The sequence below is a fragment of the Cognatishimia coralii genome, assembly GCF_037478305.1.
In the GTDB taxonomy this organism is placed as follows: Bacteria; Pseudomonadota; Alphaproteobacteria; order Rhodobacterales; family Rhodobacteraceae; genus Cognatishimia; species Cognatishimia coralii.
Genome location: NZ_JBBGAZ010000001.1, coordinates 732023 through 789693 on the forward strand (window position 1 = coordinate 732023; position 57671 = coordinate 789693).

The 57671-nt window shown below is 57.4% G+C and carries 55 protein-coding genes (2 of these 55 running past the window's edge); 14 read left to right on the forward strand and 41 right to left on the reverse strand.

What is annotated here, in order from left to right; genetic code table 11:
• From WG622_RS03755 to WG622_RS03765, 3 genes are all read left to right on the forward strand, one after another.
• Window positions 1–548 carry the 3' end of a peptide chain release factor 3 gene (locus WG622_RS03755; RefSeq protein ID WP_339402349.1) on the forward strand. 1060 nt of this gene lie to the left of the window's left edge, so the window shows 548 of its 1608 coding nt (coding positions 1061–1608); its start codon lies off the left edge, out of view; its stop codon occupies window positions 546–548.
• 3 nt (window positions 549–551) lie between these two features.
• Window positions 552–1520 carry a glycosyltransferase family 2 protein gene (locus WG622_RS03760; protein WP_339402350.1) on the forward strand — a complete coding sequence of 323 codons (969 nt, stop codon included), beginning with the start codon at window positions 552–554 and terminating at the stop codon, window positions 1518–1520.
• Between the two features lie 180 nt (window positions 1521–1700).
• On the forward strand, window positions 1701–3086 hold the full coding sequence (locus WG622_RS03765; RefSeq protein ID WP_339402351.1) for a DEAD/DEAH box helicase: 1386 nt from the start codon (window positions 1701–1703) through the stop codon (window positions 3084–3086).
• A 65-nt stretch (window positions 3087–3151) separates the two neighbouring features.
• On the opposite strand, the gene WG622_RS03770 is transcribed toward WG622_RS03765, so the two are convergent.
• From WG622_RS03770 to WG622_RS03925, 32 genes are all read right to left on the reverse strand, one after another.
• A complete protein-coding gene (locus WG622_RS03770; protein WP_339402352.1) occupies window positions 3152–4819 on the reverse strand; it encodes a ribonuclease J in 1668 nt (555 codons plus the stop codon).
• Between the two features lie 6 nt (window positions 4820–4825).
• Window positions 4826–5596, reverse strand: a complete 771-nt coding sequence (locus WG622_RS03775) for a type III pantothenate kinase (protein ID WP_339402353.1) — start codon at window positions 5594–5596, stop codon at window positions 4826–4828.
• A gap of 12 nt (window positions 5597–5608) precedes the next feature.
• Window positions 5609–6361 carry a biotin--[acetyl-CoA-carboxylase] ligase gene (locus tag WG622_RS03780; protein ID WP_339402354.1) on the reverse strand — a complete coding sequence of 251 codons (753 nt, stop codon included), beginning with the start codon at window positions 6359–6361 and terminating at the stop codon, window positions 5609–5611.
• 72 nt (window positions 6362–6433) lie between these two features.
• Window positions 6434–7873: an NADH-quinone oxidoreductase subunit NuoN gene (gene nuoN / locus WG622_RS03785; RefSeq protein ID WP_339402355.1), complete on the reverse strand. Its 1440-nt coding sequence runs from the start codon at window positions 7871–7873 to the stop codon at window positions 6434–6436.
• 12 nt (window positions 7874–7885) lie between these two features.
• Entirely contained in the window at window positions 7886–9430 is a 1545-nt protein-coding gene (locus WG622_RS03790; RefSeq protein WP_339402356.1) for an NADH-quinone oxidoreductase subunit M, read from the reverse strand.
• Window positions 9430–11520: an NADH-quinone oxidoreductase subunit L gene (gene nuoL / locus WG622_RS03795; protein ID WP_339402357.1), complete on the reverse strand. Its 2091-nt coding sequence runs from the start codon at window positions 11518–11520 to the stop codon at window positions 9430–9432. Before nuoL ends, WG622_RS03790 begins: the two co-directional genes overlap by 1 nt.
• 6 nt (window positions 11521–11526) lie before the next feature.
• A complete protein-coding gene (gene nuoK / locus WG622_RS03800) occupies window positions 11527–11832 on the reverse strand; it encodes an NADH-quinone oxidoreductase subunit NuoK (protein WP_072794219.1) in 306 nt (101 codons plus the stop codon).
• A gap of 73 nt (window positions 11833–11905) precedes the next feature.
• The gene (locus WG622_RS03805) at window positions 11906–12514 is read right to left on the reverse strand and encodes an NADH-quinone oxidoreductase subunit J (RefSeq protein ID WP_339402358.1); all 609 of its coding nucleotides are present in this window, start codon (window positions 12512–12514) and stop codon (window positions 11906–11908) included.
• Window positions 12511–12918 (reverse strand): carboxymuconolactone decarboxylase family protein, encoded by a 408-nt coding sequence (locus WG622_RS03810; protein WP_339402359.1) that lies wholly within the window; start codon window positions 12916–12918, stop codon window positions 12511–12513. Before WG622_RS03810 ends, WG622_RS03805 begins: the two co-directional genes overlap by 4 nt.
• Complete coding sequence (gene nuoI / locus WG622_RS03815; RefSeq protein ID WP_209356557.1) at window positions 12915–13409, reverse strand: NADH-quinone oxidoreductase subunit NuoI; 495 nt, start codon at window positions 13407–13409, stop codon at window positions 12915–12917. The genes WG622_RS03810 and nuoI overlap by 4 nt, the downstream gene beginning before the upstream one ends.
• Window positions 13410–13411: 2 nt before the next feature.
• Window positions 13412–14452 (reverse strand): NADH-quinone oxidoreductase subunit NuoH, encoded by a 1041-nt coding sequence (gene nuoH / locus WG622_RS03820; RefSeq protein ID WP_339402360.1) that lies wholly within the window; start codon window positions 14450–14452, stop codon window positions 13412–13414.
• A gap of 6 nt (window positions 14453–14458) precedes the next feature.
• Window positions 14459–14872, reverse strand: a complete 414-nt coding sequence (locus WG622_RS03825; RefSeq protein ID WP_438838904.1) for a YNQ4 family lipoprotein — start codon at window positions 14870–14872, stop codon at window positions 14459–14461.
• A gap of 8 nt (window positions 14873–14880) precedes the next feature.
• Window positions 14881–16899, reverse strand: coding sequence for an NADH-quinone oxidoreductase subunit NuoG (nuoG, locus tag WG622_RS03830; RefSeq protein ID WP_339402361.1), 2019 nt, complete (start codon window positions 16897–16899; stop codon window positions 14881–14883).
• Between the two features lie 2 nt (window positions 16900–16901).
• Window positions 16902–17297, reverse strand: a complete 396-nt coding sequence (locus tag WG622_RS03835) for a DUF5333 domain-containing protein (RefSeq protein ID WP_339402362.1) — start codon at window positions 17295–17297, stop codon at window positions 16902–16904.
• A 169-nt stretch (window positions 17298–17466) separates the two neighbouring features.
• Complete coding sequence (locus tag WG622_RS03840) at window positions 17467–17820, reverse strand: hypothetical protein (protein WP_339402363.1); 354 nt, start codon at window positions 17818–17820, stop codon at window positions 17467–17469.
• 11 nt (window positions 17821–17831) lie between these two features.
• Window positions 17832–19130, reverse strand: coding sequence for an NADH-quinone oxidoreductase subunit NuoF (nuoF, locus tag WG622_RS03845; RefSeq protein ID WP_209356563.1), 1299 nt, complete (start codon window positions 19128–19130; stop codon window positions 17832–17834).
• 5 nt (window positions 19131–19135) lie between these two features.
• Window positions 19136–19360, reverse strand: coding sequence for a DUF5337 domain-containing protein (locus tag WG622_RS03850; RefSeq protein ID WP_339402364.1), 225 nt, complete (start codon window positions 19358–19360; stop codon window positions 19136–19138).
• 55 nt (window positions 19361–19415) lie between these two features.
• On the reverse strand, window positions 19416–20069 hold the full coding sequence (locus WG622_RS03855) for a helix-hairpin-helix domain-containing protein (RefSeq protein ID WP_339402365.1): 654 nt from the start codon (window positions 20067–20069) through the stop codon (window positions 19416–19418).
• A gap of 33 nt (window positions 20070–20102) precedes the next feature.
• Complete coding sequence (locus WG622_RS03860; RefSeq protein ID WP_339402366.1) at window positions 20103–21257, reverse strand: NADH-quinone oxidoreductase subunit E; 1155 nt, start codon at window positions 21255–21257, stop codon at window positions 20103–20105.
• Window positions 21257–22480 (reverse strand): NADH-quinone oxidoreductase subunit D, encoded by a 1224-nt coding sequence (locus WG622_RS03865; protein WP_339402690.1) that lies wholly within the window; start codon window positions 22478–22480, stop codon window positions 21257–21259. The genes WG622_RS03860 and WG622_RS03865 overlap by 1 nt, the downstream gene beginning before the upstream one ends.
• A complete protein-coding gene (locus WG622_RS03870; RefSeq protein WP_339402367.1) occupies window positions 22480–23088 on the reverse strand; it encodes an NADH-quinone oxidoreductase subunit C in 609 nt (202 codons plus the stop codon). The genes WG622_RS03865 and WG622_RS03870 overlap by 1 nt, the downstream gene beginning before the upstream one ends.
• On the reverse strand, window positions 23085–23618 hold the full coding sequence (locus WG622_RS03875; RefSeq protein WP_245168688.1) for a NuoB/complex I 20 kDa subunit family protein: 534 nt from the start codon (window positions 23616–23618) through the stop codon (window positions 23085–23087). The genes WG622_RS03870 and WG622_RS03875 overlap by 4 nt, the downstream gene beginning before the upstream one ends.
• Window positions 23609–23974, reverse strand: a complete 366-nt coding sequence (locus tag WG622_RS03880; RefSeq protein ID WP_209356568.1) for an NADH-quinone oxidoreductase subunit A — start codon at window positions 23972–23974, stop codon at window positions 23609–23611. Before WG622_RS03880 ends, WG622_RS03875 begins: the two co-directional genes overlap by 10 nt.
• 330 nt (window positions 23975–24304) lie before the next feature.
• Window positions 24305–25093, reverse strand: coding sequence for a crotonase/enoyl-CoA hydratase family protein (locus WG622_RS03885; protein WP_339402368.1), 789 nt, complete (start codon window positions 25091–25093; stop codon window positions 24305–24307).
• 1 nt (window position 25094) lies between these two features.
• Window positions 25095–25952, reverse strand: a complete 858-nt coding sequence (locus WG622_RS03890; RefSeq protein WP_339402369.1) for a hydroxymethylglutaryl-CoA lyase — start codon at window positions 25950–25952, stop codon at window positions 25095–25097.
• Entirely contained in the window at window positions 25953–26612 is a 660-nt protein-coding gene (locus tag WG622_RS03895; protein WP_339402370.1) for a glutathione S-transferase family protein, read from the reverse strand.
• Complete coding sequence (locus WG622_RS03900) at window positions 26609–28543, reverse strand: ATP-binding protein (protein WP_339402371.1); 1935 nt, start codon at window positions 28541–28543, stop codon at window positions 26609–26611. The genes WG622_RS03895 and WG622_RS03900 overlap by 4 nt, the downstream gene beginning before the upstream one ends.
• Window positions 28536–28832, reverse strand: coding sequence for a hypothetical protein (locus tag WG622_RS03905; protein WP_339402372.1), 297 nt, complete (start codon window positions 28830–28832; stop codon window positions 28536–28538). Before WG622_RS03905 ends, WG622_RS03900 begins: the two co-directional genes overlap by 8 nt.
• Before the next feature lie 73 nt (window positions 28833–28905).
• Window positions 28906–30510 (reverse strand): carboxyl transferase domain-containing protein, encoded by a 1605-nt coding sequence (locus WG622_RS03910; protein ID WP_339402373.1) that lies wholly within the window; start codon window positions 30508–30510, stop codon window positions 28906–28908.
• Window positions 30510–31670, reverse strand: coding sequence for an isovaleryl-CoA dehydrogenase (locus tag WG622_RS03915; RefSeq protein ID WP_339402374.1), 1161 nt, complete (start codon window positions 31668–31670; stop codon window positions 30510–30512). Before WG622_RS03915 ends, WG622_RS03910 begins: the two co-directional genes overlap by 1 nt.
• A 126-nt stretch (window positions 31671–31796) precedes the next feature.
• Window positions 31797–32990 (reverse strand): DegT/DnrJ/EryC1/StrS family aminotransferase, encoded by a 1194-nt coding sequence (locus WG622_RS03920; RefSeq protein ID WP_339402375.1) that lies wholly within the window; start codon window positions 32988–32990, stop codon window positions 31797–31799.
• 41 nt (window positions 32991–33031) lie between these two features.
• Window positions 33032–33703 carry an HAD-IA family hydrolase gene (locus WG622_RS03925; RefSeq protein ID WP_339402376.1) on the reverse strand — a complete coding sequence of 224 codons (672 nt, stop codon included), beginning with the start codon at window positions 33701–33703 and terminating at the stop codon, window positions 33032–33034.
• 144 nt (window positions 33704–33847) lie between these two features.
• Here WG622_RS03925 and glmU point away from each other — a divergent pair, with 144 nt between their 5' ends.
• The 7 genes from glmU to WG622_RS03960 all read left to right on the forward strand — a co-directional run bounded on the left by glmU (window position 33848) and on the right by WG622_RS03960 (window position 41221).
• A complete protein-coding gene (glmU, locus tag WG622_RS03930; RefSeq protein WP_339402377.1) occupies window positions 33848–35203 on the forward strand; it encodes a bifunctional UDP-N-acetylglucosamine diphosphorylase/glucosamine-1-phosphate N-acetyltransferase GlmU in 1356 nt (451 codons plus the stop codon).
• The gene (gene glmS, locus WG622_RS03935) at window positions 35203–37023 is read left to right on the forward strand and encodes a glutamine--fructose-6-phosphate transaminase (isomerizing) (RefSeq protein WP_339402378.1); all 1821 of its coding nucleotides are present in this window, start codon (window positions 35203–35205) and stop codon (window positions 37021–37023) included. The genes glmU and glmS overlap by 1 nt, the downstream gene beginning before the upstream one ends.
• Before the next feature lie 57 nt (window positions 37024–37080).
• Window positions 37081–37635: a peroxiredoxin gene (locus WG622_RS03940; RefSeq protein ID WP_339402379.1), complete on the forward strand. Its 555-nt coding sequence runs from the start codon at window positions 37081–37083 to the stop codon at window positions 37633–37635.
• A gap of 3 nt (window positions 37636–37638) precedes the next feature.
• Complete coding sequence (locus WG622_RS03945; RefSeq protein ID WP_339402380.1) at window positions 37639–38181, forward strand: pyridoxamine 5'-phosphate oxidase family protein; 543 nt, start codon at window positions 37639–37641, stop codon at window positions 38179–38181.
• Window positions 38178–38858, forward strand: a complete 681-nt coding sequence (locus tag WG622_RS03950) for a DNA alkylation repair protein (protein WP_339402381.1) — start codon at window positions 38178–38180, stop codon at window positions 38856–38858. The genes WG622_RS03945 and WG622_RS03950 overlap by 4 nt, the downstream gene beginning before the upstream one ends.
• 63 nt (window positions 38859–38921) lie before the next feature.
• Complete coding sequence (moaA, locus tag WG622_RS03955; protein ID WP_339402382.1) at window positions 38922–39926, forward strand: GTP 3',8-cyclase MoaA; 1005 nt, start codon at window positions 38922–38924, stop codon at window positions 39924–39926.
• Window positions 39923–41221 (forward strand): 3-deoxy-D-manno-octulosonic acid transferase, encoded by a 1299-nt coding sequence (locus WG622_RS03960; RefSeq protein ID WP_339402383.1) that lies wholly within the window; start codon window positions 39923–39925, stop codon window positions 41219–41221. The genes moaA and WG622_RS03960 overlap by 4 nt, the downstream gene beginning before the upstream one ends.
• Here the strand turns inward: WG622_RS03960 and WG622_RS03965 are convergent.
• The 8 genes from WG622_RS03965 to WG622_RS04000 form a co-directional block, all read right to left on the reverse strand.
• The gene (locus WG622_RS03965) at window positions 41218–42495 is read right to left on the reverse strand and encodes a DUF3422 family protein (protein WP_339402384.1); all 1278 of its coding nucleotides are present in this window, start codon (window positions 42493–42495) and stop codon (window positions 41218–41220) included. The two genes, WG622_RS03960 and WG622_RS03965, sit on opposite strands and share 4 nt — an antisense overlap.
• Before the next feature lie 215 nt (window positions 42496–42710).
• Window positions 42711–44144, reverse strand: a complete 1434-nt coding sequence (locus WG622_RS03970) for an NAD(P)(+) transhydrogenase (Re/Si-specific) subunit beta (protein WP_339402385.1) — start codon at window positions 44142–44144, stop codon at window positions 42711–42713.
• A 13-nt stretch (window positions 44145–44157) separates the two neighbouring features.
• A complete protein-coding gene (locus tag WG622_RS03975; protein WP_339402386.1) occupies window positions 44158–45729 on the reverse strand; it encodes a Re/Si-specific NAD(P)(+) transhydrogenase subunit alpha in 1572 nt (523 codons plus the stop codon).
• A gap of 343 nt (window positions 45730–46072) precedes the next feature.
• Window positions 46073–46666, reverse strand: coding sequence for a TetR/AcrR family transcriptional regulator (locus WG622_RS03980; RefSeq protein ID WP_339402387.1), 594 nt, complete (start codon window positions 46664–46666; stop codon window positions 46073–46075).
• A 97-nt stretch (window positions 46667–46763) separates the two neighbouring features.
• Window positions 46764–47543 carry a gamma-glutamyl-gamma-aminobutyrate hydrolase family protein gene (locus tag WG622_RS03985; protein ID WP_339402388.1) on the reverse strand — a complete coding sequence of 260 codons (780 nt, stop codon included), beginning with the start codon at window positions 47541–47543 and terminating at the stop codon, window positions 46764–46766.
• Between the two features lie 122 nt (window positions 47544–47665).
• Entirely contained in the window at window positions 47666–48094 is a 429-nt protein-coding gene (locus WG622_RS03990) for a GlcG/HbpS family heme-binding protein (RefSeq protein ID WP_339402389.1), read from the reverse strand.
• Between the two features lie 45 nt (window positions 48095–48139).
• On the reverse strand, window positions 48140–49180 hold the full coding sequence (locus WG622_RS03995; protein ID WP_339402390.1) for an agmatine deiminase family protein: 1041 nt from the start codon (window positions 49178–49180) through the stop codon (window positions 48140–48142).
• 48 nt (window positions 49181–49228) lie between these two features.
• Window positions 49229–51370 carry a malate synthase G gene (locus WG622_RS04000; protein WP_339402391.1) on the reverse strand — a complete coding sequence of 714 codons (2142 nt, stop codon included), beginning with the start codon at window positions 51368–51370 and terminating at the stop codon, window positions 49229–49231.
• Between the two features lie 215 nt (window positions 51371–51585).
• On the opposite strand from WG622_RS04000, the gene pepN reads away from it, so the two are divergent.
• The 3 genes from pepN (at window position 51586) to WG622_RS04015 (ending at window position 56052) form a co-directional block, all read left to right on the forward strand.
• Window positions 51586–54141 (forward strand): aminopeptidase N, encoded by a 2556-nt coding sequence (pepN, locus tag WG622_RS04005; RefSeq protein WP_339402392.1) that lies wholly within the window; start codon window positions 51586–51588, stop codon window positions 54139–54141.
• Window positions 54142–54564, forward strand: a complete 423-nt coding sequence (locus WG622_RS04010; protein ID WP_339402393.1) for a hypothetical protein — start codon at window positions 54142–54144, stop codon at window positions 54562–54564.
• A 195-nt stretch (window positions 54565–54759) separates the two neighbouring features.
• Window positions 54760–56052, forward strand: coding sequence for a hypothetical protein (locus WG622_RS04015; RefSeq protein WP_339402394.1), 1293 nt, complete (start codon window positions 54760–54762; stop codon window positions 56050–56052).
• Here WG622_RS04015 and WG622_RS04020 read toward each other — a convergent pair.
• A complete protein-coding gene (locus WG622_RS04020) occupies window positions 56033–56584 on the reverse strand; it encodes a GNAT family N-acetyltransferase (RefSeq protein WP_339402395.1) in 552 nt (183 codons plus the stop codon). The two genes, WG622_RS04015 and WG622_RS04020, sit on opposite strands and share 20 nt — an antisense overlap.
• A 133-nt stretch (window positions 56585–56717) precedes the next feature.
• On the opposite strand from WG622_RS04020, the gene gatB reads away from it, so the two are divergent.
• A protein-coding gene (gene gatB / locus WG622_RS04025; protein WP_339402396.1) for an Asp-tRNA(Asn)/Glu-tRNA(Gln) amidotransferase subunit GatB crosses the window boundary here: on the forward strand, window positions 56718–57671 show its 5' portion. 558 nt of this gene lie beyond the right edge of the window; 954 of the gene's 1512 nt are visible here — the first part of the coding sequence; the start codon lies at window positions 56718–56720; its stop codon lies off the right edge, out of view.

Consider the following 57671-nt stretch of genomic DNA (forward strand, 5'->3'; position numbering starts at 1 on the left):
TCGCCTCTGACCGCGAGCTGGCCGAAGAGGCCTGGGCGGGCGACATCATCGGCATACCCAACCACGGCCAGCTGCGCATTGGCGATACGCTGACCGAAGGCGAAGCGCTGCGCGTCACCGGCATCCCCTCTTTCGCGCCGGAACTCCTGCAAGGCGTGCGCGCGGGCGATCCGATGAAATCCAAACACTTGGAAAAAGCCCTGATGCAATTTGCCGAAGAAGGCGCGGCCAAAGTGTTCAAACCCTCGATTGGCTCTGGCTTTATCGTCGGCGTCGTCGGGGCGCTGCAATTTGAGGTCCTCGCCAGCCGGATCGAGATGGAATACGGCCTGCCCGTGCGTTTCGAAGCCAGCCAGTTCACCTCGGCGCGTTGGGTGCATGGACCAAAGGATGCGGTCGAGAAGTTCGCCAATGCCAACAAGCAGCACATCAGCCATGACCACGACGGCGACATCGTCTATCTGACGCGCCTGCAGTGGGACATCGACCGTGTTGGGCGCGATTATCCGGACGTGACACTCAGCGCCACCAAAGAGATGATGGTGTAAACCTTGGCACGCTGGGGCATCGTTTCCACGATCAAAGCCCCGGCGGCTGATATCCTAAAATTCGCGGCCTATCACCTCGATTTAGGCGCGTCGCAGATCACGATTTGTCTGGACGATGACAACCCAGAAGCCGAAGCCGCGCTGAACGCACACCCCAAATGTCGCGCTTTTCGCACCGACCGCGCCTATTGGCGTGAAACCTGCGGGTATGTTCCCAAGAAACACCAAGTGCGCCAGGTTGAAAGCGCGTCGCGGGTTTATCGCGAAAGCAAGGATCTGGACTGGCTCGCCCATATCGATGTGGATGAATTTCTCTGTCCCGAGACATCGATTGACCAGGCCCTATCGGGTATGTCCACCAGTGCGATTTGCGCCCGAGTCTTTCCCTGTGAAAGCCTCTGCGTTGAGGATCACTTGGGGCTGGATCCCGAGATCACCTATTGCAAGGCACGCCCCAAAGAAGGTCAAGGCAGCAAGGAACTCGAAGCCGCGCTTTATCCGACATTTGGCGGTATGTTCAAAGACGGCTTCATCAGCCACACCGCAGGGAAACAATTCCTGCGCACGGGCCAGGGCAAGATCCACTTTGGCATCCACCGCGCCTTTCATCTGGCCGAGGACAAATCAAAGACCGATATCGCCGATCCGCCCCTGCCCGGTGTTGAGCTTTGCCACCGTCATATCGAAAGCTGGGAGAAATGGCTCCAGATCATGGAGTTTCGCCTGACCAAAGGCTCCTATCGCGAAGACTTGGGGAAAAATATCAACCCGGCCTCTGGGCGCGTTTCGAAACATGTCGTGTTCTCTTCGCTGCAAACCAGTGGCAAAGACGACCTTCGCGCCTTTTTCGAAGAGGTCTGTCTGGCCACCCCAGAGCTGCGCGCGCGGCTGAATGCGCACGGATTGCTGCGCAGCTATGCTCTCGGGCTTTCACAGAAGGTTCAGAAACACTTTCCCAATTTTGTGCTATAGTGTTTCCAGATGGGCAACAATGTGCGTGGTAATTGTCGCACGGGCTGCAATCTTAGAGGTCGCTCAAACTAGGGGCTGGACCGTCTAAGGCTAGTCATATAACCCCTGCCCCGAAAGCGCGCGTATGGCGTGCAAACGAAGCTGCAATGGGACGGCAGCATCCGCAAAAAATGGATACAGATGACAAAATTTTCCGACCTTGATTTGAACCCCAAGGTTCTCAAAGCCGTCGAAGACGCGGGCTACGAAAGCCCGACCCCTATCCAAGCTGGTGCCATCCCGCCTGCCCTAGAGGGCAAGGACGTCTTGGGCATCGCTCAGACCGGTACTGGCAAGACTGCCAGCTTCACCCTGCCAATGATCTCACTTTTGGCCCGTGGCCGTGCCCGCGCACGCATGCCGCGGTCTTTGGTTCTGTGCCCGACGCGAGAACTGGCGGCGCAGGTTGCAGAAAACTTTGATGCCTATTCCAAGAACCTCAAGCTGACAAAAGCGCTGCTCATTGGTGGCGTCAGCTTTAAGGAACAGGAAGCGATCATCGACAAAGGCGTCGATGTTCTGATCGCAACGCCAGGTCGCCTATTGGACCATTTCGAGCGCGGCAAGCTGATCCTGTCGGACGTAAAAGTCATGGTTGTGGATGAAGCGGACCGGATGCTCGACATGGGCTTTATCCCAGATATCGAACGTATCTTTGGCCTCACGCCGTTCACACGTCAGACCCTGTTTTTCTCGGCCACAATGGCGCCAGAGATCGAGCGGATCACAGACACCTTCCTGTCGGCCCCTGTACGCGTGGAAGTTGCCCGCCAGGCCACGGCTTCGGAAAATATCGAACAAGGCGTGGTCATGTTCAAAGCCAGCCGTCGCGACCGCGAAGGCAGCGAGAAACGCAAGGTTCTGCGCGAGCTGATCAAGCTTGAGGGCGAGACCTGCACCAACGCAATCATCTTCTGCAACCGTAAGACCGACGTGGATATCTGCGCGAAATCCATGAAGAAATACGGGCTGAACGCAGCGCCTATTCACGGCGACTTGGATCAGAGCCAGCGGATGAAAACGCTGGATGAATTCCGCAATGGCGATCTTCAGTTCCTCGTGGCCTCTGACGTGGCCGCGCGTGGTCTGGACATCCCAGACGTGACCCATGTGTTCAATTTCGACGTGCCAGGCCATGCCGAGGACTATGTGCACCGCATCGGCCGCACAGGCCGCGCGGGGCGTTCCGGCAAGGCGGTCATGATCTGCTCTCCTCGCGATGAAAAGCAATTTGATGCGGTCGAAGCGCTGATCCAAAAAGAGATCCCTCGCATCGAAAACCCCGTCAAACCTGCGGAGCGCAAGCCGCGCAAAGCGAAGACCGAAGAGCAAACGCCCGAGCCAAGCGAGGCGCGCAGCGATGAGGCTCCGGTCAAGGACACCAACGGCAAGACGCAAAACCAAAGCCGCTCTCGCGGCGGACGTGGCGGCCGTGGGGGTCGCGGGCGCGACGACAATGTCGTGGGCATGGGCGATCATATGCCAAGCTTTATCGCCCTCAGCTTTGACGAGCGCCGCGCGAGCTAAACGCACAAAGACAAACAAAAAGCCCTCTCAAATCGAGAGGGCTTTTTTCGTTTATAGACAGCACCTTAGCTCATCCGGCTGATAATCACCGTCACCTCAGGCTTTTTGCCGATCTCGCCCATGGCAGAGTTCCGCAACACGCGCCGCATCCCCTCGGTGAGCTTGTCGTCATCCGCCAGGGTCTTTTCCCCCGCGCGCCCTAGAAACTGGCTGAGGTCTTCTTCGAGCACATCCACCAAAGGCGCAAAGCTGCTGCCCTGCTCTGGCAAGCCCATCAGCTCAACCCATGGCTCGCCCAAAGGCTCGTCGTCCTCATCCAGAATGACATTCACAATCGCATGCCCATTCAGAGCCATGCGGATCCGGTCGCGCACAATTCCATCCAGCGCGCCGATCTTGACCTTGCCATCCAGATAGGTGCGCCCGGTTTCGACAAACTCCGTGACCTTGGGTGCATCCCCCGACAGATCCAGCATCGTGCCATTCACAGCAACCACGCTCGCGCGCCCCTTGGCCTCGGCCAGTTTCGCGTGCTGGCGCAGGTGGCGGTGCTCGCCATGCATCGGCACGACCATCTTGGGGTTAACGATGTCCTGCAACCGCTCCAGATCCGGCCCATTGGCGTGACCAGACACGTGATAGAGCCCCGAGCTGTCATCCACCACATCCACGCCCATTTCCGAGAGCTGGTTCACGATGCGAATGACGCCTTTTTCATTGCCCGGAATGGTTTTCGAACTGAACAGGAACAGATCGCCCTCTTTCAAGGTCATCCCATTGTGCTTGCCCCGCGCCAGTTGCGCCGTCGCTGCGCGCCGTTCGCCTTGGGATCCGGTCACCAAAAGCATCAAGTTTTCGCGCGGGATATTCTGAGCATCCTCTGGGCTCACGACCTTTGGAAAGTCGCTCAGAACGCCAGTCTCAATCGCCGCTTCAATCATACGCCGCATGGCACGACCCATGAGACAGATCGAGCGCCCTGCCCGATGTCCAGCCTCTGCCAGCGTCTTGACCCGCGCCACGTTGGAGGCGAATGTCGTCGCCGCCACCATATTGGGTGCAGCGGAAACCAGCTTCTCGATCTCGGGCCCTACAGTGGCCTCAGAACGCCCCTCATGGCGCGAAAACACATTGGTTGAGTCACAAACCAGCGCCTGCACTCCACCCTTGCTCACCGACGCCCAGAGGTCCGGATCAAAGGGCTCGCCCACCACAGGTGTTTCATCCAGCTTGAAGTCACCCGTGTGAATGACCCGTCCCGCCGGGCTATCAATCACCAAAGCACCGCTTTCAGGGATTGAGTGGCTGACCGGCAAGAAGCCCACCGTAAACGGCCCTGCAGAAATGGTCTCAGGCCAGGTCGAGGCGGTCTTCACGGCCTCTTCGGGCTGCCCATGGTCCACCATCTTGCGCCGTGCCAGATTGGCCGTAAACGTCCGTGCATAGACCGGCGCACCCAGCCGATCCCAGAAATGGCCCACGGCCCCGATATGGTCCTCGTGTCCATGAGTGATAAAGATCGCCTCAAGACGGTCTTTGTTCTCGATCAGCCAGGTCATGTCTGGGAAAATCAGATCAACGCCAGGCGAGGTCTCCATATCGGAAAACGTCACGCCCAGATCCACCAGGATCAGCCGTTCCGACCCCTGCTTGCCATAGCCATACACATAGGCATTCATGCCAATTTCACCCGCCCCACCGAGGGGCAGGTAGATCAATCTTTCACTGCTCATATGTCGTCAGTTGTCCTTGTTATAATCATAGATCACGGTCAAACCGTGCATCGTTAAGTCGTCTTCGAATGCGTCAAACAACGCATGGCTCTGTTGGAACAACGGGGCGAGCCCCCCCGTAGAAATCACTTTCATCGGCCGATCGCGTTCGGCCTTGATGCGGTCGCAGACCTCACGCACCAGCCCCACATAGCCCCAGAACACGCCCGACTGCATGCAGGCCACCGTATTGGTGCCAATCACCTTCTGAGGCTTGGCGATGTCGATATGAGGTAGGGCTGCCGCCGCCTGATGCAAGGCCTCAAGGCTGAGGTTCACACCGGGCGCGATCACCCCGCCTATATAGGCCCCATCCGCGGCCACAACATCAAAAGTGGTCGCGGTGCCGAAATCCACAACAATCAGATCGCCACCATGGCGATCATAGGCTCCGGCTGCATTCACCAGCCGGTCAGGGCCAACCAGAGTGCCTTCATCGACACGCGGCTCTATCGGCAACAGGCATTCCGGCTTGCCAACCACCAGCGGACGACAATCAAAGAACCGATCCGCAAAGACGCGTAGGTTAAACACAACCCGCGGCACCGTGGACGAGATGATCACATCCGTGATGTCCAGCTCCAGCTCATAGTGTTTGATCAGCGTCGAGAACCAGGTGAAATAGGCATCCGCCGTACGCGCGTGGTGGGTGGATGTTCTCAGCGTGCAGAGGAATTTTTCCCCGTCCCAAATCGAGAAAACCGTGTTGGTGTTGCCGCAATCGATGGCCAGAAGCATGATCTCGCCCCCTTAGAAAAACACATCCGCCGCCGGGATCGCCACGACGCCTTGAGCGGTCTTCAACACGAGATTACCCTCGTTGTCCACTGTCTCAAAGGTCCCGGTCCATTCCTCGCGCATGGTGCGTGCTGTAATGACCTCACCGATTTTCGCCGCCCGCGCGAGCCAAGCTGTCCGGATCGGCTCAAACCCATAGGTCGCAATCTGCGCTTCCCAACGGGCAAATGCGGGGGCTAAAACATCCAGAAACTCTTCAGGCGTCACAAGCACACCGGTCTCAGACAACAGTGAAACCGGCCGTGTGGCCCAGGGCTCAACCTCGCCCACGTCAGGAGCCGCCGCAAGGTTCACCCCCATGCCAATCGCGATATGGCTGATGACCCCGCCCGGCCCACCTGCGCTCTCAAGCAGGATGCCCGCAACCTTGCCTCCATTCAGCAAAATGTCGTTGGGCCACTTCAGAGAAAACCGCGCGCCATGCCCTGTCACATCGCTCAGCGCGTCATGCAACGCCAGCGCCGCCACGAAACTGCGCTTTGCCATTTCACTGGCCTGCGCTGCAGGACGCATCACAAGAGAGCCGGCAAAATTCCCCTCAGGATGGCTCCAGACACGCCCTCGCCGCCCATGGCCCGCCGTCTGCTTTAGACCCAAGATCCAAGTCGGCCCTGCCAGATCCGCCGCCATACGCGCGGCCTCGGCATTGGTGCTATCGACCTCGGCCAAGACACGCCGCCCATATCCTTCAGGCCACTCCGTCATATTCATCTTGCTCCAAACACTCAAAAGGCGCGCCATTTGCGGGCGCGCCTTTCGTCAATTCGTTCAGCTGCTTCAGTTGACCAAAGCCGCCGCCGCAACCTGTGCCAGAGTCTCAACGCCAAAGAGGTTGATCACACCAAAGAGCATCGCAGCTGCTGAGCCCATCAAGAAGACGCTCAGTACAGGGCTGCGGTTCTTGTCGAGCCCGTCTTGGTCCTCACCGAAGTACATAAAGTAGACGATCCGCAGGTAGTAAAACGCGCCAATGACCGAGGCGATCACACCGGCCACTGCCAGCCACGCCAGACCCGCATCATAGGCCGCGCGCAGCACATAGAACTTGCCAAAGAAGCCCACCAGCGGTGGCACACCTGCCAGCGAGAACAAGAGGATCAGCATCGCCAGCGCTTTGCCCGGTTCGCGTTTTGCGTACATGTTGAGCGCATCAATCTTGCTGACGGGCATGCCGTCTTTTTCCATCGACAGGATAAAGGCAAAAGTGCCGACATTCATGGTCACATAGATCGCCATATAGATCAGCATCGCCTGCACGCCGAAGGCCGTACCAGCCGCAAGACCCATCAGCGCAAAGCCCATATGGGCAATCGAGGAATAGGCCATCAGACGTTTGATATCGCGCTGACCGATTGCAGCGACCGCACCCAGATACATGGACAAGAGCGACAGCAGCGCCACTATCTGCTGCCAGTCGCCAACAACGCCACCAAAGGCATCATGCACAACGCGGGCAAACAGCCCCATCGCCGCCATTTTTGGCGCAGTTGCAAAGAAAGCCGTGATCGGGGTCGGCGCGCCCTCATAGACGTCAGGCGTCCACATGTGGAACGGAACCGCAGAGACTTTGAACGCGAGGCCAGACACGATGAACACCAGGCCAAAGAGCAGACCCAGAGGGGTGTGCCCCTCACCTACTGCCTGAATGATGCCCGCGAAATTCGTGGTGCCAGCAAAGCCGTAAACCAGCGAAGAGCCGTAAAGCAGCAGACCAGAAGACAGCGCGCCCAGCACGAAGTACTTCATGCCTGCCTCAGTGGACCGCACAGAATCCCGTCGCAAAGACGCAACCACATAGAGCGCCAGCGATTGCAGCTCGAGGCCCATGTAAAGCGCCATGAGGTCTCCGGCAGAGACCATCACCATCATGCCGACAACGGCCAGCGCCACCAGCAGCGGGTATTCAAACCGCAGAATGTTCCGGCGCGCCATATAGTCCTGGCCCATGACCAAAACAGCCGCCGCAGACAAGAGGATCGTAACCTTGGCAAAACGCGAGAAGGCATCGTCATTGTACATGCCGTTAAACGCGGTTTGCGTGCCGCCCTCGGCCAGACCAATCCAGGCCGCCAGCAGCACAAAGATCAGCGAGGTCACCCAGGTCAACAAGCCCGCAAGCCCGTCTTTGCCCGTATACACCGCGCCCACCAGCGCGACCATTGCGTAGATCGCCAGCAGAATTTCCGGCAGAACGATTGTCAGATCAGCAGAGATCATTCCCGTCTCTCCTTAATGGTCGCCAGCGTGCGCGGCGGCATCAGCCATATGCGCAACGGCGGAGTCATAGTTAGCAATCAGCGCTTCAACCGAAGGGCCGATGATGTCGGTGACCAGCGATGGATAGACCCCCAGGATCAGGGTCATTGCCACCAGCGGCGCGAAAATCCATTTCTCGCGCGGGGTCATGTCTTTGAGGGTCTTGAGGCTCTCTTTGATCAGATCGCCCATGACAACCCGGCGATAGAGCCACAGCGCATAGGCCGCCGAGAAGATCACGCCCGAGGTCGCAATCGCAGCAATCCAGGTGTTTTTCTGGAAGGCGCCCATCAGTGTCAGGAATTCCCCGACAAAGCCCGAGGTGCCCGGCAGGCCGACGTTGGCCATGGTAAAGAACATGAAGATCAGCGCGTAGGCGGGCATGCGGTTCACAAGGCCGCCATAGGCGTCGATCTCGCGGGTGTGCATGCGGTCATAGATAACGCCCACACAAAGGAAGAGCGCGCCCGAGATAAAGCCGTGGCTCAGCATCTGGAAGATCGCGCCATCGATACCCTGCTGATTCACAACAAAGATCCCCATGGTCACGTAGCCCATGTGAGCAACGGATGAATAAGCAATCAGCTTCTTCATATCTTCCTGCACCAGCGCCACCAGCGAGGTGTAGACGATAGCAATCGCGGACATCCAAAGGACGAGGTCGGTGAGAACTTCGGAGCCCACTGGGAACATCGGCAGAGAGAAGCGCAGGAAGCCGTAGCCGCCCATCTTCAACAGGATCGCTGCCAGAACCACAGAGCCCGCTGTCGGCGCTTGAACGTGCGCATCCGGCAACCAGGTGTGGACCGGCCACATCGGCATTTTCACCGCAAAGGACGCGAAGAACGCCAGGAACAGAAGCGTCTGCAAACCGCCGACGATATGCACCCCAAGGATCGAGAAGCTCTCAGACGCGAAGGTGTGGTTCATGAGCGTCGGAATGTCAGTGGTGCCCGCATCCGCAAACATCGCCACCATCGCCACCAGCATCAGCACAGAGCCGAGGAAGGTGTAGAGGAAGAACTTAAAGCTCGCATAGATGCGGTTCTTTCCGCCCCAGATACCGATGATCAGGAACATCGGAATGAGGCCTGCTTCAAAGAACAGATAGAAGAGCACCAGATCCAGCGCCATGAACACGCCAAGCATCAGCGTTTCCAGCAGCAGGAAGGCGATCATATATTCTTTGACGCGGTGCTTCACGTCCCAAGACGCGGCAATCGTCAGCGGCATCATGAAGGTCGTCAGCATCACAAACAGAACCGAAATCCCGTCCACGCCCATCTTGTACTGCAGGCCCAAGAGCCACTCGCGTTCTTCGACGAACTGCATGCCGGTGTTGTTCGGATCAAACTCGGCCAGAATGAACAGCGACACAAGGAAGGTGATCGTGGTCGCGATCAAGGCCACCCATTTGGCGTTGCGTTGCGCTGCCGCGTCGTCTCCGCGCAGGAAGACGAGCAGGATCGCTGCCGCTGCCAGCGGAATGAAGGTCACAATGGAAAGAAGGTTATCCATTAGTGGGATCCTCCAGAGAAGGTCATCCAGGTCACGAGAACGGCGATGCCGATCACCATGGCGAATGCGTAAGTAAAGATGTAGCCCGACTGCGCGCGGCCAGCGAGTTTGGTGAAGAAGGGCACGATGCCCATGGCCACACCATTGAGGAAGCCATCAATGACCGATCCATCTCCGCGTTTCCACAAGAAGCGGCCAAGGGCCTGCGCGGGACGCACGATGAGGAAGTCATAGATCTCGTCAAAGTACCATTTGTTCAAGAGGAACAGGTAGAGAGGACGTTGGCTCTCGGCCACTTTGCGCGGCATGCTTGGGTCCCAGATGTAGAACCACAGCGCGACGATCAGGCCAGCCAGCATCGCGAAGAACGGAGCGACTTTTACCCAAGGCGGCACATAATGAGCTTCGTGCAGGATGGTGTTTTCTGGCTTGATGTAAATGGCGGCTTCGCCTGGTTCATCGGCCATAACATACTTCAGCTTGGAGGCCTTAGGATTGTTCTCTGCCACGGCGGCTGCCAGTTCCTTCGCCGGTTCTTCGTAATGACCGCCAAAGAACTTCACGACCTCATTGGTTTTACCAAAGAAGCTTGAGTACCAAAGCATCCCCGCAAAAACCGCACCAAGCGCAAGCACGCCTAGTGGGATCAGCATAACGCGCGGGCTCTCGTGCGCATGATCATGCGTGTGCTTGTCACCGCGTGGTTCGCCGTAGAACGTCAGGAACATAAGGCGCCAGCTGTAGAAAGACGTGAAAAGTGCGGCGACGACCAGCATCCAGAAAGCGTAGCCGCCGGCCGTGCCTGCGTAGGCGCTTTCGATGACGGCGTCTTTTGACAGGAACCCAGCGAAACCGATTGGAACATGGTTCAGTGTGAAGATAACAGATGGGATACCCACACCAGTGATCGCCAGCGTACCCAGCATCATCGCCCAGAAGGTATAAGGCAGCTTCTTACGCAGCCCGCCATAGTTCCGCATGTCCTGCTCGTGATGCATACCGTGGATCACGGAGCCCGCGCCAAGGAAGAGCATCGCTTTGAAGAAGGCGTGTGTGAACAGGTGGAACATCGCGACTGAATAAACGCCGACGCCCGCGGCCACGAACATATAGCCCAGCTGCGAACAGGTCGAATAGGCAATCACGCGTTTGATGTCGTTTTGAACCAGCCCCACGGTCGCCGCGAAAAACGCGGTGGTCGCGCCGAGGAAGGTTACGAACATCATGGCTTCTGGTGCGAACTCCATGATCGGTGACATGCGGCACACAAGGAAGACACCTGCGGTCACCATGGTCGCTGCGTGGATGAGGGCTGACACAGGGGTCGGACCTTCCATCGCGTCGGGCAACCAGGTGTGCAGGATCAACTGCGCCGATTTGCCCATCGCGCCGACAAACAGCAGGAAGGCAATCAGGTTGGCTGCGTTCCAGTCAGTCCAAAGGAACCGCACGGAGGTTTCAGCCAACATTGGTCCAGACGCAAAGATCACGTCGAAATTGATGCTGTCGGTCAGCATGAACAGCGCGAAGATGCCGAGCGCAAAGCCAAAGTCGCCCACACGGTTCACCACAAAGGCTTTGATCGCCGCCGCCCCTGCGCTCTGTTTCTTCCAGTAGAAACCGATCAGCAGATAGGACGCGACACCCACGCCTTCCCAGCCAAAGAACATCTGAACAAGGTTGTCAGAGGTCACCAGCATCAACATCGCGAAGGTGAAGAAGCTGAGATAGGCAAAGAAGCGCGCTTTGTAGTTTTGATCGTGATCAAAATTCTCGTCATGCGCCATGTAGCCAAAGGAATACAGGTGCACGAGTGCCGAAACCGTGGTCACAACGATTAGCATGGTCGAGGTCAGACGGTCCAGACGGATCGACCAGCTCGTATCCAGAGATCCCGACTGAATGAAGTTCAGAATATGGATCTGTTCGGTTTCAGACCCGTGGGTCAGGAACACAATCCAGCTCAGCAGAGCCGCGAGGAACAAAAGGCCGGTGGTCACATATTGCGCCGCCGTTTCTCCGATGTACCGCCAGCCAAAGCCTGCGATGATGGCGCCCACCAGTGGGGCAAAAAGGATGATCGTTTCCATGCCCGACTAGCCTTTCATCACGTTGACGTCTTCGACCGCGATGGTGCCGCGGTTTCTGAAGAAGCTGACGAGGATCGCGAGACCAATCGCCGCCTCTGCCGCCGCAACCGTCAGGACAAAGAGCGTGAAAACCTGCCCGACCAGATCCCCAAGGAAACTGGAGAAGGCCACAAGGTTGATGTTCACCGCCAAGAGCATCAGTTCGATTGACATCAGCAGGATGATCACATTCTTCCGGTTCAAAAAGAGCCCGAAGATGCCGATGACGAACAGCGTGGCTGCCACCGTAAGATAATGTTCTAGACCTATCATTTTTGTCCCTCGGTCTTTGCGTCGGTCCCGTTTTCTTTCAAAGAAAACGCGTCGATTTCTTTCAGAAATCGGGTCAGAGTCCCTGCCCCGGTTTCACATCTTTCAATTCCATAGCTTGCGCCGGATCACGCCACATCTGCTCCAGTACGTTCTGGCGCTTGATGTCGCGACGGTGGCGCAGGGTCAGCACGATGGCTCCGATCATCGCCACCAGCAGGATCAGCCCCGCCAATTGGAACAGCATGAAGTATTGATCATAGATCAAGAGGCCCAGAGCCGCCGTGTTGGTCACACCCTCGGGCGCAACCGCCTCACGCAGCGCCTGCGCGTTCTCGGCCTCGGTCCAGGCGCCAAAGGCCAGACCAAATTGCATCAGCAGAACCACCCCGATCAGCAAGGCAATCGGCAGATATTGCGCCATGCCGGCCTTAAGCTCGGCAAAGTCGACATCCAGCATCATCACCACGAAAAGGAACAGCACCGCGACCGCGCCCACGTAAACGATGATCAAGAGCATCGCGACGAATTCAGCCCCCAGCAGCACGAAAAGCCCCGCAGAGCTGAGGAACGACAGGATCAGCCAGAGCACCGAATGCACCGGGTTCTTGCTGATCACGGTAAACAGCCCACCTGCGACCACCGAGATCGCGAAAAGGTAAAAGGCAAATGCAGCGATACTCATGTGTCATCTTCCTCGGTTTCAGCCAGGACCTCTTGCGCGAGTTCCATCACTTTGGTCATGGCAGGGATGCCGGCGAACATGGACATCTGTCCGATACATTCGACGATTTCCTGTTTCGTCGCGCCCGCCTCAAGCAGGTGGCGCACGGTCAGGCGGACCTGAGATTCAGCCTGCCCGCCCAGAACGGTCAAAGCCGCGAGCGTCAGCAAAAGCCGCGTCTTGGCGTCCAGCCCGTCTTTGTTCAGCGTATTGCCAAAGAACATTTCCATCATGTCTTTGGGCATGGTCGGCCAGAGGTTTTCAAACCCCTTTGGCGTGAAGGATTCCAGCGCAGGGTTCATCGCCTTGGCCATGTCCTGATACTGCGCGATCATCGCTTCGAATGGGTTCTTTGGATCGCTCATCGGTAGGGTGCATCCAATTCCAGATTGCGCGCGATCTCGGCTTCCCAGCGGTCGCCATTCGCAAGCAGTTTTTCCTTGTCGTAAAACAGCTCTTCGCGGGTCTCGGTGGCGAATTCGAAATTCGGGCCTTCGACGATGGCATCCACCGGGCAGGCCTCTTGGCAGAAACCGCAATAGATGCATTTCGTCATGTCGATGTCATAGCGCGTGGTGCGGCGGCTTCCGTCTTCGCGGGGTTCCGCGTCAATCGTGATCGCCTGCGCCGGACAGATCGCTTCGCAGAGCTTACAGGCAATGCAGCGCTCTTCGCCATTTGGATAGCGACGCAGCACGTGTTCACCGCGGAAACGCGGGCTCAGCGGCCCCTTTTCATGCGGATAGTTCAGCGTCGCTTTGGGCGCGAAGAAGTACTTCAGACCCAACTGAAAGCCTTTGATGAAGTCCGCCAGCAGAAAATATTTCGCGGCGCGGGTGTAGTCGATATTTGCCATCCTTAGCCTCCGATCGCCCAGCGGGCATAGGCGCCGCCAAAGGCCTCAAATTTCGCGAGGAACGCCACGATCACGACCCAGATCAGAGACATCGGCAGGAAGACTTTCCAACCAATGCGCATCAGCTGGTCATAGCGGTAGCGCGGGGTGATTGCCTTTACCATCGCAAAGACAAAGAAGAAGAAGGCCATCTTGCCGACCATCCACAACGGGCCGTCGCCAATCAGGCTTGGGATTGGGGACAACCAACCGCCAAAGAACAAGAGCGACGTCAGCGCGCACATCAGGAAGATGGCGATATATTCACCTGCCATGAACAGAAGGAACGGCGTTGAGGAATATTCCACCTGATAGCCCGCAACCAGCTCGGATTCCGCTTCGGGCAGGTCGAACGGTGGGCGGTTTGTTTCCGCCAAGGCGCTGATAAAGAACAGGAAGACCATCGGGAAATGCGGCAGCCAGTACCAGCTGAAGAAGCCATAGTCTCCGTCCTGCGCGCGCACGATGTCGCCGAAGTTCATGGAGCCGGTCGAAATGATGATCCCGATGATGATCAGACCGATAGAGACCTCATAAGAGATCATCTGTGCCGCAGAGCGCAAGCTCCCGAGGAATGGGTATTTGGAGTTTGACGCCCACCCCCCCATGATCACGCCGTAAACCTCAAGCGAGGAGACCGCGAAGACATAGAGGATCGCCACGTTGATGTCCGAAAGCACCCATGTGTCATTAAACGGGATCACCGCCCAGGCAATCAGCGCCAGCACAAAGGACGTCAGCGGCGCGAGCATAAAGACCGTTTTATCCGCGCCCGCAGGCACAACGATCTCTTTCACCACATATTTCAACGCATCCGCGACGGTTTGCAAAAGGCCCCAGGCCCCCACCACATTCGGGCCACGCCGCATTTGCACAGCCGCCCAGATTTTGCGGTCCCCATAGACAAGGAACAGAAGCGAGATCATCACAAAGCCCACAACAGCAAGCACTTGCGCGACGATAATTGCGCCTATTCCAAGAGGGGTTGTCAGAAATTCAGCCATTGGTCCTCACACCGTGGGTATTCCGTTTTCTTCGCAGGCCGCGACCGTGACTTCTGCGTCAATGGTCTTTAGCCCACGGGGCAAAGCAGGCGACACGGTATAGACCGCATCTCCGAGCCATTTATCGCCCTCGATTTCAATTGTTGTGCGCACATGGCGCGCAAATCCAAAGCCGCGGATCAGCGCATATTGCGCGGCGGCACATTCGGCATATTCATCCAGCGCTTCGGGATCGCGGGCATTCTGCATTTCCACGTGGAAATTCACCAGATCACCATCCAGAAGCGTGGTTTGAATACCGTCATAGCTTGGGGACAGGTCAGACACCTCGCGGGTGACCGAGCCCTCTTGCATGGTGCACGCAGACAGGCCGGCGACCAGCGCCAGCGATGTCAGTGCCTTATGCAATGTTGCCCCCATTCTCAGTCTTACTCCGCAGCCAGCGGCGCGTCTTTGCGCGCTTTGGCGTTGGCCGATAGCTCTGCCATCAAGGTTGAGGCGCGGGCAATCGGGTTGGTCAGGTAGAAATCATTGATCGCATTGCGGAAGTCGGCGTTGCCGAGGCTGTCGGTCGCCAGCGCTTCGCCTTCGTTTTCAATAACTTCGTCGACTTTCTTAAGATGCGGCACGTCAGAGACCAGCGCATTGCGCAGCTGCGCGAGGCTGTCATAGGGCAGCGTGGCATCCAGTTCCGCAGAGAGCGCCCGCAGGATCGCCCAGTTCTCTTTCGCCTCACCCGGCGCGAAGTTCGCGCGCATGGCCAGCTGTGGGCGGCCTTCGGTATTCACGAAGAGGCCGTTTTCCTCGGTATAGGCCGCGCCCGGCAGGATCACATCCGCCCGCATCGCGCCACGGTCTCCGTGAGAGCCTTGGTAAATTACAAATGGACCTTGATCGATATCGACCTCATCGGCCCCCATGTTGTAGATGACCTCAGCCCCCTCGGTTGCGGCCAAAAGCCCGCCCTCGGTGACAGCACCTACATCCATCGCACCCACACGGCTTGCAGCGGTGTGCAGAACCAAGAGTTTCGACTTGGTTTCCGCAGCGAGCTGTTGAGTGGCCGCGAGGACCGCGAGCCCATCCGCTTCGTTCAAAGCGCCTTGGCCGACGATCACAACGGACGGAACCTCAAGAACCGGACCATGCTTCCCTCCCAACAGAGCGCTCAGCGCTTTGCGGTCGGTGCCGGCGTGGTGGTAGTCATAGGTCAGGTCAGCGGCTTCGCCCACCAGACCGACATTCGCGCCATTGATCCAGGCCTTGCGGATCCGCGCGTTCAGAACCGGCGCTTCAACCCGTGGGTTGGTGCCGATCAGCATGATGTATTTCGCGGCATCGATGTCTTCGACAGAGGCCGTGCCCACATAACCCGCACGGTTGCCAATCGGCAGACGCGCGTTGTCGGTGCGGCATTCGACGTTCCCGCCCTGCCCTTCGATCAAGGCCTTGAGCGCATACGTCGCCTCAACAGACACAAGATCACCAATCAGACCCGCGACCTTCTTGCCCTTCATGGCCTCTGCCACTTTGGTCAAAGCCTCAGGCCAGCTTGCCGGACGCAGTTTGCCGTTTTCACGCACATAGGGACGATCCAGACGCTGACGACGCAACCCGTCCCAGACAAAACGTGTCTTGTCAGAAATCCATTCCTCATTCACGCCATCGTGGTTGCGCGGCATGATCCGCATGACTTCGCGGCCCTTTGTGTCGACGCGAATGTTGCTGCCCAAAGCGTCCATGACGTCGATGGTCTCGGTCTTGGTCAGCTCCCACGGGCGCGCTGTGAAGGAATAAGGTTTGGATGTCAGCGCGCCAACTGGGCAGAGGTCAATGATATTGCCCTGCAGGTTGCTGTCCAAGGTCTGGTTCAGATAGCTGGTGATCTCGGCATCTTCGCCGCGACCGGTCTGGCCCATCTGGTTGATGCCGGCGACCTCAGTCGTGAAGCGCACGCAGCGGGTGCAGGAAATACAGCGGGTCATCACGGTGCCGACCAGCGGACCCAAATCCAGATCATCCACTGCGCGTTTGGCTTCTTTAAAGCGGGAGCCTGACACACCATAGGCCATCGCCTGATCCTGCAGGTCGCATTCGCCGCCCTGATCGCAGATCGGGCAATCCAACGGGTGGTTGATCAAGAGGAATTCCATCACGCCTTCGCGCGCCTTTTTCACCATGGGCGAATTGGTTTTCACCACAGGCGGCTGGCCCTCGGGACCAGGCCGCAAGTCACGCACCTGCATCGCGCAGGACGCCGCAGGCTTTGGCGGCCCGCCGACCACCTCAACAAGACACATCCGACAGTTGCCCGCGATGGACAGGCGTTCATGGTAACAGAAGCGCGGCACCTCGACCCCGGCCTGTTCACAGGCCTGGATCAGCGTCAGCGCGCCGTCTACTTCCACTTCTTGCTCGTCGATGATGATCTTGCGTAGGTCTGACATACTCAGTTGGCCCTTAACAGCCTGCCGATTTGGCTGGATTTTGCGATTTCAGCACGCCCAAGCGCGCAATAGGTTTCCGCGTCGCCTTTAACGACACCGTTGTTCTTCATGTAGGCTTCGCCCTCGGCCCGCATCGCGGCCTTATTGGCCTCGCTTGTGCGGAAGGCATCGATTTCAGCCTGGCTATAGCCCATGCCCTCTGCTTCGTTCTGAATAGAGTTCAGACGCAGAGCCGCCCGCACCATGCGAGCGGAAATCGACGGGCATGTCTCGCGGATCTCATTGGCAATCCCGATGTTCAACAGACCGTTCCACACGGATGGAACATCTTTCAGATCCTGTTTCGCCTGAGCAGCGCCTGCCGCAACGACCAATCCTGCAATCAATATCATGCGCATGTGTTTTCTCCTTCCATGGCAAATGCCCCGCGCGTCACTATGCGCGAAGGCCCATGTCCAAAGGAAAAATCGGGCGCTGTTATGCAATAACACGAGGAATTCCCGCCCATTTCGGCGCGGAATTGCCCAATGTCGGCAAGGATTGACCCAGGATATGAAACAATCAGTCTCACGGACGGCACTGCCCCTTTAAGATCAGGCTGTCGCGATTAACTTGGGAGGCGGCCTCTTCGCTCAGGGGATCAACGTCCCATTTGATGGTCGAGGTGCCGAAGTTCTCGATGCAGTATTCGGTGCCACCATAATGCGCAGCCCCCTTCGCGCCCTCAAGCGAGCGCGACACAGGACCGGCGGTCACGGTGAAAAACGTGCGGTCGTCTTTATCAATCCGCTTGGCGCTAATCCGCATGCGTTCACCATCAAAACGCAACCCGTCGTCTTTCTTAAGACGGCTACAGCCTGACATCGCGGTCAGGGCCAAAGCGGCGCAAAGGCCGAAGGTTACGTATGAGGACGTCCGCATGGGGTTTCTCCTTACTCGGCAGCGATCGCCGAACGGCGACCCTTTTGCTGTGCCTTGATGCGATCTTCGATCTCGTCGCGGAAGTTGCGAATAAGACCCTGGATCGGCCAAGCCGCCGCATCGCCAAGCGCACAGATGGTGTGACCTTCGACCTGTTTGGTCACATCCCACAGCATGTCGATTTCTTCTGGATCCGCATTGCCCTGCACCAGACGATCCATCACGCGCATCATCCAGCCAGTGCCTTCGCGGCAGGGCGTACACTGACCGCAGCTCTCGTGTTTGTAGAACTTGGACAGACGCCAAATCGCTTTGATGATGTCGGTGTCATTGTCCATGACAATAACCGCCGCTGTGCCAAGGCCCGATCCCAGATCATTGCGCAGGTAATCGAAATCCATGATCGCGTCGCGCATATTCTCTCCGCGCACGCAAGGCACGGACGAGCCACCCGGAATAACCGCTTTCAGATTATTCCAACCGCCACGGATGCCGCCGCAATGTTTTTCGATCAGCTCTTCAAAAGTGATCGACATCGCCTCTTCAACGACGCATGGGTTGTTCACATGGCCCGAGATCGCAAAGAGCTTGGTGCCCGCGTTGTTCGGACGACCAAAGCCTGCGAACCACTCGCCACCGCGGCGCAGGATCGTCGGCACAACGGCGATGGATTCCACGTTGTTCACAGTGGTCGGACAGCCATAGAGCCCCGCCCCCGCCGGGAATGGCGGCTTCATACGCGGCATGCCTTTTTTGCCCTCAAGGCTCTCGATCAGCGCGGTTTCCTCACCGCAGATATAGGCGCCCGCCCCGTGATGCAGGAAGATATCGAAGTCCCAGCCGGATCCAGCCGCATTGCGGCCCAGAAGACCCGCGTCATAGGCCTCGTCAATGGCGATCTGCAGAGCCTCGCGTTCGCGGATATATTCGCCGCGCAGATAGATGTAGCAGGTATGCGCCTGCATCGCGAAGGAAGCGATCAGACAGCCTTCGATCAGCGTATGCGGATCATGGCGCATGATCTCGCGGTCTTTGCAGGTGCCAGGCTCAGATTCATCGGCGTTCACGACCAGATAGGCCGGACGACCGTCGCTTTCCTTGGGCATGAAGGACCATTTGAGGCCCGTTGGGAAACCCGCACCGCCACGACCGCGCAGACCAGAGGCCTTCATCGTGTCGATGATCCAGTCCCGCCCCTTTTCAATGATCCCCGCCGTGCCGTCCCAATGGCCACGCTGCTTCGCGCCCGCAAGCGTGCGCTCGTGCATGCCGTAAAGGTTGGTAAAGATGCGGTCTTGATCCTTGAGCATCCGGTCTACCCTTTTTCTGCCTGACGCATGCGCCAGATCTGATAAATATTCACAAACGCCCAGATGAGCGCCGCTAAGGCCGCGAAATCGAACAAGAGCGCATAGCGCCCGGCCAGTCCGACCATTGGCCCGATGACTTGAAGAAGCATCCAGACAATCAGCGTTCCGGCGATCACAAGGCTGACTGTGCGTCCCTTGCGTGCCAAGCTCGTGTCCTTCTCGCGCTCCATCTCGTCCCTCGTGTTGCGTCAAGGCGCGGCGATCCGCGCCCTGACAAGTTCCGTTTTACTTCGCCATGTCCTTGGCCTGCGAGACCCAATCGTCCCGCGTGATCCGGCCTTTGAACTTGAGGCGCGCATCGACCCATTCGATGTCAGACGGGCCCCAGGCCGCAATCTGTGAGAAATGGTAAATGCCAAGTTCATTCAATGTCTTCTCAAGACCTGGCCCGACGCCTTTGATCTTTTTTAGATCATCCGCGACACCGCCTTTTGGTCCATCCAGTACCTCAGGGCTGTCGCTCGCCTCAGCGGGTGCTTCCGCCGCAGGTTCCGGCGCTGGCTCTGGTTCAGCTTCAGCCGCAGGTTCAGGCTCTGCGGCCGGCTCTGGTGCCGCCTCTGGCTCCGCAGCAGCTTCTGGCTCGGGCGCAGGTTCGGGAGCCGCTTCAGGCTCAGGCGCGGCTTCTGCAACAGGTTCCGCCGCTGGGGCTGGCGCAGGTGCGGGATCTGCCGCTGGGGCCGAAGTCGCGGCAGGCGCATCATCGCCACCCAGCAAAAAGCCGATCAGCCAATAAGCGATGAAACCAGCAATCAGACCCAAGATCACAGCCAAGAGCCACGCCATGGCGTCTTCGGCAACGAAGTAAACGATCAAAAACACCCCGATGGCGATGACCCATCGAAGAATGCTATGCGTTGAATTTCCGTTTCCGTTTGCCATGTCTAGCTCCTTTTACCCTGTCTTATTAGTCACTTAGTAGACGTCACCTTTAGATACTTTCTTAGAGAACTCGGTCTCTCCACCCTCTGCCAAAATCTTGGCTTGCTCGATCCAACCATCGCGGGTGATGCGACCCTTGAATTTCAAGCGAGAGTCTACCCACGCCACTTCGGCCTCGGTCCATTTTGCAATTTGGTCAAAGTGATAGAAGCCAAGCTCGTTGAGCGTCTGCTCTAGCTTTGGTCCCACACCTTTCAACTGTTTCAGATCATCTGCACCAGCTTTGCGCGCAGCTTTCATGCGGCGCGGCGCTTTTTCCTTAACCTCGGCAGCCCCTTCGGCGGCTTTCTCGGCCTTGGGCGCGGCTTTCTTGGCAGGTGCTTTCTTGGCAGGCTTTTTGGCCTGCTGCGCGGCTGACTTCGGACGTTCCGCAGCCGCCGGCGTCGGATCCGCCGCATCACGACCCGCGACTTTGCCGTCCTTGCCAATCCAAGGCGTGGTCAGAGGCACTTCGGTGCCATCAATCCGCTTGATGCTGTCGCCGAGATCCGTCGCCAGTTGCGCCGACGCATTGTATTTGGTTTTGCCCGAGTCAAACTCACCCAAAGAGGTCAGTCCGTTCAAAGGCTCTGCCGCGTAACGGCCGTTCTGAGGCCCCGGCACAGGCACCTCGCCACGTGCCATCTCGTCGATCATCTCGCCGAGACGCGCAGCTGTCAGGTCTTCGTAGTAGTCCTTGCCGATCTGCGCCATTGGGGCGTTTGCACAGGCACCGAGGCACTCAACCTCTTCCCATGAAAACTTGCCATCGGCAGACAGCTCATGCGGGCGCTCTGCGATCTTTTCTTTGCAGACTGAAATCAGATCCTCTGCCCCGCAGATCATGCAGGACGTCGTGCCGCAAATCTGCAAATGCGCAACGGAACCAACAGGTTGCAGTTGGAACATAAAGTAGAAGGACGCGACCTCAAGCACGCGGATATAGGCCATTCCCAACAGATCCGCGACCGCTTCGATCGCGGGCTTAGACAGCCAGCCCTCTTGCTCCTGTGCACGCCACAACAGCGGGATCACAGCAGAGGCCTGGCGACCCTCGGGATACTTAGTCATCTGCGCTTCGGCCCAGGCCTGATTGGCGGCTGTGAAGGCAAAGCTTTCAGGTTGTTCGTGATAAAGACGACGCAGCATTAACGGTCAATCTCCCCAAAAACGATATCCATGGTGCCGATGATCGCGGCCACATCAGCCAGCTGGTGGCCTTTGGACAGGTGGTCACAGGCCTGCAAATGCGCATATCCCGGCGCGCGGATCTTGGCGCGGTAGGGCTGGTTCGTGCCATCGGCGACCAGATAAACGCCAAACTCACCCTTCGGCGCTTCGACCGCCGCATAGACCTCGCCCGCAGGGACGTGGAAACCTTCGGTGTAAAGCTTGAAGTGATGGATGAGGCTCTCCATCGAGGTCTTCATGTCCGACCGCTTAGGAGGAGTCAGCTTGCCACGCGCCAGCACGTCGCCGGTGGCTTCGCGCAGTTTCACGATCGCCTGACGGATGATCGACACCGACTGGCGCATCTCTTCCATGCGCATGAGGTAACGGTCATAACAGTCGCCGTTCTTGCCCACTGGGATCTGGAACTCGAACTCGTCGTAGCACTCGTAAGGCTGCGCACGCCGCAGGTCCCACGCAAGGCCAGCAGAGCGCGCCATGACGCCAGAGAAGCCATATTGCAGCACGGTTTCCTGATCCACGACAGCGATATCAACGTTACGCTGCTTAAAGATCCGGTTTTCGGTCAAAAGCCCATCGATATTGTCCAAGCGATCTGGGAAGGTGATCGCCCATTCCTCGATATCATCCAAGAGCTTGTCGGTGATGTCCTGATGCACGCCGCCGGGGCGGAAGTAGTTTGCGTGCAGACGCGCGCCACAGGCCCGTTCGTAGAAAATCATCAGCTCTTCGCGGTCTTCAAAGCCCCAGAGCGGCGGGGTCAGCGCGCCGACGTCCATCGCCTGGGTGGTGACGTTCATCAAGTGGTTGAGAACACGACCGATTTCGCAGAACAAAACGCGGATCAGCTGGGCACGACGCGGCACCTCGGTGCCTGTCAGCTTTTCGATGGCCAGACACCAGGCGTGTTCCTGGTTCATCGGTGCCACATAGTCCAACCGGTCAAAATACGGCAGGTTCTGCAGGTACGTGCGGCTTTCCATCAGCTTTTCGGTACCACGGTGCAGCAGGCCGACGTGCGGGTCACAACGTTCTACGATCTCGCCATCGAGTTCCAGAACCAGACGCAACACGCCGTGGGCCGCAGGGTGCTGCGGGCCAAAGTTGATGTTAAAGTTGCGGATTTTCTGTTCGCCCTGCAGCGCGTCTACGCTGCCGTCGTCAAATTTGGAGCCGTCCATCATTTCGCCTCCTCCTGCTTTTCATCGCCCGGCAGGATGTAATTCGCGCCCTCCCATGGGGACATGAAATCAAACTGACGGTATTCCTGCACCAGATCGACCGGCTCATAGACAACACGCTTGAGCTCTTCGTCGTAACGCACTTCGGTGTAGCCTGTGGTCGGGAAGTCCTTGCGCAGCGGGTGCCCACGGAAACCGTAGTCAGTAAGCAGGCGGCGCAGGTCTGGGTGATCTGTGAAGATAATCCCAAACATATCAAAGACTTCGCGCTCAAACCAATTCGCACCCGCGTGGACGGGCGTGATCGACGGCACCATATCCTCTTCGCGGATCGAGACGCGCAGGCGCACCCGTTGGTTCTGATGCATCGACAGGAAGTGATAGACCACGTCAAAGCGTTTTGACCGCTCTGGATAATCCACAGCGGTGATGTCGATCAGGGTCGAGAATTTGCAGGTCGGCTCGGTTTTCAAAAACTCGACAAAGGCCAAGAGATTGCTTGGGGCCACGTCAATGTTCAGTTCACCGAAGGTCACGTCCCAGGCCAGGACGCAATCGGTACGCTTGGCCTCGATCAGAGCGCCCAGTTCGTTCAGTGCATCACTCATCGTACCAAAGTCCCCGTGCGGCGGATCTTACGTTGCAACTGCAGGATCCCATAAAGAAGCGCTTCCGCTGTTGGAGGGCAACCCGGCACATAGACATCCACAGGCACCACGCGGTCACAGCCACGTACAACCGAATAGGAATAGTGGTAGTAGCCGCCACCATTGGCACAGGAGCCCATGGAAATCACATAACGAGGCTCTGGCATCTGGTCATAGACCTTGCGCAGCGCAGGGGCCATTTTGTTGGTCAGGGTACCCGCCACGATCATCAGGTCAGACTGACGTGGAGACGCACGCGGCGCAGTCCCAAACCGCTCAAGGTCATAACGCGGCATCGAGAGTTGGATCATCTCGACCGCACAGCACGCCAGACCAAACGTCATCCAGTGCAGCGAGCCGGTGCGGGCCCAGTTGATAATGTCCTCGGTCGAGGTCAGCAGAAAGCCCTTGTCCTGCAGCTCGGCATTCAGAGCCTGCGTCGCGACTTCTTTGTCAGCGCCCGCAGAATTCGCCCCCGTCACTACTCCCATTCCAAGGCCCCCTTCTTCCACTCATAGGCAAAGCCAATGGTCAGAACGCCCAGGAACACCATCATCGACCAGAAGCCGACCATCGAGATGTCCTTAAAGGCCACAGCCCAAGGGAATAGCATCGCGATCTCGAGATCGAAGATGATGAAGAGGATCGAGACCAGATAAAACCGGACGTCGAACTTCATCCGCGCATCGTCAAACGCGTTGAAACCACACTCGTAAGCGCTGACTTTTTCAGGGTCGGGATTTCGAACGGCAACAACAACAGCGGCGAGAATAAGAACAAGGCCAAGTGCAATGGCGATGGCCAGAAACACGAGGATCGGGAGGTACTCCCTCAGCATCTCTTCCACAGGGTGGCTCCTTTCATGCACAGCAGCGTGCAGTCTAGATGGCTGTATCAATCATCGTGGGTTTACCTGCGCCCTCTTGCGTGGTCAACCAAAAGGGCGCTTTCTCACCTTAAATTGTGAACCATTTGTAAACCCACACTAGATGTGCGCAGAGCGTCCTGCGGGCTGCCGTTGGGTGATCGGTCTTCGGTGAAGGCTGATTTCCTCAAGACTTCAGCAAAATCGCCTTAAAAACATAGTATTTCTACGGGTGTAGAAAACGCGCGTTGAAAGGCCAGTCATGAGAGCGGGATTGTAAATTATTTTTCCACGGTCTTGTTGACTAATTTTCTAAGAAACCCAGCGCGGTATACGCTTTTCAAAAAACGCAGAAACGCCTTCCTTCGCGGTCTCGGTTTCCCAGCATGACACAAGCTCGGAAATGCTGTGATCGATGGTCTCTTCGGTGATGTTCCCCCCAAGCGCGAGAGCCAGACGTTTCGCCCGCGCAACGGCTTCAGGTGCAGCGCTCAGATATGGCAGGATCTCGGCCTCAACGGCCGCATCGATCTCGTCTTTGGCCACCACCTTGGCCAGCAGCCCAAGCTCTTTTGCCTCGTCTGAATCAAACAGTCGGGCCGACATAAACACACGTCGCGCATTGGCCTCTCCCATTCGGGCGAGGACATAGGGGCCGATGGTGGCCGGGATCAACCCAAGGCGCGTCTCGGTGAGACCCATTTTTATCCCCTCAGCCGCAATCGCCACATCACAGACCGAGGTCATCCCAACGCCGCCGCCAAAGGCATTGCCTTCAAGACAGCCAATCAAAGGCTTGGGCATCGTGTTTAAGGCATTGAGCATCATTGCAAGCGCTTTGGCTTCGCGCGCACGGGTCTCGGCATCCGCCGCCATCTGTTCTTGCATCCAGCCGAGATCACCGCCTGCGCAGAAACTCTTGCCAGCCCCCTTCAGCACAACGACCCGAACATCCGCGTCCTGCCCCAAAAGCGTTGCTGCTTGGGTCAGCTCTTGGATCATGAGGGCTGAAAGCGCATTATGCTTTTCCGCTCGGTTCAACAAAAGCGTTGCGACGCCGCGCGGGTCAGTCTCGATCCGGATCGTTTGAAACGCGCTCATTTTACTCTCCTGTGCGCATGGCCTGTGCCATGCCAGCTGCTTTTTCCAGAACTTGGGCGTTCAAACCGGTCGTAAAACCCAAGGCCTCAAGCCGTGCCTGAACCGCTTCGGTCGCGACATTGCCCGCAGCGCCCGGCGCATAAGGGCAGCCCCCTAGCCCACCGACCGCCGCATCAAAGACGCGAAGGCCTTGATCCAGCGACGCCTCGATATTGACCAACGCACGACCGGCTGTGTCGTGATAATGCCCTGCGAGTTTTTCGACCGGAACCTCTTGGCTCACCACCTTCAGCATCGCGGTAATCCGCTCGGGCGTGGCTTGGCCAATTGTGTCGCCCAGCGAAATCTCATAGCAGCCCATGTCAAACAGATCCCGCGCGACCTTCGCAACCCGCTCAGGCGCGACGGGCCCGTCATAAGGGCAATCCGAAACGCAGCTTACATAGCCGCGCACCGGGATGCCCTGCCCCTTGGCCGCCTCAGCAACTGGCGCAAAGCGCGCGAGGCTTTCTTCGATGCTGGCGTTGATATTGGCCTTTGAAAACCCCTCAGACGCCGAGCCAAAAATCGCGATTTCATCCGCTTTGGCCGCAACCGCGCCATCAAACCCGCGCATGTTCGGTGTGAGCGCGGCATAGGACACGCCATTTGCCCGTGTGATACCCGCCAAAACATCCGCCGAATCCGCCATCTGAGGCACCCATTTCGGAGACACAAAACTCGCCACTTCGATGCGGCGAAACCCCGCAGAGCTTAGGCAATCGACCAGCGCAATCTTGTCAGCCGTTGCGATCTGTTGCTTTTCGTTCTGCAACCCGTCGCGCGGCCCCACCTCGAATATCTCAACAAACTCAGTCATCTAGACCTCGGGGACAGGATAAAAATCCTGCGCATAGAAGTTTTGCGGCCCTTCTTTGGCCAATACGGCTTGATAGGCGGGGCGCGCCTGAATGCGGGCGATATAGGCCCGAACGTTTGGAAATGGCGTGAGGTCGACAAAGAATGGCACAGCAAAGAGGTTAAACCCCAGCATCGTATCCGCCGCCGAAAAGCCGCTTGGCAACAGCCAGTCCTGCCCATCCAAAGCTGCCTCAATAACCTTCACAGACGCCCTTAGCCGAGCGACTTCGAGCTTTAGAACGACGGGCGAAGCTTTGGCAGGCGGGCGCAAGAACACCATCTGTAAATTCAAGGACGCAATCGTGCTGGCCTGGGTTTCCGCATAAGACAGCCACTGCAGAAAGGCGATGCGCTCAGCCTCTCCGGCCAGACGTCCCAAACCATGCTCCGGCCGCGTTTCACAAAGGTATTCGGTGATGGCGGGGCTTTCAAAAATCACTTGCCCGTCGATCTCTAGCGCAGGCGCGCGACCACCCGGAGATTTCGCGAGATAGGCCGGATCGCGCAGGGATCCATCCGTGATCGCGTAAGTCTCTACCTCATAGTCGAGCCCCATTTCTTCCAGCAGCCACATAATCCGCATCGAGCGCGAATAAGGAATATGATGCAGTGTGATCATACAGCGCCCTCCTCCATCAGGATCAGAACATCGCCCGCATTGACCTGAGCCCCTTCCGAACAAGGCACTTCCGAGACCACCCCGTCCATACCCGCAAGCAAAGCGTGTTCCATCTTCATGGCCTCAAGGATAGCCAAACGATCGCCTTTTTGAACCGTGTCGCCTTGGGATACAAACAGAGCCTTCACCACGCCCGGCATCGGAGCGGCCACAGAATTCCCTGCAGCATCGGCATCGGTCTGACGATCCAAAGGATCCAAAATCTGAAACGCCACGCTTTGGGCCGCAAAGACTGTAATTTCTTGGCCTTGGAACGCATGGGCGTAGACAGCTTTTCCTCCGACGGACCAAACGCCTGACGCCTTAGAAAATTCAAAGCTCTCGCCCAGCGCGTGAACGGTAATCTGAGATGGGCTGTATACTTCAGTCGCGACCGCAAAGACTTCGTCGCCTTGCGGGAGTTCAAAACTCTGGCGCAGCGCCCCCCACAGGGAAAACCCACTTTCTTTGGTCAAGCTTGGCAAGATCGCAAACAAGGCAGCCTGTGCCACTAGCGACGCGGTCACACCCTGAGCCTCAATAAGCGCCTCATAGTCTCGCGCAATCAGGCCCGTATCAACGTCACCTTTTGAGAACCCCTCATGCGCTGCCAACTTCGCCAGAAACCCTAGGTTCGTCACTGTGCCCGCCAGTTCCGTCTCGCCCAGCGCGCGGCGCATCTTGGCAAGCGCAATCTCGCGCGTCGCTCCATGGGTGATCAGTTTTGCCACCATCGGATCATAGAAAGGCGAGATCTCATCCCCTGCCCGCACACCGCTGTCCGCGCGACAGCCCTCCGAGAACATTAGGTGCGAAATCCGGCCAATCGCTGGCAAGAAGTTATTGTTGGCATCCTCCGCATAAAGACGCGCTTCAAAGCTATGGCCTGTGATCGTCAAATCCTCTTGCGCCATAGGGATCGGCTCCCCGCTGACCACACGCAGCTGCCATTCCACCAGATCGACGCCAGTGATGGCCTCCGTTACCGGATGCTCCACCTGCAAGCGCGTGTTCATCTCCATGAACCAAAACCGATCCGCGCGCAGACCGTCCGAGCCGTCCACGATAAACTCTACCGTCCCCGCGCCCTTATACCCAATCGCCTCCGCAGCCCTCACGGCCGCCTGCCCCATCGCCTCACGCACTTCTTCGGTCATGCCCGGTGCAGGCGCTTCCTCAAGCACCTTCTGGTGACGACGCTGCAAGGAACAGTCGCGTTCAAAGAGATGCACGGCATTCGTTCCATCGCCAAACACCTGAATTTCGATATGACGTGGGTTCTGGATGAACTTCTCAATCAGAACATCAGCATTGCCAAAGCCCGTCATGGCCTCACCCTGCGCACTCGCTAAGGCCTCTGCAAAATCGGATGCGGCTTCAACGATCCGCATCCCCTTGCCGCCACCACCAGCAACGGCCTTGATCATAACGGGATAGCCAATGCGTGCAGCTTCTTCAGCCAAGAAAGCCGCATCCTGATTATCCCCATGATACCCCGGAACGACAGGTACACCTGCCTCAACCATCAAAGCCTTCGCTGCATCCTTAAGCCCCATAGCCCGGATCGCGCTGGAGCTTGGCCCAATAAACACCAGCCCCGCAGCCTCAACCGCATCCACGAACTCAGGGTTCTCCGACAGAAACCCATAGCCCGGATGAATAGCCTCTGCCCCCACGGCCAGCGCCGCATCAATGATGGCATCCCCGCGCAAGTAACTCTCTGCAGGAGCGGCTCCGCCAAGGCTCACCGCCTCATCCGCCATCGCCACATGCTTCGCGCGCGCATCCACATCCGAATGCACCGCAACACAGTCCACGCCCATCGGCTGAGCCGTCTCAATCACGCGGCAAGCGATCTCTCCGCGGTTGGCAATCAGGATCTTTTTAAACATCTTCTGCACCCATTTCGGTAACCCAAAGACCGGGCAATTCTTCTTTTGGAATGTTCAGTTCAGCCAATACGATCGCCCCATAGGGATCAGTTGGCTCCAAGGTTAAGCAACTTCGGTTGGATACAGGCTGACCATCGGTAGAATTCGTAGCTACAGCTTTAATTTGATGGCGTTTTCCGGCCACTAGAACATCCATACCTTCGCGGGGCAGACCCTCAACTTTCGTGAGCATCAAGACCAACCCCGTGCCGGGAACCGCAAACACGTGCTCGATCTCTCCTCGATACATCACCAGAACCTCATTTCTCTTGCATCAAATATCCCGGGGGAATTGGCCGTCAGGCCAAGGGGGCAGCGCCCCTCTACATCCGGAACACACCAAACTTCGTCTCTTCAATCGGCGCACAGAGTGCCGCCGACAGGCTCATCGCCAAAACATCGCGGCTCTTGCGTGGATCAATGATCCCATCATCCCACAGACGCGCCGATGCATAGAGCGGGTGGCCCTGTTCTTCAAACATATCAATCGTGGGCTGCTTAAAGGCCGCTTCCTCGGCCTCAGACCAGCTGCCACCTGACCGCTCGATAGCCTCTCGCTTCACGGTAGCCAGAACCCCCGCCGCCTGAGGCCCACCCATCACGGAAATCCGCGAATTCGGCCAGCTCCACAAAAACCGCGGAGAATACGCGCGCCCCGACATCCCATAGTTGCCAGCCCCAAAAGAGCCCCCAACCAGCATCGTCACCTTAGGCACATTGGTGGTCGCCACAGCCGTCACCATCTTGGCCCCATGGCGCGCAATACCTTCGTTCTCGTATTTCCGCCCAACCATAAAACCCGTGATATTCTGCAAGAATACCAGTGGGATATTGCGTTGGCTGCACAGCTCGACGAAATGCGCGCCCTTCTGGGCACTTTCGGAAAACAGCACGCCATTATTGGCGATGATCCCCACTGGGCAGCCTTTGACGTGCGCAAAGCCCGTCACCAAAGTCTCACCAAAGCGCGGCTTGAACTCATCAAAGCGCGATCCATCCACCAGCCGCGCGATCACTTCTCGAATGTCATAGGGCTGGCGCAGGTCGGTCGGCACCACACCCAAGATTTCAGCTGGATCATAGGCAGGCTCCTCTGAGTTTTGCCAAGCCACAGTCTTTGGCTTCTCAATATTCAGATTGCCCACAGCCCGCCGCGCTATTGCCAAAGCATGGGCGTCATCCTCAGCCAGATAATCCGCAACACCAGATAAGCGCGCATGCACGTCCCCGCCGCCCAGATCCTCAGCGCTCACCACCTCTCCAGTCGCAGCCCTCACCAAAGGCGGCCCAGCCAGGAAAATCGTCCCCTGTTCTTTCACAATGATCGAGACATCTGACATCGCAGGCACATAAGCGCCCCCTGCCGTACAAGACCCCATAACCACAGCAATCTGTGCAATCCCCTTGGCGCTCATCCGCGCCTGATTGTAAAAGATCCGCCCAAAGTGATCGCGGTCCGGAAAGACCTCATCCTGATTGGGCAGGTTCGCGCCCCCGCTGTCCACCAGATAGATGCAAGGCAGACGACACTCCTCTGCGATCTCCTGCGCCCGCAGGTGTTTCTTAACCGTCATCGGATAATAGGTGCCGCCCTTCACAGTGGCATCATTACAGACCACCATGACCTCATGGCCCATCACGCGACCCACCCCGGCAATCGCGCCCGCGCAGGGCGCTGCGCCATCATACATCCCATGCGCCGCCGTCGCCCCAACCTCCAAAAAGGGGCTGCCCGGGTCCAGCAAATTCGCAACCCGCTCACGTGGCAACATCTTGCCTCGGCTCAGATGACGCTGACGGGATTTCTCACCACCCCCCAAAGCCGCCGCTGCCGCTACATCATTAATCTCTTTGAGTGCCGCCAGATGCCCTTCGACATTGGCCTTAAAGCCTTCAGAGCTTGGAATTGCAGAAGACGAGAGCTTCATCACATCTTCCCCATCAACTCGCGGCCAATCAGCATCCGGCGGATTTCAGACGTGCCAGCCCCAATCTCCATCAGCTTCGCATCACGGAATATCCGGCTCACAGGCGTTTCATTCATAAAACCCATGCCTCCCATCGCCTGCACCGCCTGATGCGCGACCTTCATGGCTTCCTCAGAGGCATAGAGAACACAAGCCGCGGCATCCTGCCGCGTGACCTCGCCACGATCACAGGCCTTAGCAACCTCATAGACATAGGCGCGCGAGGAATTCATCGCCGTGTACATATCCGCGATCTTGCCCTGCATCAGTTGGAAATCTCCCAGAGACTGCCCGAACTGCTTGCGCTCTTTTAAATACGGCATGACCTCATCCAGACAGGCAGCCATAATCCCTGTGCCAATGCCCGACAGAACCACCCGCTCATAATCCAGCCCCGACATCAGCACCTGAACGCCCTTGCCCTCTTCACCAAGGACATTCTCAAAGGGAACCTCAACGTCCTCAAAGATCAGTTCCGCCGTATTGGACCCGCGCATCCCCAGCTTGTCGAAATGCTTAGAGGTCGAAAAGCCCTTCATCTCTTTCTCGATCAGAAAGGCGGTCATCCCGCGCGACCCAGCATCCGGGTCCGTCTTGGCGTAAACCACCAGAGTATCCGCATCCGGCCCATTGGTGATCCAGAACTTATTGCCGTTCAGCACATAGCGATCATTGCGCTTCTCGGCCCGCAGCTTCATCGACACCACGTCAGACCCAGCGCCGGTCTCAGACATCGCCAGAGCACCCACATGCTCGCCCGAAATAAGCCGCGGCAAATACTTCGCGCGCTGTTCATCCGTGCCATTCAGCTTAATCTGGTTCACACAGAGGTTGGAATGCGCGCCATAGGACAGTGACACCGAGGCCGAGGCCCGCGCGATCTCTTCCACCACAATCACATGCGCCAGATAGCTCATGCCCGCGCCGCCGTATTGCTCATCCACCGTGACGCCCAGCAACCCAAGCTCCCCCATCTCGCGCCAAAGCTCATTGGGAAAGGCGTTAGAGGCATCGATCTCAGCCGCCAAAGGCTTCACCCGCTCTTGCGCCCAGCGGTGGGTCACCTCGCGGATCGCCTCGATATCCTCGGGCATGTCAAACTTCATCGTGTGCAAAAACATGGGCTGATCCATTTATTGAACATTTGTTCATTTATAGCCACAAGTCAAACCAACTGGCAAGCGCGCCGCAAGCTTTGCGACGCGACGTCCCGTCTTTCTCTTGCCCAAAATATCCGCGCCGCAGGCTTACCCCGCCTGAAACACCGCGCTGACCTCTGCTTTGATGATCCGCGCGATCAAAGCGCAATCCTCTTCGCTAAAGGTCAAAGGGATACGCATGTCGATAATGCCATCCAAAACCCGATCCGTGCGCTTCATCGGCTCGGACGGCGCGTAACGCCAGGAATCATAGCGCGAGGTAAAGGCAACAGGCTCACGCCCACCGAACCATTTCAGTTCAACCCCACGCGCCTTACAGCGATCTAAGACGTCATTCACTTTGTCCGCCGTCCAATCGAGCAACAGAAACTGGATCGACGAGCCCACAAAATATTCCTCGTCCGGCCGCTCAACCACGGTAAGCCCCGGCGTCTCGCGCAGCCCTTTCTCAACCACCTTATAACGGGCATTCCAACGCTCGGCCTGCTCGGGCAAGGCCCGCAGCTGAGGTCGCAGGATTGCCGCCCTCAGATGGTCCATACGCCCCGACACATTCGGCGTCGTGTATTTGATCTTTTCAAAAACCTCAGCCGGAGGCACCGCCCCGTGGCGTTCATAGAGCATGTATGACCCGCTCAAGATCGTCGCCCGCGCCATCAATTCGGGATCATCAGACACCAGCAAACCACCCTCGCCGGAGTTGGCGTGCTTATAGGTCTGCGTGGAGTAGCACGCCATATCGCCCCAAAGCCCAGACGCTTTACCGCGCCAAGAGGCCCCCATCGTATGGGCGCAATCTTCAATGACGCGGATCTTGTTGGCCACGCAGATCTCCATCAAGGCATCCATATCACAGAGATGCCCGCGCATATGGCTCAGCATAAGCACATCGGCTTGATCCGCTTTCGCCGCTAAGTCCTCAAGATCAATGACCAACTCCTCGGTAACGCCCACAAAGACCGGCACTGCTCCGACAGAGGCAATCGCCCCTGGCACCGGCGCCAGCGTAAATGCATTGGTCAGAACCTTATCGCCCGGCCCAACCTCCATTGCGCGCAATGCCGCACCCATCGCATAACCACCAGAAGCCACCGCCAGACAATAGTTCACCCCAAGCTGCGCCGCGAATTCTTGCTCAAGCAGCGACACCTCGCCCAGCTCGCCCTCGGCCACATTATAACGATGCAGCCGCCCGCTTTGCAGCACAGCCATCGCGGCGTCGATCCCTTCCTGAGGGATCGGTTCTTGCTGGGTGAAATTACCGGTAAAGATCTCTGTCATAACGTCACTTTTTCAATGCAGGCGCGGATTGGCAAGAGGCGTTACGCCGTACCGATCAAACGCTCTACGATCTCGGGCAGCTCTGCGTAATCGGACATCAGGGCCTCAGGCATAAGCGCAGCCATATCCTCGCCGCTTGGACCAAAGGTCACGAGGATCGAGGGCACACCCGCCGCCTTGGCCGTATTGCGATCCGTATCGCTGTCGCCCACCAAAACCGTATGCGGCATCTCTCCGCCCAGCCGCGCGACCGTTTCCACCAAGGGGGCCGGATCAGGCTTGCGCACCGGCAGAGTATCTGCCCCCACAAGCGCCTCAAACGCATCCCGCACGCCCAGTTCTTTCAGCAACTGATCCGCCAGACCCTCGGGCTTATTGGTGCAAATCCCGACGCCGAACCCTCGCGACTTCAGCGCCTCGATTGTTTCCATCGCACCGGAATAAATCCAGCTATGCGCGCAGATTGTCTCGCCATAGGCTTTCAACAGAACGGGGTAGTACGCCTCTACCGTTTCAAGGCTGTAACGATCCGTGCGCTCAAGGCCGACCGTGAGCATCCGCTTACCGCCCCGCAGCGCAACGCCCGAATCGCGTTCCGGCGAAAGAACATCTCCTAACCCCATGTCGCGAAAGCAATAATTCGCCGCAGCCAAAAGATCGCCACTGGTGTCCGCCAGTGTCCCATCCAGATCGAAAACAACGGTTTTGCGCATACTTGCCCCCTCAATCGGCCCAAAGCGCGGCGGTTTTCTGCCAAGCCCTGTTACAAGTCGCAAACATCTTTGATGGTTTCCCCACTTGCACGGCCCCCGCACTCGGATAAAACGAGCGGGTTAGAAATACAAAGAGAAATCTTAATGTCTATTGCACTGGTCATCCTTGCCGCGGGGAAAGGCACTCGGATGAACTCGGATCTTCCGAAAGTCTTGCATCAGATTGCGGGCGCGCCCTTGCTGGTGCACGCTATGAAATCCGGGGCGTCGCTCTCGCCTGAAAAAACCGTTGTGGTGGCGGGGCATGGGTTTGAGGCGGTGAAGAAAGCCGCTCAGGACTGGGACGAAGACACAGAGGTCGTGCTTCAGGAAGAGCAGAACGGCACAGGCCACGCCGTTATGGTCACGCGCGAGGCGCTGGCAGGCTTTGACGGCGATGTCATGGTGCTCTATGGCGATACACCCTTTGTGCAGCCCGACACGCTTGAACGTATGGTCGCTGCGCGCGGAGACCACGCGATTGTCGTACTGGGGTTCAACGACGATACGTCTGAAAAATACGGTCGTCTGGTGATGGACGGCGATACGCTCACCGCGATCACCGAATACAAAGACGCAGATGACGCCACCCGCGCGATTGATTTCATGAACAGCGGTGTAATGCTGATCAAAGGCGATGTACTGTTTGATCTGCTGGATGAGACGAATTCTGAAAACGCATCAGGCGAATACTACCTCACCGATATCGTCGAGGTCGCCCGCAACAAGGGTCTGACCTCCACCGCGATCTCTTGTGATGTCGCGGAAACCATGGGCGTCAATTCCCGCGCGCATCTGGCCGAGGCAGAAGCCGCTTTTCAAGCGCGCGCCCGTGCCGAGGCCATGGAGGACGGGGTGACTCTGGTCGATCCTGCAACGGTCTTTCTGGCCCATGATACGGTTATTGGGCGCGATACGGTCATTGAACCAAACGTCTTCTTTGGCCCAGAAGTCACGATTGAGTCCGGCGCTCATATCCGCGCCTTTAGCCATCTTGAGGGTGCACATGTCTCGCGCGGCGGCGTCATTGGCCCCTATGCGCGCCTGCGCCCCGGCGCGGAACTCGCTGAGGACGTCAAGATCGGCAATTTTGTCGAGGTCAAGAACGCTCAGATCGATGAGGGTGCCAAGGTCAATCACCTCTCTTATGTGGGTGACGCGCATGTGGGCGAAAAGGCCAATATCGGAGCGGGCACGATCACCTGCAACTACGATGGCGTGATGAAACACAAAACCACCATCGGCAAGAACGCCTTTATTGGTTCAAACACGATGTTGGTGGCCCCCGTCACTGTCGGCGACGAAGCCATGACGGCCTCTGGATCAGTTATTACCAAGAACGTGGGCGAAGGCGCACTGGCGCTGGCCCGCGCCGAACAAGTTGAAAAACCCGGCATGGCCCGCAAGCTTTTTGAGATGCTGCGCGCCAAGAAAGCCAAACTTTCTAAGGACAAGAATTAATGTGTGGGATTGTAGGTGTTTTGGGGCATCACGAGGCCGCCCCAATATTGGTTGAGGCGCTCAAACGACTTGAATATCGCGGCTACGACAGCGCTGGTATTGCAACCGTCGAGAACGGTGCGCTGGATCGCCGCCGCGCGGTAGGCAAGCTGGTGAATCTGTCTGACCTTTTGGTGCATGAACCATTGGCGGGTAAATCCGGCATCGGCCATACCCGCTGGGCCACGCACGGCGCGCCATCGGTCTATAACTGCCACCCGCATCAGGCTGGCCCTGTCGCGGTCGTCCACAACGGTATCATCGAGAACTTTCGCGAGCTGCGCGAAGAGCTTTCCGCCGCAGGCTATGGCTTCACAACTGAAACCGACACTGAAACCATCGCCCTGCTGACGCAGATGTACATGGAAGCAGGCGACGCGCCCGTCGACGCAGCCCACAAGACGCTCGCAAAACTGGATGGTGCTTTTGCTCTGGCGTTCCTTTTCGAAGGCGAAGAAGACCTGATCGTCGCGGCCCGCAAAGGCTCGCCCCTAGCCATCGGTCATGGTGATGGTGAGATGTTTGTCGGCTCTGACGCGATTGCACTTGCGCCTCTGACCGACGAAATCACCTACCTTGAAGAAGGCGACAGCGCCGTCCTAACCCGCACCTCGCTAGAGATCCGCAACGCTGACGGCGCGCTCGCCAATCGCGCCAAAAAGAAAATCGCCATCGATTCAGCGCAGGTTGATAAGGGCGGCTATAAACACTTCATGGCCAAGGAAATCGCCGAACAGCCGACGGTCATCGGCGAGGCCATCTCCCACTACCTAACGCAAGACGGCACTGATATCGCTCTGCCCGCCGAGATCGATTTCACCAAAATCGACCGTTTGACCATGGTCGCCTGCGGCACGGCGTTTTATGCCTGTATGACTGCCAAATATTGGTTTGAACAACTGGCGCAGTTGCCGGTCGAGATCGACGTGGCCTCTGAATTCCGCTACCGCGATCCGGTGATCACCAAGGACACCGCTGCCCTTTTCGTCAGCCAATCTGGCGAGACCGCCGACACGCTCGCAGCCCTGCGTTATTGCGAGGGCAAGGCCGAGCAGATCTTGTCAGTTGTCAACGTGGCAACCAGCTCGATTGCGCGGGAATCCGACGTGGCCCTGCCGATCCTTGCAGGCACGGAAATCGGCGTGGCCTCGACCAAAGCCTTCACCTGCCAATTGACCGTTCTGTTGATCCTCGCGCTAAAGGCCGCCAAGGACCGCGGCACCATCGAGGACTCACGCTATCAAGAGCTCTTGACCGAACTGCGCGCCTTGCCCGGCATCATGAACCACGCGCTGACCATCGAAGCGGTCACGGAAAAGATCTCGCGCAAACTGGCCGAAGCCCGCGACATCCTGTTCTTGGGGCGCGGCGTGATGTATCCACTGGCACACGAGGGCGCGCTTAAACTCAAAGAAATCAGCTATATACACGCCGAAGCTTATGCTTCTGGAGAGCTGAAACACGGCCCCATCGCCCTGATCGACAAAAAGGTTCCCGTGGTGGTACTAGCCCCGCGCGACGGGCTCTTTGATAAGACGGTCTCCAACATGCAAGAGGTCATGGCGCGCAACGGGAAAGTACTTTTGATATCGGATTCCAAAGGCCTGATGGAAGGCGGCGAAGGCACATGGGAAGCCATCGCCATGCCCGACGCCGATCCTGTTCTGACCCCGATCCTTTATGCGATCCCGGCCCAACTTTTGGCCTATCACACCGCCGTGTCCAAAGGCACCGATGTGGACCAGCCGCGCAACCTCGCGAAATCGGTGACGGTGGAATAGGCTTTACGGCGCGCAGTCAATGCGTAGTCTGGCGAGGACGTGACCAAGGAGAGTTTCATGTCCTCTTACGAAACCTTGCCAGACAACCTTCCCACGCCTGTAGATGACGGCGCCTGTGCCCATCTTGTGGGCATGTCCTTGCCTGATCTGGATTTGCCAACCACCGGTGGCGGATCGGTCAACCTCTCTAAACTGCCGCGCAAAACAGTGGTCTATTGCTATCCTATGACCGGCGTGCCAGGCGTTGCACTTCCCGACGGTTGGGACGAGATACCCGGCGCACGCGGATGCACGCCACAATCCTGTTCCTTTCGCGATCACAACGCCGAGATCAATGCGCTTGGGGCCGATGTCTTTGGTCTCAGCACGCAGGACACGGCTTATCAGGAAGAAATGGCGGAGCGTCTCCACCTGCCCTTCCCAGTGATCAGCGACGACGGTTTCGCTTTGATCGAAGCGTTGAACCTTCCGACCTTCGAAGCCGACGGCAAACGCCTCACCAAACGCGTGACCTTTATTATTGATGCCGGCAAAATCACCGCCGTCCACTACCCGGTTTTCCCAAGCCATTCCGATCCAGAGTGGGTCATGGCACAGTTGAAAGAGGCCTAGCCGATGGGTACGCAATATCCAGAACTGAGCGATGCGCATATCAAGTTCATCGGCCAACAGCACATCTTCTTCGTGGGGTCTGCTGCCACGGATGGGCGGGTGAATATTTCGCCCAAAGGCATGGACAGCCTGCGCGTCCTAGGCCCAAACCGCATCATCTGGCGCAACATGACCGGCAGCGGCAATGAAACCGCAGGCCATCTGGCAGAGGTCAACCGGATCACGCTCATGTGGTGCGGATTTGAGAAAGTGCCGATGATCCTGCGGGCCTATGGCACAGCGCGGACCTTGCATCCGAGGGATGAAGAGTTTGAGGGGTTCAATACCGATTTCCCGCCCTCGCCCGGCGCGCGTCAAATCTATGATGTGACCATTGAAATGGTCCAAAAATCATGCGGTTACGCGGTACCTTTCATGGACTATGCGGGCGATCGGGATGTCTTGAAAAAATGGGCCGAGGACAAAGGCCCCGATGGCGTTCAAACCTATTGGGAAGAGCGCAATCAGCAGACCATCGACGGCAAACCCACAGGGATCATCACGTGACCTTAGACGAGGCAATCGCCGAACTGCGCGCCCATATCGAACCCGGACGTGCCGAGGGCATGGCCGCCTATCACAAACAGACCCGCGAGGTCTGGGGCATCCCGAACCCGGCCACCAATGACGTCACCAAAGGCTGGCGGCAGCGATTGACGGTAGAGGAACGGGTGCAGCTCGCCGCGGATCTGTGGCAGACCAATATCTTCGAAGCGCGACTTGCGGCCGCCAAAGTCCTGACCCAAGCGCGCATCAAACCTGATGACACGGGCGCGTGGGATCTGATCCAAAGCTGGGTACCCGATTTTGACAGCTGGGCCATCGCCGATCACGCGTGTATGGCTGGACAGAAACGCCTTGTCGCAGACCCCACTCGCGTAGATCAGGTCGAGGCCTGGACGCAGTCAGACCACATGTGGTCCCGCCGCGCGGCGCTGGTGATCACCCTGCCCTGGACCAAACAGAACTTTCCGAAACCTGCCGAACTCGAGACCCGCGATCGCGTCCTTGGCTGGGCCGCAGGCTATGTCGCCGACCATGATTGGTTCATCCAAAAGGCGGTGGCTTGGTGGGTGCGAGACCTCTCCAGACACGACGCCGCTCGAAGCCGCGCCTTCCTGAACGCCCATGGCGAGAAAATGAAACCCTGGGCGCGCAAAGAAGCCGCACGTCATATGTCCTAAATCACGCCTCACGCGTCGGTGAAGCCCCTTGCAGCGCCAAGGGCTTAGGCATAGTTTGCAGGCATGACAGCTCCGCTTATTGACCCATTCATGCGCCCGATCACCTATCTGCGTGTCTCTGTGACCGACAGATGTGATTTCCGCTGTGTCTATTGCATGGCCGAGGACATGACCTTTCTGCCCAAGCGCGACTTGCTGACGCTTGAGGAGTTGGACCGCATGTGTTCGGCTTTCGTGGATCTGGGGGTCGAGAAACTGCGGATCACCGGTGGCGAGCCTTTGGTGCGCCGCGATATCATGACCTTCTTCAAAGGCATGTCGCGCCATCTGGACAGCGGTGCTTTGAAAGAACTGACGCTGACCACAAACGGCAGCCAATTGCACCGCTTTGCGGATGAGCTGGCGTCTTATGGCGTCAAACGGATCAATATCTCTCTTGATACCATCGTGCCCGATAAATTCGCGGCGATCACCCGCTGGGGTAAGCTCGACAACGTGTTGCGCGGCATCGATGCGGCACAAAATGCTGGCATGCGGGTTAAGATCAACGCCGTCGCGCTGAAGGACTTCAACGACAGCGAACTTTTCACCATCACCGAATGGTGCAAGTCGCGCGATATGGATCTGACATGGATCGAAGTCATGCCAATGGGCGACCTCGGCAATGAGGACCGTCTGGGCCAATACTGGTCACTCGAAGACCTGCGTGGCCAGCTCGCCCAACAATATACGCTGACCGAACTGTCTGAACGCACCGGAGGCCCTGCCCGCTATGTGCGCCTTGAAGAAACTGGCCAAAAGATCGGCTTTATCACTCCGCTGACCCATAATTTCTGCGAAAGCTGCAATCGCGTGCGCCTGACCTGCACGGGTCAGCTCTATATGTGCCTTGGCCAAGAAGACATGGTGGACTTGCGCGCACCTCTGCGGGCCTCAGAAAGCAACGGACCAGTCACCGACGCCATCCGCGATGCGATCAGCAAAAAGCCAAAGGGCCATGATTTCGACTATTCCCGTCAACGCATCGACGGTCAGATGTCGCGCCACATGAGCCATACTGGCGGATGAAGACGGACCAAGAGGCCGCGCCGCTCCCGACGCTCTACCGGCTTTACACGGTAGGCGCGCAAATGGCGTCACCGATCCTGGATCGTATGCAGCGCAAGAAACTACAGAAGGCAGGTGTTGTGAAAGCCCGCCTGAACGAGCCCGCGGGCTTTGCCAGTGTTAAGCGTCCACTGGGTCGGCTTTTGTGGATCCACGCGGTGTCTGTTGGGGAAACCCTGTCGATTTTGGACGTTCTAAAAGAGCTGCGCGCACAGGCGCCTCGGATGACCGTGCTTTTGACGACCACCACGACGACATCAGCCGAACTCGCGGCGAAACGGCTGCCTGAAGGCTGCATCCACCAATTTGCGCCGCTCGACACTCCAGCGGCCACCAAACGTTTTCTGGAGCATTGGCAGCCTGACCTCGTGACATTTGTCGAAAGCGAAATCTGGCCGCATCAGATCGTGAGCGTGCATGACGCCGAAATTCCTCTGGCGCTGATCAATGCGCGGCTTTCGGCAAAATCCCTTGCGTCATGGGCCAAACGGAGCGACCTCGCGCGAGCGCTGTTTGGACGGTTTACCTTGATACTGAGCCAAACCGATCCGGTGCGCGACGGTTTGCGGGCGTTCGTGCAAGAGCCATGGAAAGTCGTCACCTCAGGAGACCTTAAGAAATCCTCAGATCCCCTTCCGGTCGATGATCTTGAAAAGGCCCGACTGGCCCGCGCAATTGGCGACCGCTCGTTCTGGCTCGCAAGCTCGACCCATGAGGGTGAAGAAGAATTGATGAGCGGGGCCCATCGGCAATTCGTGGCGCAGCATGAAAACGGTTTGATGATCCTTCTGCCTCGCCACCCTGAGCGCGGCGAAGAGCTGGCCGAGGCATTACGCGCAGAAGGTTGGACCCTCGCGCAACGCAGCAAGGGCGAGCCCATTACCGACGATACTCAGATCTATCTGGCCGATACGTTAGGCGAGACGGGCCTGTTTTACAGCCTCACGGATCTGGTTTTCGTGGGTGGCTCTTTCGTGCCTGTCGGCGGGCATAACCCTTACGAGCCCGCCCATATGGGCTGTGCCATCCTGCACGGCCCACTTTATGCGAATTTCGCGCAGGCCTACGCGGATATGGCCGAGCAAGAGGCCAGCCTTGAGGTCGCGGATGCGGATGCCCTAGGCCAAGCGCTTTGTGATCTGTGGGGTAATGACGAAGTCGAGCTTTTGCAGGCCAATGCCAAATTCTACATCGAAGCAAGCCGGAATATCCGTAAGGACGTGGCAGGCCATCTGCTGGCGCTGATTGATACCTAGTGCAGCCGTGATTTGATCCGGCGGATCAGATACCAGACCAAGCCGATCACCGGCAGGGTCAGCCCCGCGATCAACACGCTTTTGGATATCCCAAACACGCCAGCCAGCGGCATGAACAAATAGCCCGCGAGCGACACCGCGTAATAGCTGATCGCCACTACCGAGAGCCCTTCGACCGTCTCTTGCAACCGCAACGCCAGATGCGCGCGTTTGTCCATGCTGGCCAAGAGCTCTTGGTTCTGTTCCGAGCGCGCCACATCGACCTTCGTCCGCAACAACTCACTGGCACGGATGGAGCGATCTGCCAGTTGGTTCAGCCGGTCTTGCGAGGCTTCAATCGTGCGCATCGCCGGATCAAAGCGGCGCATCATGAACTCGCCAAAGCTTTGACGCGCCATGAAAGGCGTCTCGCGCAGGACGTCGATCCGCTGCTTCACAATCGCGGAATAGGCCTTGGTCGCACCAAACCGATAGGACGAGCGGGCAATCGCGGCCTCAAGCTCCTGAGAGATACTGAGCAACCCGTCCAGCGTCTTCTCCGCCTCGGCATTGCCTGTCATGTCATCCATGAGCCGCGTCAGCTCGACCTCAATCTGGCCTGTCCGCCCTGCCATATCCCGCGCACGAAAGAACCCGAGCATCGACATGGCTTTGTAGGTCTCGATCTCGCAGATCCGCTGGGTGACCCGCCCGATCCGTCCAGGACCGCAGTCCTTTTTGGGAAAGATCGCAAAGCGCAAGTGGCCGGCGGGATCGACACGGAAATCGCCTGCAACGACGGCGGATTCATCCAGAACATAGCTGCAGGCCATGCTTTCCGGCACGAACCATTCACGCATGTTATTCAGAACATCCTCATCCTTGCCCTTTTCCTCAACGCGAATAAGCGCAGAGGTCACGCGCACGCCGGGTGCCTCTTGCAGCCAGTCATGCGGGAACACCTCAAAGGCAGCAGGGTCAAAGGGGCGATCCGTCAGGCCTTCGGAAAAGATCGTATAAGTGACGAACTCGGTGTGTTGCTCCCACTTGATATTATGCTTGCCGATCGTGCCGGAATAATGCGTTGCCCCGGGCTGTGGATGCGGTGCGCCATATCGATCCAGCAGAGCGATCAAATGCGCCAGATCCCCATCGCGATCCCGCCCTGCGGCTTGATCTTCTTTCTTGATCGCCAGGAACGCAACGGTCGCCGGAGCGTTGAAAGACGGGAACGGGCGCGCATGCAGCTCGTTGGCGAGCTTAAATCGCAGGGGGTGATCAGTGATTGGGGTCATGCGCGGTCTCCGTTTGAGCGCAACATGGCGGAAATACCCCAAAAGGTCAATATTTTGTTTTAATTCAATAACTTACCAGAATGCAATGGTATACACATGCCCTTCAGACGGAATCTTTCAAAGTTTCCGAATTCGATTTCTTTTAAAGAAATCGGTCACTTGCAGCAAAAAAGGGCGCCCCGTCGGACGCCCTTTTCTAAGTCATCTGTGATCGCTTACTGGATCATCGTCAACAGCGTATCCAGGGACGCTTTCGCATCGCCATAGAACATGCGTGTATTTTCCTTGTAGAACAGCGGGTTTTCGATACCGGAGTACCCGGTGCCCTGACCACGCTTGGAGACAAACACCTGCTTGGCTTTCCAGCATTCCAGAACCGGCATGCCCGCGATTGGGGAGTTTGGATCCTCTTGCGCCGCTGGGTTCACGATGTCGTTGGAGCCAATGACAATCGCCACATCGGTCTCTGGGAAATCATCATTGATCTCGTCCATCTCCATCACGATGTCATAGGGCACTTTGGCTTCTGCCAAGAGCACGTTCATGTGGCCCGGCAGACGCCCCGCAACAGGGTGGATCGCAAAGCGCACCTCTTTGCCCTTCGCGCGCAGACGACGGGTCAGCTCCGCCACATTTTGCTGCGCCTGAGCCACCGCCATGCCATAGCCTGGGATGATGATCACAGAGTCTGCTTCATCCAGCGCGGTCGCCACACCTTCGGCGTCAATCGCGATCTGCTCGCCTTCGACTTCCATCGCAGGACCTGCCGCCCCACCAAAGCCGCCGAGGATCACACTCACGAAGGAGCGGTTCATCGCCTTACACATGATGTAGCTGAGGATCGCACCAGAAGACCCCACCAGCGCGCCCACAACGATCAGAAGGTCGTTGCCAAGGCTGAAGCCAATCGCCGCAGCCGCCCAGCCGGAATAGCTGTTCAACATAGACACAACGACCGGCATATCCGCGCCACCAATACCCATGATCAGGTGATAGCCGATAAACAGCGCCATCAGGGTCAGGATATAAAGCGGCAGAACGTTGCCGGAGTTCAGATACATGACCAGCGCGATCACAGAGATCGCTGCTGCCGCTGCGTTCAGCATGTGACCACCCGGCAGTTTGGTCGCCGCAGAGGTCACGCGACCAGAGAGCTTGCCATAGGCAATCACAGAGCCTGTGAAGGTCACAGCACCAATCCAGATCCCCAAGGCTGCCTCGACCCGCAGGATGTTGATCTCGACCGCGTCTTTCTTGGCGAGCAGCGCCGCGAAACCTTCGAGAGATTTCTTTTCAGCCGCATCCATGCCCATGACATTGATCAGCTCGAAATGCGCGTTAAAGCCCACAAAGACCGCCGCCAGACCGACCAGCGCGTGCATACCCGCCACCAGTTCCGGCATCTGGGTCATCTCGACCTTAGAGGCCAGCTGATAGCCGATCAGACCACCCGCCGCGATCAGAACGACCGAGAGCCACCAGAGGCCCGCACCCGGACCGATCAGCGTTGCGAAGACCGCCAGCGCCATGCCGACGATACCGTACCATACTGCGCGTTTCGCGCTTTCTTGTCCGCTCAGACCACCCAAAGACAGGATGAAGAGAACGGCTGCGACCACGTAAGCCGCTGTAGTGAAACCGAATTCCATTGATCTCTATTCCTTAGGATTTCTGGAACATGGCGAGCATGCGCCGTGTCACGAGGAAGCCGCCAAAGATGTTGATCCCGGCCATAAAGACCGAAGCGGCAGCAAGGATGATCACCAGACCCGAGCTTGAGCCGATTTGCATCAGCGCGCCCAGAATGATGATCGAAGAGATCGCGTTGGTCACAGCCATCAAAGGCGTGTGCAGGGAATGCGAGACGTTCCAGATGACCTGAAAGCCGACAAAGACCGCCAGAACAAAAACGATAAAGTGCTGCATAAAGCTTGCAGGCGCCACAAGGCCCACGCCCAGCATCAGCGCGCCACCGACCGCAAGCAAAGTCACCTGCTGACGGGTCTGTGCTTTAAACGCCGCAGCCTCTTCGGCTTTGATCTCTTCCGGGGTCTTTTCTTTGACCTCAGGTTTCTTCTGCGCCGCAATCGCAGCCACTTTTGGCGGTGGCGGCGGGAAGGTGATTTCGCCTTCAAAGGTCACGGTCGCGCCACGGATCACGTCGTCTTCCATGTCGTGAATGACTTGACCGTCCTTCTCAGGGGTCAAGTCAGCCATCATGTGACGGATGTTGGTCGCATACAAAGTCGAGGACTGAGCCGCCATGCGCGATGGGAAGTCGGTATAGCCGATGATGGTCACGCCATTGTCGGTCACGATCTTCTCGTCAGCGACGGTCAGTTTACAGTTACCGCCCTTCTCTGCCGCAAGGTCGACGATCACAGAGCCGGGCTTCATCGCGGCGACCATGTCTTCGGTCCACAGCTCTGGTGCCTCGCGGTTCGGGATCAGCGCGGTGGTGATCACGATGTCAACTTCTGGCGCGAGTTCACGGAACTTCGCCAGCTGCGCTTCGCGGAACTCAGGGGAAGACACAGAGGCATAGCCGCCGGTTGCCGCTCCGTCCTGCTGTTCTTCTTCGAAATCCAGATAGACGAACTCTGCGCCCATGGATTCGACTTGCTCGGCCACTTCTGGACGCACGTCGAACGCATAAGTGATCGCACCCAGCGAGGTCGATGTGCCGATCGCCGCAAGGCCCGCAACGCCTGCACCGACAACCAGAACCTTCGCCGGAGGCACCTTACCCGCCGCTGTGATCTGGCCGGTGAAGAAGCGACCAAAATTGTTACCCGCTTCGATGACTGCGCGATAACCCGCGATATTCGCCATCGAGGACAGTGCGTCCATTTTCTGAGCACGCGAAATACGTGGCACCATTTCCATCGCGATCACATTCGCGCCTTTGGATTTCGCCAGCTCCATACCCGCTTCATTGGCGGCAGGGTTAAAGAAGGAAATCAGCGTCTTTCCTTTGGTCAGACGCTTAAGCTCTACTTCTTCAGGCTGGCGGACTTTAGCGACGATATCGCACGCTTTCCACAGTGCTGCTGCAGTGCCGATGACCTCGACACCTGCCTCTTTATAAGCGTCATCCGAAAAACCAGCCGCAGCGCCGGCCCCTTTTTCAATCGCGCACTCATAACCCAATTTGATCAGCTGCAAAGCTGACGCCGGCGTCATCGCAACACGCGATTCCCCCGCAAAGATCTCCTTCGGAGTTCCGATTTTCACGTCTAATGTCTCCTCACCTAACGGTGTTTATGCTTCTCAACCCAAGAACCGAGATCCGTTTACTTGCAAAACCCCTGTCTCACAAGGCTTTGACGGGCCCGTAGGGAGTAATACGCATGTGAGCGCTAAACTACGCATGCGACATTTCACCCGCAGGACACGACAAAAATCTAAATTTTCAGGGTCACGTTCCCACTTCGATTGCTAATATATGAAAACCTTTAGGCCACATAGCGTAATATTTGCACCCGCAGAACGACGTCACGGCAATTACGCTGCGATGCAGCGATTTTCTAGCATATTCACCCAATGTAAACTTGGGATTGCGTGAGGAAAAGTTGGGCTATGCCGTCAACGATGCTGCCAACATACGCGCAAGCACGTCTCGGCGATTGTCAAAACCTGCATAGTCAGATTGACCGGCCTTCAATCCATAAAGAGCAAGGCCCATGATGTCCGCCACAACCACCGCGTCGCCGCCGTAGGCTTCCAAATTTAGACGTTTTGCGCTTGCTTCGCGCTGCAACCAATCCGCATAAACTTTGGCGACTTTTTCCTGTCCGGTTTTTGCTTCAGCATGGCTGGCTGAATTATGGGTATCCAACAATTCGTCGCCATGCGGGGATTCCAGCAAGAGTTTGAACGTCTCACCAGCATGTTCAGCAAAAGCCGCGGTTAAAAGATCAGCAACCGCCCCTTCTTGCGAAAACGCCTCTTCGACCTTGCTGGCGACGCTGTCGTAATAAGCCACGGTCATGGACCTTTGGATGTCTTCTTTATTGCGAAAATGCAGATAAAGCGCGGCGCGCGACATGCCGGCGGCTTTGGCGATATCCTCCATAGAGGTTCGCCGGAACCCATAGGCGCGAAAGGTTTCGAAGGCCGCCATCATGATGGCCTCGGTCTTGCTGTCTTTTTGCGTCACTGTATCCGCCACTGGCTGTCCCTGACATTTCTGTCAAATAATGTTATTCATACATTCGACACAAATCTACAGCCTATTTGATTAAATTCAAGTAAGCGGAGATGCCAAACTAGGCAGATTTTAGCAATGTCGTTGCTTGCTTGCCGTTTGACCACGCAAGAACCGCTTGCCCAAAGGCTTCAAACAAAGGCCGACTGACTGGATCCTCTGCGGCGTTATACTCGGGGTGCCACTGAACCGCGAGCGTAAAGCCCGGCGCATCCGAGACATAGATCGCCTCGGGCGTCCCATCAGGGGCATGGCCGTCGATCACCAAACGCGGACCAGCGGTTTTGATCCCCTGCCCGTGCAGCGTATTCGTCAAGACCTTCTGCGCGCCCATCACCTGATGAAACACGCCGCCTTCCTGAAAGGTGACTTCATGGCGCAAAGCAAATTTCTCTTCGAGCGTGCCGTCAGGGGGCATGCGGTGATTGTCGCGCCCGGGCAGGTCTCGAATTTCGGGATAAAGCGATCCGCCCATGGCGACATTCACCTCTTGGAATCCTCGGCAGATGCCAAGGATTGGCTGCCCTGCTTCGACGCAAGAGCGGATCAACTCCAAGGCCACTTCATCGCGCGCACGGTCAAATTCGCCATGTGCTTCGGTAGCGGCTTCGCCATATTCTTCGGGATGCACGTTAGGGCGTCCACCCGTGAACAGAAACCCGTCACAGGCGTCCATCAACTCGGGCACGCTGACAAATCGAGGGTCTGACGGGATTATCAGTGGCATGCAGCCCGCCACATCCGTGACGGCCGTCGAGTTCATCGTTCCCGCCGCATGGACGGGATATTGATCATTCATCAGATAGGCATTGCCGATAATACCAACGATGGGGCGCGCCATGTTCAGCCTCTTATTGCTTCTGACAAGATACGCTACACGAAATTTTCCAAAACCCAACGTCTCGATTCACATAACGTGGCTGTGCATCAGCACACAGAAGCCAAATGGCGCGCTTTTGGGCGTTAGCCTTCGCCGGTGAGGCCCGCTGACGCGATACCCGCCAATCCAGCCTCGGCATCATTGTCCGATGTATCGCCGGTCACGCCGACCGCGCCAATCACGCTGCCCTTTTTGTCGCGCACCAGAATGCCACCTGGCACAGGCACAACCTGACCACCATAGACGCCATTTACAGCGGCCATGAAATAGGCCTGCTGCTCAGCCCGCGCCATCTGAGCGGAACCGGACATCCCCAACATAACCGCGCCAAAGGCCTTGCCATGCGCAATTGCAAAACGCCCCGGTGCAGCGCCGTCTTCTTTTTCAAAGGCGATCACATGGCCGCCCGCGTCCAGCACGACGACGGACAGAGGCTTAAGCTCCATCTCGCGGCCTTTTTCCAAGGATTTACGAATGATCGTGCGCGCCTTGCGCAATGAGATTTCAGCCATTTGAGCCCCCTAGGTCCAGTCTTACTCGATTTCATAAACCAACGGTTAAACCGCTGGCAGCTGTTGTGTGGCGCAGTGAATGCCGCCTCCGATTTCTCCGAGCGCATCCACATTCAGAGCGACAATCTCGCGCCCCGGATAGTGCCGTGCCATGGCCACTGCGGCCTCTTTGTCGGCCGCCCTATCTCCGAATTGCGCCATGATCACCGCACCGTTGCATGCATAGTAATTGGCGTAAGAGGCCACAAAGTCCAGTGCTTCAACCCGACGGCGAATGGGCTCGGGGATGACGTCAACCTTAAGGCCTGCTGAGCGGATCGCTGCGAGCGTTTCTTCAGCCGCAAGATGAAAAGGATCCGCCGGATCAACCTCTTGCGGCATATTCACAAGCACGCGCCCAGCGCCGGTGAATCGCGCAAGGCTGTCGATATGATAATCGGTGATGTCCTCTCCATAGACACCCTCGGACCAGATCATGCGGTCTGCGCCATAGGCATCCAGCAACCCATTTTCGATCTCTTGGCGCGACAGGCCCGGATTGCGGTTGCGGTTCACCCAAGAGCTTTCATGCGCCATGAGCAGCCCGTGACCGTCATGTTCCACACCGCCGCATTCGCCGACAATCCCAGAAGGCACCAGATCAAAGCCCAGCGCATCGGCCACTCGCTCCGCCACTCGCGCATCATGTCGATCCCGTTGTTTGCCGCCCCAGCCGTTGAACTGAATATGGCTGACAACACGTTGATTACCGCGAAAGGCCGTCAGAGGGCCCGAGTCCCGCACCCAAAGGTCTTCGGTCGGGATATCCCAGAGCTCTACCTGATCTGACAACAGTTTACGCGCCGCGCGGTGCTGGCTTTTATCGGCCAACATCACCACAGGCTCAAAACCGGCAATCGCATTGGCAATCCGCGCGATGGTGCTCTGCACATCTGCCAGCCACCAGCGATCATCATAGACCGCACGACTGTTGGGCCATTGCATAAAGGTCAGCTCATGTGGCCCCTCTTCGGGCGGCACATAGACGCCTTGGGTCGCGAGTGCATGGGTTCCAGTCAGCGCAAGCCCCCCGGCTGTCAATTTCATAAAGTCTCGACGTGAGCGCATAAGGCCTCCGAGATCCAATATGCCCCTTTATGCCGTAGCTTTCAGCTCGAGTCGACGGGCATGCAGGACAGGCTCGGTATAGCCTGACGGCTGCACACGGCCTTTGAAGACCAGATCACAGGCGGCTTGGAAGGCAATGCCAGCAAAGCTAGGCGCCATTGGCGCATAAAGCGGGTCGCCTGCGTTCTGGCCATCCACGACGGCAGCCATCTTTTGCATGGACGCCATGACCTCGGCCTCAGACACAACGCCATTGTGGATCCAATTCGCCAGATGCTGCGCCGAGATCCGGCAGGTCGCGCGGTCTTCCATCAGGCCGATGTCGTTGATGTCAGGCACTTTGGAACAGCCAACCCCCTGATCCACCCAGCGCACGACATAGCCAAGGATGCCCTGACAATTGTTGTCGACCTCATTGGCGATTTCCTCAGGCGACCAATTCGCGCCCGCGGCCAGAGGGATCTGCATGATGTCCTCACGTGCAGCGCGGCGACCGCCCTCCTTAAGCCCGTTTTGAACGCTCATGACGTCGACCTTATGGTAATGCAGCGCATGGAGTGTCGCGGCTGTCGGACTTGGCACCCAGGCACAAGTCGCACCGGACTGAGGGTGGCCGATCTTTTGATCGAGCATCGCTTCCATCATATCCGGCATGGCCCACATGCCCTTGCCGATCTGCGCCTTACCCTGCAGGCCGCATTCAAGACCGATATCCACGTTCAGAGCCTCATAGGCGGCGATCCAGCCTTCTTTCTTGATGTCATCCTTGCGCAGGAAGGCCCCTGCCTCCATCGAGGTGTGGATCTCATCGCCGGTCCGATCCAGGAAGCCTGTGTTGATAAAGGCCACGCGGGATTTTGCGGCGCGGATACATTCCTTAAGGTTCAGCGATGTGCGACGCTCTTCATCCATAATACCGATCTTGACGGTATTGGCAGGCAGGCCCAGCGCCTCTTCGACGTGGTTAAAGATGCGGTTGGTGAAAGCCACCTCTTCAGGACCGTGCATCTTGGGCTTTACGATATAGACGGAGCCATGCACCGAGTTGCCGCTTTCACGCGCCAGATCGTGTTTCGACACCAGAACCGTAGTCATGGCGTCCATCAGGCCTTCCATGATCTCATTGCCGTCTTTGTCGAGGATCGTCGGGTTGCTCATCAAATGGCCGACATTGCGGATCCACAAAAGCGCGCGGCCCTTCAGGACACGTTCTTTGCCCGCAGGGGTTTTGAAGGTCACATCGTCGTTCAGTTTCCGCGTGACCGTCTTACCGCCTTTCTCAAAGCTCTCTTGCAGATCGCCCTTCATGAGGCCCAGCCAGTTGCGATAGGCGAGCACCTTATCCTCGGCATCCACACAAGCCACCGAGTCCTCACAGTCCATGATCGCAGACATAGCGGCCTCGACAATCACATCGGCAATGCCCGCAGGATCGTCTTTGCCAATCGGGTGGCTTGGGTTGATGATGACACGGATATGCAGGCCGTTTTTGACAAACAAAAGCTCTGTCAGGTCCTCAGTGATACCGACAAACTGCTGCACCCTTTCCAGATTGGCGATGGTGTCGCCGAGACGCACAACAAACTGGCCGTCCTGGAAATCAAAGCCGGTGACATCGGCCCATTTGGCATCTTTCAAAGGCACGGCCTCATCCAGATGCGCTTTGGCAAAAGCAACAACCTCGCCCCCGCGCGCCGCGTCATAGCCACCCGCCGAAGGCGTCGAGCCCATCGCATCCGTGCCATAGAGCGCATCATACAAGGACCCCCAACGGGCATTCGCCGCGTTCAGCGCATAGCGGGCATTGGTGATCGGCACCACGAGCTGCGGCCCTGGCACCCAAGCGATCTCGGGGTCCACATTGGCGGTGTCGATTTGAAAGTCTTCGCCTTCCGGCAACAGATAACCGATCTCTTCGAGGAAGGCTTTGTAGGCATCGAAATCAAAAGCCTGACCCTTGTTGGACATGTGCCACGCGTCAATTTTCGACTGAATGTCCTCACGCTTGTGCAAAAGCGCGCGATTTTCGGGACCAAAGTCATGCACCAGTGCGCTAAGGCCCGCCCAAAAGGCGTCAGCCGTCACGCCAGACCCAGGAAGCGCCTCATTCTCAATGAAATCAACATATTCCGCAGCAACCTGCAGGCCGTTTTTGTTGATACGTGGCATGGCGTGTCCCTCCAAATGCGTCTTTGGGCCCGAAATTCGGTCCGATTTTCCATCTACCTAGTCTGATTTCCGAACACCATCAACCATTTTGGTAAAATTATTTTACCAAAATTTCCAAGAAACTGTTTCGGCGCTGAAGAAGGCAGCAGCAGAAAGCCTTGCAGCCCCCGTCTGACAGGATACATCTATCTCACCACAATTTACGGAGTGCGATGATGCGCGATGCGGCCCCTCAGACGATCTACCTCAAGGATTACACCCCCTTTGGCTATCTGATCGACAGCGTCGAGCTTACGTTCAAACTGCACCCCACTAAGACCCGTGTTCTGTCGAAGATCGCCTTTCGCCCGAACCCCGAGGCCACCGACAATCGCTTCTTCCTGCACGGCGAAGACCTGACGCTGATCTCGGCCAAGATCGACGGCCAAGACGTCACGGTCCGCCATGTGGACGGAGGTCTAGAGGCCGACGGACCCGCGCGCGCCTTTATCTGGGAGGCCGAGGTCGAGATCTCTCCGTCGACCAACACGGCGCTTGAGGGACTCTATATGTCAAACGGCATGTATTGCACGCAATGTGAGGCGGAAGGCTTTCGCAAGATCACATATTATCCAGATCGCCCCGACGTGATGGCCACCTTTGATGTGCGCATCGAAGGAGAAGAGCCGATCCTTCTGTCCAATGGCAATCCCGGTGCGAAAGGCGAAGGCTTTGCCGAATGGTCCGACCCATGGAAGAAACCCGCCTATCTCTTTGCTTTGGTTGCGGGGGATCTAATCAACCATCCGGGCAGCTTCACCACGCAATCCGGCAAAGACGTCGAGCTCAACATCTGGGTGCGCCCCTGGGATGAGCACAAATGCGCCTTCGGCATGCAGGCGTTGAAGGATTCGATGAAATGGGACGAGGACGTCTATGGCCGCGAATATGACCTCGATATCTTTAACATCGTCGCGGTCGATGACTTCAACATGGGCGCGATGGAGAACAAGGGGCTGAACATCTTCAACAGCTCTGCGGTTCTGGCCTCGCCTGAAACCTCTACCGACGCAAATTTTAAACGCATCGAAGCGATTATCGCTCATGAATATTTCCACAATTGGACCGGCAACCGCATCACCTGCCGCGATTGGTTCCAGCTGTGCCTGAAAGAAGGCCTCACCGTCTATCGCGACCAACAGTTCACCGCGGACATGCGGTCTGGCGATGTGGCGCGGATTGAGAACGTGCTTGCCCTGCGTGCGCGGCAGTTCCCTGAGGACCAAGGCCCGCTCAGCCATCCGGTGCGCCCCGAGGAATTCCAAGAGATCAACAATTTCTATACTGCCACCGTCTATGAGAAAGGCGCCGAGGTTATTGGCATGCTCAAGACGCTTGTGGGAGATGACGCCTATGCCAATGCGCTCGATCTCTATTTCGAACGCCACGACGGCGACGCGGCCACGATTGAGGACTGGCTGAAGGTGTTTGAGGACGCCACCGGACGCGATCTGACCCAGTTCAAGCTCTGGTACAGCCAGTCGGGTACGCCGAAGGTCTCGGTTAGCGAAGACTGGGACGCGGAAAGCGGCACTTTCTCTCTGACATTCACGCAATCCACGGCCCCTACTCCGGGCCAAGACGTCAAAGACCCAAAGGTCATCCCAATCGCCATTGGCCTCCTCAGCCCAGAAGGAGAAGAGATCCAAGCCACCGAGATCTTTGAGATGACCGAGGCAACCCAGACCTATCAGGCCAAAGGGCTCTCGGTCCGTCCCGTCCCATCGATCCTGCGCGGCTTCTCGGCCCCTGTGATCCTAGAGCAAGACATCGACAACACCCGCCGGGCCTTCCTCTTTGCCCATGACACCGACAGCTTTAACCGCTGGGAAGCGGGCCGAGATCTGGCGCGCGACGCCCTTTTGGACATGATCGAGAATGACGCCGCCCCAAGCGCGCTTTACCTCGACAGCCTGCGCAAAGTATTTGCCGATGACACTCTGGACCCCGCCTATCGGGCCTATCTGCAGGCCCAACCTGGCGAGTCCGATCTCGCACGCACTTTGGCTGCGAAGGGCGTGACGCCTGATCCAGACAAGATCCACGCGGCCTCTAAGGCGTTCAAACAGGCGAAGGCAGATGCCCTCAAAGACCTCTTGCGTCCGATCTATGAGGACAACCAGATCGACGGGCCATTTGTACCGGATGCGGAAGGCTCTGGAAAACGCGCGTTGGCCAATAGCGTCTTGTCTTTGATCACCAAGCTGGACGGAGGCACTTTGGCCCAATCGCAATTCGAGGCCGCCGACAATATGACCCAAAAGCTCGCAGCGCTCAGCCAGCTGGTGACAGCGGGCAAAGGCACAGACGCCATCACCGCGTTCTATGATCAATGGAAAGAAGACCGTCTGGTCATCGACAAATGGTTCTCACTGCAAGTGGCCTTGGCAGGCCCTGATGACGCGGCCAAGGTCGCGACCGCCCTCACCCAGCACCCAGATTTCGACATGAAGAACCCCAACCGCTTCCGCGCGACGTTGGGGGCTTTGGCGGGCAATCACGCAGGCTTTCACCATAAATCAGGCGCGGGATATAAGGTGCTCACCGATTGGCTGATCAAATTGGATGATCTGAACCCCCAGACCACCGCGCGCATGTGTTCCGCCTTCCAGACATGGAAAAACTATGACCCAGACCGTCAGGCGCTGATCAAGGCTCAGCTCGAACGGATCCTTGCGAAAGAGGGGCTCAGCCGAGATACTTCGGAAATGATCACGCGGATTCTGGGATAAATGGATTACAGCTACGAAAGCCAAGGGCGCACACCGAAATCCATCGCCGCTCTGGTGGCGATGGTCTTTATCCTGATTGGCCTCGATTATATCGGCACCGTCTGGTGGATCATCGTGATCGTCGCGATGATCACCCTGCCCGCCGCCATCGACGTCTTTGTCAACGCCACGGCGCGGCTAGAGCTGAACGACTCCCAGCTGTTCTGGAAAAACCGCAGCCAAGAGGTCACGATCCCCCTGCATGAAATCGAGAAAATCCGGTTGGACGGGCGTATGGATATGTCTGTCCGCGTGAGCGTTGTGCTGAATGATGGACGCAAATTACGCATGCCTTATGATGCCATGCCGCCCCACAAAGAGCTGGAAGCCGCGTTGCAAGCGCGGGACGTCAGGACAGAGCGGCACGCCTTTACGGTGTTTTAGGATCAAGCGGTCTCGCCCCTGACGGGCAGTATTGTTCGGGGCGAAAGAACAATACCTCGCGCAACCTGTAATTGCGACGCTTCGCCTAACCAATACCACCATTCTCTCACGCAATGGCCCGCGAACTTCCGCGGCTTTGCCCCTTTTCGGCCCGATTTTCAGGTGACTTTGCTCTCAACTCACAGGAGCAACTGAATGTTGAAAACCCGCCATACGCTCATGCCGCAAATGCCAGAAGTCTTGCGCGCTGTCGTTCGCAAGTTCACCAAGCCGCGTGAAGACGCGCCTTTGGCGTTTCTGCCGACGGTTTATACTGATCAGAATGTCGCGGAAGGCGTGAAAATTCCTGTAAACAACGCATCAGTGCGCAAATGCGATGACGCGAAGTTCCGCGAAGAAGGCCAGTTTCTGGCCCGTCAGGAACGGTGGGAGGATCTGTCCACCCGCATCCAAGAGGCCGATCGCGCCCGCGCGAAAAGCGCTTCAGGTACGTCTATTGCTGAACTTTTACTTTTCGGAGGCCGCGCCGATGTCGTTGCGGCTGCTGAGCACGCGCTGTTGCATGGGACACCAGAGAAAGACGCGAACTTCGTTGCCGGCATCGAAGATATGGAACTGATGCTCAGCGAGCACCCAAATGACTATGCGCTCGCCCTGACAGTTGCCCATATGCATATCGACATTGGTTGGGCATGGCGTGGCCATGGTGCTCTGGCGACCCTACCGCATGAAAACCGCGAGGCTTTTAAGGCGCATTTCCATCGGGCTGAAGAAATCATGGACGCCTTCTGCGCTCATGAAATGGATTCCCCTGCCCTGAGTGCCGCACGCTGCGCGCTTTTACCAGCGCAGGATCATCCGGGTGACTGCGTATCCGACGATTTCGAAGATCTCATCGATCTGGATCCCCAAAACCCGCGCCATATGCGTGCTTTGGGCAATTATCTCTTGCCACAATGGTATGGAGGCTATGAAAAGCTCGACCTCGAGGCGCGTCGAACCTCCGCCCGCACTTACGATCTTTGGGGCGCCGGTGGCTATGCTTGGGTTTGGTTTGACGCAATCCTCAGTGATCCGGAATGTCTGGCCCACATGGACGCAGACTATTTCTTGGACGGCGTCTTTGACATTCTAGAGCGCCAAACTGATCAGAACACCGCAAACCTCATGGCCGCGCAGGTTTATTGCGCATGGCAGGCGAGCCGTCAGAATTACATGGAAGGCGGCACCTCTGGCGCGCAAGCGACAGTGCTGCGCAAAGGGTTTGAGGATATCATCCACAAACATCTGCGCGAAGTGCATCCGCTGATTTGGGGCCATGCAGAATACGGCTTTGACAACCGCAATCGTTCAATTTCTTTGGAACGCCTGGCACGCAAAGGTACCGATCTGGCGCTGAACGCGGTGGCTCAGCCGTTTCGCAAGATGATTGAGCAAGGTCTGACGATCCACATCGGCCCTGAAGGCATCACCGAGATTCACCCTTAAAATAGTCCTCGCGCTGCATACGATAGGTGATATGGGCCGCGAGCCAATGCTCTTTGGGCAGGAACGGCATGTCGAAATCCCAAGCCTCATGGCGCGTCATGCCGATACGCTTCATGACCTTGGCAGAGGGTACATTGGGCACTGCTGTGAAAGACACGATCTGATCTAAACCTTTCTCTTCAAAACCGAATTTCAACCAGCCCTTGGCGGCTTCGCTGGCATAGCCCTTGCCCCAAGCCGTTGGCACAAACCGCCACCCAATCTCGACTTGCGGCGAAAATGGCGACTCTGCACTAAAGAGCGATAGACCACACAGCCCAAGAAACGCGCCCTCTTTATCTGTCACCGCCGAGAACCCATAGCCTTGCGTCTCCCAGCTCTCCTGACACTTCGCCATGGAGTCCGCCGACTTTTCCCGCGAATAGGTCATCGGGTAAAATCGCATCACCTGAGGATCCGCATTCATCGCGGCATAGGCGTCTAAATCGCGTGGTTCAAACGGGCGCAGGATCAGACGGTCGGTTTCAATCATTGTCGGCCTCATATTCGGGCAAAATCAGACCGCCGAGCTTGCCCAAAAGGCCCATGTTCCGCAACCCCTCTTGCCCCTGCCCGCGCCCTGTCCTAGAACGCCGTCTAGCACAAGTTTTATGGAGCCTCAGCCGATGCTGGACCTGACATATGAAACCCCGAAACCCAAAGTCATCGCTGGCGCGAAATACGACTGGGAACTCGTGATCGGGATGGAAGTCCATGCGCAGGTGAGCTCGAACGCGAAACTCTTCTCTGGGGCCTCCACGCAGTTTGGCGCAGAGCCGAACGCCAACGTGTCTTTTGTCGACGCGGCGATGCCTGGAATGTTGCCTGTTATCAACGAGTTCTGTGTTGAGCAGGCGGTGCGCACCGGTCTGGGCCTGAAGGCAGAAATCAACCTGAAATCGGCCTTTGACCGCAAGAACTATTTCTACCCTGACCTGCCGCAAGGGTATCAGATTTCCCAGCTCTATCACCCCATCGTGGGCGAAGGCGAAATCATCGTCGATATGGAGCCGGGCATTGCGCGCAAGGTCCGCATCGAACGCATCCACCTAGAGCAAGACGCGGGCAAATCCGTGCATGACATGGATCCAAACATGTCTTTCGTGGATTACAACCGTACCGGCGTTGCTTTGATGGAGATCGTTTCCCGCCCTGACATTCGTGGCCCCGAAGAAGCCGCAGCCTATGTCACCAAACTGCGCCAGCTGCTGCGCTATCTGGGCACCTGCGATGGCAACATGCAAAACGGCAACCTGCGCGCGGATGTGAACGTCTCTGTCTGCCGTCCGGGCCAGTATGAGAAATACATGGAGACACAGGATTTCAGTCACCTGGGTACACGCTGTGAGATCAAGAACATGAACTCCATGCGCTTCATCCAGGCGGCGATTGACTATGAAGCCAAGCGCCAGATCGCGATTGTTGAGGCCGGTGGTACCGTCGATCAGGAAACCCGCCTGTATGATCCGGACAAGAACGAAACACGTTCCATGCGTTCCAAGGAAGAAGCGCATGATTATCGCTACTTCCCGGATCCAGATCTGCTACCTCTGGAGATCGAACAAGGCTGGGTCGATGAC

What these genes read in the sequence shown, in the direction of transcription:
- WG622_RS03765 (WP_339402351.1), top strand. Translation starts at nt 1,701, where the DNA reads ATGACAAAATTTTCCGACCTTGATTTGAACCCCAAGGTTCTCAAAGCC.
- WG622_RS03770 (WP_339402352.1), bottom strand. Translation starts at nt 4,819, where the DNA reads ATGAGCAGTGAAAGATTGATCTACCTGCCCCTCGGTGGGGCGGGTGAA.
- WG622_RS03775 (WP_339402353.1), bottom strand. Translation starts at nt 5,596, where the DNA reads ATGCTTCTGGCCATCGATTGCGGCAACACCAACACGGTTTTCTCGATT.
- WG622_RS03780 (WP_339402354.1), bottom strand. Translation starts at nt 6,361, where the DNA reads ATGACGGAGTGGCCTGAAGGATATGGGCGGCGTGTCTTGGCCGAGGTC.
- nuoN (WP_339402355.1), bottom strand. Translation starts at nt 7,873, where the DNA reads ATGATCTCTGCTGATCTGACAATCGTTCTGCCGGAAATTCTGCTGGCG.
- WG622_RS03790 (WP_339402356.1), bottom strand. Translation starts at nt 9,430, where the DNA reads ATGGATAACCTTCTTTCCATTGTGACCTTCATTCCGCTGGCAGCGGCA.
- nuoL (WP_339402357.1), bottom strand. Translation starts at nt 11,520, where the DNA reads ATGGAAACGATCATCCTTTTTGCCCCACTGGTGGGCGCCATCATCGCA.
- nuoK (WP_072794219.1), bottom strand. Translation starts at nt 11,832, where the DNA reads ATGATAGGTCTAGAACATTATCTTACGGTGGCAGCCACGCTGTTCGTC.
- WG622_RS03805 (WP_339402358.1), bottom strand. Translation starts at nt 12,514, where the DNA reads ATGAGTATCGCTGCATTTGCCTTTTACCTTTTCGCGATCTCGGTGGTC.
- WG622_RS03810 (WP_339402359.1), bottom strand. Translation starts at nt 12,918, where the DNA reads ATGAGCGATCCAAAGAACCCATTCGAAGCGATGATCGCGCAGTATCAG.
- nuoI (WP_209356557.1), bottom strand. Translation starts at nt 13,409, where the DNA reads ATGGCAAATATCGACTACACCCGCGCCGCGAAATATTTTCTGCTGGCG.
- nuoH (WP_339402360.1), bottom strand. Translation starts at nt 14,452, where the DNA reads ATGGCTGAATTTCTGACAACCCCTCTTGGAATAGGCGCAATTATCGTC.
- WG622_RS03825 (WP_438838904.1), bottom strand. Translation starts at nt 14,872, where the DNA reads ATGGGGGCAACATTGCATAAGGCACTGACATCGCTGGCGCTGGTCGCC.
- nuoG (WP_339402361.1), bottom strand. Translation starts at nt 16,899, where the DNA reads ATGTCAGACCTACGCAAGATCATCATCGACGAGCAAGAAGTGGAAGTA.
- WG622_RS03835 (WP_339402362.1), bottom strand. Translation starts at nt 17,297, where the DNA reads ATGCGCATGATATTGATTGCAGGATTGGTCGTTGCGGCAGGCGCTGCT.
- WG622_RS03840 (WP_339402363.1), bottom strand. Translation starts at nt 17,820, where the DNA reads ATGCGGACGTCCTCATACGTAACCTTCGGCCTTTGCGCCGCTTTGGCC.
- nuoF (WP_209356563.1), bottom strand. Translation starts at nt 19,130, where the DNA reads ATGCTCAAGGATCAAGACCGCATCTTTACCAACCTTTACGGCATGCAC.
- WG622_RS03850 (WP_339402364.1), bottom strand. Translation starts at nt 19,360, where the DNA reads ATGGAGCGCGAGAAGGACACGAGCTTGGCACGCAAGGGACGCACAGTC.
- WG622_RS03855 (WP_339402365.1), bottom strand. Translation starts at nt 20,069, where the DNA reads ATGGCAAACGGAAACGGAAATTCAACGCATAGCATTCTTCGATGGGTC.
- WG622_RS03860 (WP_339402366.1), bottom strand. Translation starts at nt 21,257, where the DNA reads ATGCTGCGTCGTCTTTATCACGAACAACCTGAAAGCTTTGCCTTCACA.
- WG622_RS03865 (WP_339402690.1), bottom strand. Translation starts at nt 22,480, where the DNA reads ATGGACGGCTCCAAATTTGACGACGGCAGCGTAGACGCGCTGCAGGGC.
- WG622_RS03870 (WP_339402367.1), bottom strand. Translation starts at nt 23,088, where the DNA reads ATGAGTGATGCACTGAACGAACTGGGCGCTCTGATCGAGGCCAAGCGT.
- WG622_RS03875 (WP_245168688.1), bottom strand. Translation starts at nt 23,618, where the DNA reads ATGGGAGTAGTGACGGGGGCGAATTCTGCGGGCGCTGACAAAGAAGTC.
- WG622_RS03885 (WP_339402368.1), bottom strand. Translation starts at nt 25,093, where the DNA reads ATGAGCGCGTTTCAAACGATCCGGATCGAGACTGACCCGCGCGGCGTC.
- WG622_RS03890 (WP_339402369.1), bottom strand. Translation starts at nt 25,952, where the DNA reads ATGACTGAGTTTGTTGAGATATTCGAGGTGGGGCCGCGCGACGGGTTG.
- WG622_RS03895 (WP_339402370.1), bottom strand. Translation starts at nt 26,612, where the DNA reads ATGATCACACTGCATCATATTCCTTATTCGCGCTCGATGCGGATTATG.
- WG622_RS03900 (WP_339402371.1), bottom strand. Translation starts at nt 28,543, where the DNA reads ATGTTTAAAAAGATCCTGATTGCCAACCGCGGAGAGATCGCTTGCCGC.
- WG622_RS03905 (WP_339402372.1), bottom strand. Translation starts at nt 28,832, where the DNA reads ATGTATCGAGGAGAGATCGAGCACGTGTTTGCGGTTCCCGGCACGGGG.
- WG622_RS03910 (WP_339402373.1), bottom strand. Translation starts at nt 30,510, where the DNA reads ATGAAGCTCTCGTCTTCTGCAATTCCAAGCTCTGAAGGCTTTAAGGCC.
- WG622_RS03915 (WP_339402374.1), bottom strand. Translation starts at nt 31,670, where the DNA reads ATGTTTTTGCACACGATGAAGTTTGACATGCCCGAGGATATCGAGGCG.
- WG622_RS03920 (WP_339402375.1), bottom strand. Translation starts at nt 32,990, where the DNA reads ATGACAGAGATCTTTACCGGTAATTTCACCCAGCAAGAACCGATCCCT.
- WG622_RS03925 (WP_339402376.1), bottom strand. Translation starts at nt 33,703, where the DNA reads ATGCGCAAAACCGTTGTTTTCGATCTGGATGGGACACTGGCGGACACC.
- glmU (WP_339402377.1), top strand. Translation starts at nt 33,848, where the DNA reads ATGTCTATTGCACTGGTCATCCTTGCCGCGGGGAAAGGCACTCGGATG.
- glmS (WP_339402378.1), top strand. Translation starts at nt 35,203, where the DNA reads ATGTGTGGGATTGTAGGTGTTTTGGGGCATCACGAGGCCGCCCCAATA.
- WG622_RS03940 (WP_339402379.1), top strand. Translation starts at nt 37,081, where the DNA reads ATGTCCTCTTACGAAACCTTGCCAGACAACCTTCCCACGCCTGTAGAT.
- WG622_RS03945 (WP_339402380.1), top strand. Translation starts at nt 37,639, where the DNA reads ATGGGTACGCAATATCCAGAACTGAGCGATGCGCATATCAAGTTCATC.
- moaA (WP_339402382.1), top strand. Translation starts at nt 38,922, where the DNA reads ATGACAGCTCCGCTTATTGACCCATTCATGCGCCCGATCACCTATCTG.
- WG622_RS03960 (WP_339402383.1), top strand. Translation starts at nt 39,923, where the DNA reads ATGAAGACGGACCAAGAGGCCGCGCCGCTCCCGACGCTCTACCGGCTT.
- WG622_RS03965 (WP_339402384.1), bottom strand. Translation starts at nt 42,495, where the DNA reads ATGACCCCAATCACTGATCACCCCCTGCGATTTAAGCTCGCCAACGAG.
- WG622_RS03970 (WP_339402385.1), bottom strand. Translation starts at nt 44,144, where the DNA reads ATGGAATTCGGTTTCACTACAGCGGCTTACGTGGTCGCAGCCGTTCTC.
- WG622_RS03985 (WP_339402388.1), bottom strand. Translation starts at nt 47,543, where the DNA reads ATGGCGCGCCCCATCGTTGGTATTATCGGCAATGCCTATCTGATGAAT.
- WG622_RS03990 (WP_339402389.1), bottom strand. Translation starts at nt 48,094, where the DNA reads ATGGCTGAAATCTCATTGCGCAAGGCGCGCACGATCATTCGTAAATCC.
- WG622_RS03995 (WP_339402390.1), bottom strand. Translation starts at nt 49,180, where the DNA reads ATGAAATTGACAGCCGGGGGGCTTGCGCTGACTGGAACCCATGCACTC.
- WG622_RS04000 (WP_339402391.1), bottom strand. Translation starts at nt 51,370, where the DNA reads ATGCCACGTATCAACAAAAACGGCCTGCAGGTTGCTGCGGAATATGTT.
- pepN (WP_339402392.1), top strand. Translation starts at nt 51,586, where the DNA reads ATGCGCGATGCGGCCCCTCAGACGATCTACCTCAAGGATTACACCCCC.
- WG622_RS04010 (WP_339402393.1), top strand. Translation starts at nt 54,142, where the DNA reads ATGGATTACAGCTACGAAAGCCAAGGGCGCACACCGAAATCCATCGCC.
- WG622_RS04015 (WP_339402394.1), top strand. Translation starts at nt 54,760, where the DNA reads ATGTTGAAAACCCGCCATACGCTCATGCCGCAAATGCCAGAAGTCTTG.
- WG622_RS04020 (WP_339402395.1), bottom strand. Translation starts at nt 56,584, where the DNA reads ATGATTGAAACCGACCGTCTGATCCTGCGCCCGTTTGAACCACGCGAT.